59 protein-coding genes (1 of these 59 cut by a window edge) are annotated in these 55,342 nt (G+C 66.0%); 29 read left to right on the forward strand and 30 right to left on the reverse strand.

All coding sequences use genetic code 11. The annotated features are described in order from the left end of the window. Positions 1 to 181: 181 nt before the first annotated feature. Positions 182 to 961, reverse strand: coding sequence for an SDR family oxidoreductase (locus AWB94_RS00280; RefSeq protein WP_062655175.1), 780 nt, complete (start codon positions 959 to 961; stop codon positions 182 to 184). On the opposite strand from AWB94_RS00280, the gene AWB94_RS00285 reads away from it, so the two are divergent. From AWB94_RS00285 to AWB94_RS00295, 3 genes are all read left to right on the forward strand, one after another. Then, on the forward strand, positions 939 to 1,925 hold the full coding sequence (locus AWB94_RS00285) for a helix-turn-helix domain-containing protein (RefSeq protein ID WP_084395005.1): 987 nt from the start codon (positions 939 to 941) through the stop codon (positions 1,923 to 1,925). The two genes, AWB94_RS00280 and AWB94_RS00285, sit on opposite strands and share 23 nt — an antisense overlap. 185 nt (positions 1,926 to 2,110) lie before the next feature. Beyond that, positions 2,111 to 2,863, forward strand: coding sequence for an alpha/beta hydrolase family protein (locus AWB94_RS00290; protein WP_264022476.1), 753 nt, complete (start codon positions 2,111 to 2,113; stop codon positions 2,861 to 2,863). Between the two features lie 11 nt (positions 2,864 to 2,874). After that, on the forward strand, positions 2,875 to 3,069 hold the full coding sequence (locus AWB94_RS00295) for a hypothetical protein (RefSeq protein ID WP_062655177.1): 195 nt from the start codon (positions 2,875 to 2,877) through the stop codon (positions 3,067 to 3,069). Here the strand turns inward: AWB94_RS00295 and AWB94_RS00300 are convergent. Together AWB94_RS00300 and AWB94_RS00305 are read right to left on the reverse strand one after the other, a co-directional pair. Then, positions 3,060 to 3,704, reverse strand: a complete 645-nt coding sequence (locus tag AWB94_RS00300) for a TetR/AcrR family transcriptional regulator (protein ID WP_064961234.1) — start codon at positions 3,702 to 3,704, stop codon at positions 3,060 to 3,062. The genes AWB94_RS00295 and AWB94_RS00300 overlap by 10 nt on opposite strands. A 65-nt stretch (positions 3,705 to 3,769) precedes the next feature. Next, a complete protein-coding gene (locus AWB94_RS00305; RefSeq protein WP_201029486.1) occupies positions 3,770 to 4,315 on the reverse strand; it encodes a TetR/AcrR family transcriptional regulator in 546 nt (181 codons plus the stop codon). Between the two features lie 295 nt (positions 4,316 to 4,610). Between AWB94_RS00305 and AWB94_RS00310 the strand changes: the two genes are divergently transcribed. Beyond that, entirely contained in the window at positions 4,611 to 5,162 is a 552-nt protein-coding gene (locus tag AWB94_RS00310; protein ID WP_109762003.1) for a VOC family protein, read from the forward strand. 23 nt (positions 5,163 to 5,185) lie between these two features. After that, positions 5,186 to 6,121: an amidohydrolase family protein gene (locus tag AWB94_RS00315; protein WP_062655180.1), complete on the forward strand. Its 936-nt coding sequence runs from the start codon at positions 5,186 to 5,188 to the stop codon at positions 6,119 to 6,121. 23 nt (positions 6,122 to 6,144) lie between these two features. Here the strand turns inward: AWB94_RS00315 and AWB94_RS00320 are convergent, their stop codons facing one another. From AWB94_RS00320 to AWB94_RS00345, 6 genes are all read right to left on the reverse strand, one after another. Then, entirely contained in the window at positions 6,145 to 7,158 is a 1,014-nt protein-coding gene (locus AWB94_RS00320; RefSeq protein WP_062655181.1) for an NADP-dependent oxidoreductase, read from the reverse strand. 144 nt (positions 7,159 to 7,302) lie between these two features. After that, positions 7,303 to 8,079: an SDR family oxidoreductase gene (locus tag AWB94_RS00325; RefSeq protein WP_201029488.1), complete on the reverse strand. Its 777-nt coding sequence runs from the start codon at positions 8,077 to 8,079 to the stop codon at positions 7,303 to 7,305. A 67-nt stretch (positions 8,080 to 8,146) separates the two neighbouring features. Then, positions 8,147 to 9,154 carry an LLM class flavin-dependent oxidoreductase gene (locus AWB94_RS00330; RefSeq protein WP_062655183.1) on the reverse strand — a complete coding sequence of 336 codons (1,008 nt, stop codon included), beginning with the start codon at positions 9,152 to 9,154 and terminating at the stop codon, positions 8,147 to 8,149. Positions 9,155 to 9,280: 126 nt separating this feature from the next. Then, positions 9,281 to 10,024: an SDR family oxidoreductase gene (locus AWB94_RS00335; RefSeq protein WP_062655184.1), complete on the reverse strand. Its 744-nt coding sequence runs from the start codon at positions 10,022 to 10,024 to the stop codon at positions 9,281 to 9,283. Continuing rightward, the gene (locus AWB94_RS00340) at positions 10,021 to 10,779 is read right to left on the reverse strand and encodes an enoyl-CoA hydratase/isomerase family protein (protein ID WP_062655185.1); all 759 of its coding nucleotides are present in this window, start codon (positions 10,777 to 10,779) and stop codon (positions 10,021 to 10,023) included. Before AWB94_RS00340 ends, AWB94_RS00335 begins: the two co-directional genes overlap by 4 nt. A 62-nt stretch (positions 10,780 to 10,841) precedes the next feature. Next, positions 10,842 to 11,633 carry a maleylpyruvate isomerase family mycothiol-dependent enzyme gene (locus AWB94_RS00345; RefSeq protein ID WP_165605273.1) on the reverse strand — a complete coding sequence of 264 codons (792 nt, stop codon included), beginning with the start codon at positions 11,631 to 11,633 and terminating at the stop codon, positions 10,842 to 10,844. 122 nt (positions 11,634 to 11,755) lie between these two features. Here AWB94_RS00345 and AWB94_RS00350 point away from each other — a divergent pair, with 122 nt between their 5' ends. The 5 genes from AWB94_RS00350 to AWB94_RS00370 all read left to right on the forward strand — a co-directional run bounded on the left by AWB94_RS00350 (position 11,756) and on the right by AWB94_RS00370 (position 15,278). After that, positions 11,756 to 12,658, forward strand: coding sequence for a LysR family transcriptional regulator (locus tag AWB94_RS00350; protein ID WP_201029490.1), 903 nt, complete (start codon positions 11,756 to 11,758; stop codon positions 12,656 to 12,658). An 88-nt stretch (positions 12,659 to 12,746) separates the two neighbouring features. Then, positions 12,747 to 13,190, forward strand: coding sequence for a hypothetical protein (locus AWB94_RS00355; RefSeq protein WP_062655187.1), 444 nt, complete (start codon positions 12,747 to 12,749; stop codon positions 13,188 to 13,190). Positions 13,191 to 13,193: 3 nt separating this feature from the next. Further along, the gene (locus AWB94_RS00360) at positions 13,194 to 14,189 is read left to right on the forward strand and encodes a fumarylacetoacetate hydrolase family protein (RefSeq protein WP_062655188.1); all 996 of its coding nucleotides are present in this window, start codon (positions 13,194 to 13,196) and stop codon (positions 14,187 to 14,189) included. Next, positions 14,189 to 14,830: a TetR/AcrR family transcriptional regulator gene (locus AWB94_RS00365; protein ID WP_062655189.1), complete on the forward strand. Its 642-nt coding sequence runs from the start codon at positions 14,189 to 14,191 to the stop codon at positions 14,828 to 14,830. Before AWB94_RS00360 ends, AWB94_RS00365 begins: the two co-directional genes overlap by 1 nt. A 28-nt stretch (positions 14,831 to 14,858) precedes the next feature. Next, on the forward strand, positions 14,859 to 15,278 hold the full coding sequence (locus AWB94_RS00370; RefSeq protein ID WP_062655190.1) for a nuclear transport factor 2 family protein: 420 nt from the start codon (positions 14,859 to 14,861) through the stop codon (positions 15,276 to 15,278). Positions 15,279 to 15,326: 48 nt separating this feature from the next. Here AWB94_RS00370 and AWB94_RS00375 read toward each other — a convergent pair whose 3' ends face one another. From AWB94_RS00375 to AWB94_RS00405, 7 genes are read right to left on the reverse strand one after another with little or no spacing between them, the layout of a single operon-like run. Next, entirely contained in the window at positions 15,327 to 15,743 is a 417-nt protein-coding gene (locus AWB94_RS00375) for a hypothetical protein (RefSeq protein ID WP_062655191.1), read from the reverse strand. A gap of 34 nt (positions 15,744 to 15,777) precedes the next feature. Next, complete coding sequence (locus AWB94_RS00380) at positions 15,778 to 17,391, reverse strand: bifunctional 3-(3-hydroxy-phenyl)propionate/3-hydroxycinnamic acid hydroxylase (RefSeq protein WP_062655192.1); 1,614 nt, start codon at positions 17,389 to 17,391, stop codon at positions 15,778 to 15,780. A 60-nt stretch (positions 17,392 to 17,451) separates the two neighbouring features. After that, entirely contained in the window at positions 17,452 to 18,642 is a 1,191-nt protein-coding gene (locus AWB94_RS00385; RefSeq protein WP_062655193.1) for a cytochrome P450, read from the reverse strand. A gap of 11 nt (positions 18,643 to 18,653) precedes the next feature. Beyond that, positions 18,654 to 20,276: a bifunctional 3-(3-hydroxy-phenyl)propionate/3-hydroxycinnamic acid hydroxylase MhpA gene (gene mhpA, locus AWB94_RS00390; RefSeq protein WP_084395008.1), complete on the reverse strand. Its 1,623-nt coding sequence runs from the start codon at positions 20,274 to 20,276 to the stop codon at positions 18,654 to 18,656. Next, positions 20,273 to 22,159, reverse strand: a complete 1,887-nt coding sequence (locus AWB94_RS00395; RefSeq protein ID WP_062655194.1) for an acyl-CoA synthetase — start codon at positions 22,157 to 22,159, stop codon at positions 20,273 to 20,275. Before AWB94_RS00395 ends, mhpA begins: the two co-directional genes overlap by 4 nt. Beyond that, positions 22,156 to 23,094 (reverse strand): fumarylacetoacetate hydrolase family protein, encoded by a 939-nt coding sequence (locus tag AWB94_RS00400; RefSeq protein WP_062655195.1) that lies wholly within the window; start codon positions 23,092 to 23,094, stop codon positions 22,156 to 22,158. Before AWB94_RS00400 ends, AWB94_RS00395 begins: the two co-directional genes overlap by 4 nt. Next, entirely contained in the window at positions 23,091 to 24,221 is a 1,131-nt protein-coding gene (locus AWB94_RS00405; RefSeq protein ID WP_409365954.1) for a VOC family protein, read from the reverse strand. The genes AWB94_RS00400 and AWB94_RS00405 overlap by 4 nt, the downstream gene beginning before the upstream one ends. Before the next feature lie 120 nt (positions 24,222 to 24,341). Here AWB94_RS00405 and AWB94_RS00410 point away from each other — a divergent pair, with 120 nt between their 5' ends. Together AWB94_RS00410 and AWB94_RS00415 are read left to right on the forward strand one after the other, a co-directional pair. Beyond that, positions 24,342 to 25,067 (forward strand): TetR/AcrR family transcriptional regulator, encoded by a 726-nt coding sequence (locus tag AWB94_RS00410; protein ID WP_062655197.1) that lies wholly within the window; start codon positions 24,342 to 24,344, stop codon positions 25,065 to 25,067. Positions 25,068 to 25,217: 150 nt separating this feature from the next. Then, a complete protein-coding gene (locus tag AWB94_RS00415) occupies positions 25,218 to 25,415 on the forward strand; it encodes a ferredoxin (RefSeq protein WP_062655290.1) in 198 nt (65 codons plus the stop codon). A gap of 76 nt (positions 25,416 to 25,491) precedes the next feature. Here AWB94_RS00415 and AWB94_RS00420 read toward each other — a convergent pair whose 3' ends face one another. Continuing rightward, complete coding sequence (locus tag AWB94_RS00420) at positions 25,492 to 26,172, reverse strand: TetR/AcrR family transcriptional regulator (RefSeq protein ID WP_234811550.1); 681 nt, start codon at positions 26,170 to 26,172, stop codon at positions 25,492 to 25,494. A gap of 139 nt (positions 26,173 to 26,311) precedes the next feature. Here AWB94_RS00420 and AWB94_RS00425 point away from each other — a divergent pair, with 139 nt between their 5' ends. Then, on the forward strand, positions 26,312 to 27,439 hold the full coding sequence (locus AWB94_RS00425) for an MBL fold metallo-hydrolase (RefSeq protein ID WP_165605274.1): 1,128 nt from the start codon (positions 26,312 to 26,314) through the stop codon (positions 27,437 to 27,439). Positions 27,440 to 27,533: 94 nt separating this feature from the next. Here the strand turns inward: AWB94_RS00425 and AWB94_RS00430 are convergent, their stop codons facing one another. From AWB94_RS00430 to AWB94_RS00440, 3 genes are all read right to left on the reverse strand, one after another. Continuing rightward, a complete protein-coding gene (locus AWB94_RS00430; protein WP_064961236.1) occupies positions 27,534 to 28,502 on the reverse strand; it encodes an amidohydrolase family protein in 969 nt (322 codons plus the stop codon). A gap of 107 nt (positions 28,503 to 28,609) precedes the next feature. Next, a complete protein-coding gene (locus AWB94_RS00435; RefSeq protein ID WP_165605275.1) occupies positions 28,610 to 30,028 on the reverse strand; it encodes an amidohydrolase family protein in 1,419 nt (472 codons plus the stop codon). A 620-nt stretch (positions 30,029 to 30,648) separates the two neighbouring features. After that, a complete protein-coding gene (locus AWB94_RS00440; protein WP_062655202.1) occupies positions 30,649 to 31,227 on the reverse strand; it encodes a type II toxin-antitoxin system RelB family anti-toxin in 579 nt (192 codons plus the stop codon). 108 nt (positions 31,228 to 31,335) lie between these two features. Between AWB94_RS00440 and AWB94_RS00445 the strand changes: the two genes are divergently transcribed. The 7 genes from AWB94_RS00445 (at position 31,336) to AWB94_RS00475 (ending at position 38,464) form a co-directional block, all read left to right on the forward strand. Continuing rightward, the gene (locus AWB94_RS00445) at positions 31,336 to 32,727 is read left to right on the forward strand and encodes a purine-cytosine permease family protein (RefSeq protein ID WP_084395022.1); all 1,392 of its coding nucleotides are present in this window, start codon (positions 31,336 to 31,338) and stop codon (positions 32,725 to 32,727) included. After that, positions 32,724 to 33,689: an isopenicillin N synthase family dioxygenase gene (locus tag AWB94_RS00450; RefSeq protein ID WP_062655205.1), complete on the forward strand. Its 966-nt coding sequence runs from the start codon at positions 32,724 to 32,726 to the stop codon at positions 33,687 to 33,689. The genes AWB94_RS00445 and AWB94_RS00450 overlap by 4 nt, the downstream gene beginning before the upstream one ends. 32 nt (positions 33,690 to 33,721) lie before the next feature. Further along, the gene (add, locus tag AWB94_RS00455) at positions 33,722 to 34,714 is read left to right on the forward strand and encodes an adenosine deaminase (RefSeq protein WP_234811551.1); all 993 of its coding nucleotides are present in this window, start codon (positions 33,722 to 33,724) and stop codon (positions 34,712 to 34,714) included. After that, positions 34,711 to 35,754, forward strand: coding sequence for an isopenicillin N synthase family dioxygenase (locus tag AWB94_RS00460; protein ID WP_062655207.1), 1,044 nt, complete (start codon positions 34,711 to 34,713; stop codon positions 35,752 to 35,754). The genes add and AWB94_RS00460 overlap by 4 nt, the downstream gene beginning before the upstream one ends. A 202-nt stretch (positions 35,755 to 35,956) precedes the next feature. Continuing rightward, complete coding sequence (locus AWB94_RS00465) at positions 35,957 to 36,538, forward strand: hypothetical protein (RefSeq protein ID WP_131805210.1); 582 nt, start codon at positions 35,957 to 35,959, stop codon at positions 36,536 to 36,538. 95 nt (positions 36,539 to 36,633) lie between these two features. Then, on the forward strand, positions 36,634 to 37,869 hold the full coding sequence (locus AWB94_RS00470; protein WP_062655209.1) for an IS256 family transposase: 1,236 nt from the start codon (positions 36,634 to 36,636) through the stop codon (positions 37,867 to 37,869). A 64-nt stretch (positions 37,870 to 37,933) separates the two neighbouring features. Further along, entirely contained in the window at positions 37,934 to 38,464 is a 531-nt protein-coding gene (locus tag AWB94_RS00475; RefSeq protein WP_062655210.1) for a trypsin-like serine peptidase, read from the forward strand. 89 nt (positions 38,465 to 38,553) lie between these two features. Here the strand turns inward: AWB94_RS00475 and AWB94_RS00480 are convergent, their stop codons facing one another. The 8 genes from AWB94_RS00480 to AWB94_RS00525 form a co-directional block, all read right to left on the reverse strand. Further along, entirely contained in the window at positions 38,554 to 38,937 is a 384-nt protein-coding gene (locus AWB94_RS00480; RefSeq protein ID WP_062655211.1) for a DUF4267 domain-containing protein, read from the reverse strand. A gap of 20 nt (positions 38,938 to 38,957) precedes the next feature. After that, on the reverse strand, positions 38,958 to 39,275 hold the full coding sequence (locus AWB94_RS00485; protein ID WP_062655212.1) for an NIPSNAP family protein: 318 nt from the start codon (positions 39,273 to 39,275) through the stop codon (positions 38,958 to 38,960). A 48-nt stretch (positions 39,276 to 39,323) separates the two neighbouring features. Further along, positions 39,324 to 39,800, reverse strand: a complete 477-nt coding sequence (locus AWB94_RS00490; RefSeq protein WP_062655213.1) for a DUF1772 domain-containing protein — start codon at positions 39,798 to 39,800, stop codon at positions 39,324 to 39,326. Positions 39,801 to 40,313: 513 nt separating this feature from the next. Continuing rightward, the gene (locus AWB94_RS00505) at positions 40,314 to 42,134 is read right to left on the reverse strand and encodes an FAD-dependent monooxygenase (protein ID WP_062655216.1); all 1,821 of its coding nucleotides are present in this window, start codon (positions 42,132 to 42,134) and stop codon (positions 40,314 to 40,316) included. 3 nt (positions 42,135 to 42,137) lie between these two features. Next, on the reverse strand, positions 42,138 to 42,821 hold the full coding sequence (locus tag AWB94_RS00510) for a VOC family protein (protein ID WP_084395011.1): 684 nt from the start codon (positions 42,819 to 42,821) through the stop codon (positions 42,138 to 42,140). Between the two features lie 13 nt (positions 42,822 to 42,834). Continuing rightward, positions 42,835 to 43,794, reverse strand: coding sequence for a fumarylacetoacetate hydrolase family protein (locus AWB94_RS00515; protein ID WP_062655217.1), 960 nt, complete (start codon positions 43,792 to 43,794; stop codon positions 42,835 to 42,837). A gap of 111 nt (positions 43,795 to 43,905) precedes the next feature. Beyond that, positions 43,906 to 45,204, reverse strand: a complete 1,299-nt coding sequence (locus AWB94_RS00520) for a PucR family transcriptional regulator (RefSeq protein ID WP_062655218.1) — start codon at positions 45,202 to 45,204, stop codon at positions 43,906 to 43,908. Next, positions 45,201 to 46,511 (reverse strand): cytochrome P450, encoded by a 1,311-nt coding sequence (locus AWB94_RS00525; protein ID WP_062655219.1) that lies wholly within the window; start codon positions 46,509 to 46,511, stop codon positions 45,201 to 45,203. Before AWB94_RS00525 ends, AWB94_RS00520 begins: the two co-directional genes overlap by 4 nt. A 67-nt stretch (positions 46,512 to 46,578) precedes the next feature. Here AWB94_RS00525 and AWB94_RS00530 point away from each other — a divergent pair, with 67 nt between their 5' ends. After that, on the forward strand, positions 46,579 to 47,232 hold the full coding sequence (locus tag AWB94_RS00530) for a TetR/AcrR family transcriptional regulator (RefSeq protein ID WP_234811552.1): 654 nt from the start codon (positions 46,579 to 46,581) through the stop codon (positions 47,230 to 47,232). Positions 47,233 to 47,436: 204 nt separating this feature from the next. After that, entirely contained in the window at positions 47,437 to 47,931 is a 495-nt protein-coding gene (locus AWB94_RS00535) for an FBP domain-containing protein (protein WP_062655220.1), read from the forward strand. Between the two features lie 9 nt (positions 47,932 to 47,940). On the opposite strand, the gene AWB94_RS00540 is transcribed toward AWB94_RS00535, so the two are convergent. Then, positions 47,941 to 48,831 (reverse strand): serine hydrolase, encoded by an 891-nt coding sequence (locus tag AWB94_RS00540; protein WP_062655221.1) that lies wholly within the window; start codon positions 48,829 to 48,831, stop codon positions 47,941 to 47,943. 249 nt (positions 48,832 to 49,080) lie between these two features. On the opposite strand from AWB94_RS00540, the gene AWB94_RS00545 reads away from it, so the two are divergent. Genes AWB94_RS00545 through AWB94_RS00570 form a run of 6 tightly spaced genes read left to right on the forward strand, consistent with a single transcriptional unit; the run spans position 49,081 to position 54,399 of the window. Then, positions 49,081 to 50,064, forward strand: a complete 984-nt coding sequence (locus AWB94_RS00545; protein ID WP_409365955.1) for a substrate-binding domain-containing protein — start codon at positions 49,081 to 49,083, stop codon at positions 50,062 to 50,064. 8 nt (positions 50,065 to 50,072) lie between these two features. Further along, positions 50,073 to 51,077 carry an ABC transporter permease gene (locus tag AWB94_RS00550; protein ID WP_409365956.1) on the forward strand — a complete coding sequence of 335 codons (1,005 nt, stop codon included), beginning with the start codon at positions 50,073 to 50,075 and terminating at the stop codon, positions 51,075 to 51,077. Then, positions 51,074 to 51,853: an ATP-binding cassette domain-containing protein gene (locus tag AWB94_RS00555; protein WP_062655223.1), complete on the forward strand. Its 780-nt coding sequence runs from the start codon at positions 51,074 to 51,076 to the stop codon at positions 51,851 to 51,853. Before AWB94_RS00550 ends, AWB94_RS00555 begins: the two co-directional genes overlap by 4 nt. Then, positions 51,831 to 52,751: a PfkB family carbohydrate kinase gene (locus tag AWB94_RS00560; protein WP_062655224.1), complete on the forward strand. Its 921-nt coding sequence runs from the start codon at positions 51,831 to 51,833 to the stop codon at positions 52,749 to 52,751. Before AWB94_RS00555 ends, AWB94_RS00560 begins: the two co-directional genes overlap by 23 nt. Continuing rightward, positions 52,748 to 53,404, forward strand: coding sequence for a nucleoside/nucleotide kinase family protein (locus tag AWB94_RS00565; RefSeq protein ID WP_234811553.1), 657 nt, complete (start codon positions 52,748 to 52,750; stop codon positions 53,402 to 53,404). The genes AWB94_RS00560 and AWB94_RS00565 overlap by 4 nt, the downstream gene beginning before the upstream one ends. After that, positions 53,401 to 54,399, forward strand: coding sequence for a LacI family DNA-binding transcriptional regulator (locus tag AWB94_RS00570; protein WP_062655225.1), 999 nt, complete (start codon positions 53,401 to 53,403; stop codon positions 54,397 to 54,399). The genes AWB94_RS00565 and AWB94_RS00570 overlap by 4 nt, the downstream gene beginning before the upstream one ends. Positions 54,400 to 54,444: 45 nt before the next feature. Here the strand turns inward: AWB94_RS00570 and AWB94_RS00575 are convergent, their stop codons facing one another. Continuing rightward, positions 54,445 to 54,903 carry a MarR family winged helix-turn-helix transcriptional regulator gene (locus AWB94_RS00575; RefSeq protein ID WP_165605276.1) on the reverse strand — a complete coding sequence of 153 codons (459 nt, stop codon included), beginning with the start codon at positions 54,901 to 54,903 and terminating at the stop codon, positions 54,445 to 54,447. A 193-nt stretch (positions 54,904 to 55,096) separates the two neighbouring features. Between AWB94_RS00575 and AWB94_RS00580 the strand changes: the two genes are divergently transcribed. Further along, positions 55,097 to 55,342: the beginning of a quinone oxidoreductase family protein gene (locus AWB94_RS00580; RefSeq protein ID WP_062655227.1), read on the forward strand. The gene runs 783 nt beyond the window's last position; 246 of the gene's 1,029 nt are visible here — the first part of the coding sequence; it begins with the start codon at positions 55,097 to 55,099; its stop codon lies off the right edge, out of view.

The following is a 55,342-nucleotide window of genomic DNA, read 5'->3' on the forward strand; positions in this document are numbered from 1 at the left end:
GGTCGAAGAACGTTCCGATCGGCTGGGGGCGGGGGACGGCACGCTGCCACGGGTAGTGGTGGGCACGCTCGAAGCCGGCGTGGCCGGCTCTTGGGGCGAGCCGGAACTACACCCAGCCCCACCAATCACGACAGCAACGGCCACAACAGCGGTGAGAAGTATGTTCGTCTGCACAGTTGCCTCAGCGAGTCGTGTAGCCGCCGTTGGCGAGGATGGTCTGCCCGGTGATCCACCATCCGTCACTGACGAGGAATCGGACCAAGGGCACGATGTCGCGCGGATCGGTCAGGCCGGTCTCGGTGTACTTGGACAGGTCGGCCGCGTTCTGGTTGAACTCGGCGGACTCCTTGGTTTCTTGGCCGTAGAAGAACGGTGTCTCCATGGGACCGGGCGCAACCGCATTGACCGAGATCCCGCGGCTGCCAAACTCTTTGGACGCTGCGCGGGTGAAGTGCTCCACAGGGGCTTTCGACCCGGCGTAGATCGAATACAGGCCGGTGTAGGCCGACAACAGGGAGGTGACGAGCGTGACGAGTTTTCCTCGCTCGCCGAGATGCTCACCAGCCTGCTGGATGAAGAACAACGCCGTCTTGGCGTTGATCGCGAAGATCTTGTCGAAATCCTCCTCGGTGATCTCCGGCAGGGGCTTCTTGATGACCATGCCGGTGGTGTTGATCGCGATGTCAATCGACCCCATCGCACCCCTGGCGTCCTGGAACAACGTCGTCACCGCCGCCGCGCCGGTCAGATCGGCCTGCACCAGGTGGGCCTGAGCCCCTGCCGCATTGATTGCCTCGGCAGTCTCCTCGGCGGCACCGCGGGTGGATTCGCTGTTGAAGTGCACCGTGACCGCTCGGGCGCCCTGGGAGGCCAGGTCGCGCGAGATCAACCCGCCCAGATTCTTGGCGCCCCCCGCGACCAGGACGTTCTTGCCGGCAATGCTGTTGACGGTGTCGGGCATCGCTTCCTCTCGTCGATATGCGCACAGGACGCTATCGTGGGGCGAAAGGGGGGACCTCCGAAAAATCGTCGACCTTCGAGAAACTTGGAGCGGGTCAGGGGCGGTCGGATTGCAAGTGTGGGATGGCCATCGGCAACGTAGCGAACGCGTTGTCGTGGCCGAGCGTGGCCTGCGGGTTCACGGCCTGGACTTCCGCTTCGTCGCCGAAACGATCACCTCCCCGACCGACTGGTGCTTTCAAGAGCCGCATCACGTGTTCGTCGTCCATCGGCGCGGCCATCTCACCTCCATGGAGATCGAGTTCGAAGGCGGCCCGTCAGGTCACTGCCTTCCCCGTGTCGGTGACGTGTGGGTCATTCCTGCCGAGCACCGCTACGCGGCCCTCGTCCAAGGAGCCACGGTCGGCTTCTGTGAGATCACCGTGCCGGCGGCGACTTTCGGTGATCGAGAACTCGCACCGCGTGTCGGGTATCCCGACACGTTGCTGCATCGGCTGGTGGAGCGCCTTGCCGGCCAAGCCCATCGCGACGGTGCCGCGGCGACGCTGTTCCGTCAGTCGCTGGTCCAGACGATGCAACTGCACATCTCCGAGCACTACCCCGCCCAGCCACCGCCCGCGCGCGCCGACAACGTGGCACGTCACCTGGATGGACGGGCCCAGCAGATCGTCGTCGACTACCTGCAATCGGAGTTGGATTCCCGCATCGATCTGGACGAACTGGCCGCTTTGGTCGGCATGACGGCGAGTGTGTTTCTGCCTGCGTTCTCGACTGCGTTCGGCACGACCCCTCACCAGTACCTGATCGAGCAGCGAATCGAACGGGCCAAGGCGCTGCTTTGGAGCAGTCGGGCCAGCATCACCGAGATCAGCGCCGGCGTGGGATTCGCCAACCCGAGCCACTTCGCCACGACCTTCAAACAACGCGTCGGCGTCACCCCGACCGCATACCGCCGCAACAGGTAACAGGCTGCTGCCCACCGCACCGAAGTGGTGGTGAGTGACGGGAAGGATCGACGCCGAGGCGCGCGTGAGGGGTAGAAACCCGACGATCCAAGCCCTGGGAGCCCATCGAGATCCCCTACGAGGGCACGACGCTTCCGGGGTACTTCTACAAGGTCGACGATTCCGGGGAACCGCGACCGACGCTCATCTTCCACGGCGGTTTCGATTCGAGCATCGAGGAGCTGTACTACTTCGGCGCCGCAGCGGCCAACCGACGCGGATACAACTGCCTCACCTTCGACGGACCCGGTCAGGGCATGCCGCTTCGGGAGCAGAAGCTGCCCTTCCGGTACGACTGGGAAGCGGTGGTGACTCCTGTCGTCGACTATGCGCTGTCGCGTTCCGACGTGGACGGCGATCGACTCGCAGTACAAGGCATGAGCCTCGGCGGATACCTCGCCGCGCGCGCCGCTGCCTACGAACCGCGGTTCCAGGCGGCCATACTCTACGACGGCGTGTGGAGCCTCTACGACAGCATCCGCGGCGTCCTGTCACTCGAGGCGCTTCGGGCGCTCGACGCCGGGGATTCCGCTGGATTCGACGAGATCGTCACCCAGCAGATGCAGACCAACACACAGCTGCGGTGGACGTTCACCCAGGGCACCTTCTGCTTCGGGTCCGGGTCGCTCTACGAGTTCGTCGATGCGAGCCGGGCGATGACCTTGGATCACACTGTTGTGGAACGCATTACGGCACCGACTCTGGTGATGGAAGCCGACGGTGATCAATTCTTCCGCGGCCAGCCCGAGCAGGTCTTCGACACTCTGCGGTCGCCGAAGACCTTCGTACGCTTCACCGCCGAGGATGGCGCCGAGAACCACTGCCAATCAGGGGCTTTGGCGCACAAGGACGAAGTGGTCTTCAACTGGCTCGACGACATTCTGCTCAAGGCAAACTAGGAGGAGAGCACATGACCGACACGGGAGCCGATCTCGGCGGGCGCCTGCCGCTGATCGATCCGCACACGTTGAGCGGAGAACGCGAGGACCTGCGACTCGCCCATGCCGACGACATCCAGATGTTCTGCAACCACGACCAGAGTGAGTACCTCAGTTGGACCGACGATCGCGGACAACCCGACGTGCTCATTCGGTATCAGGAGTGACGGCGATAACGAGCCATGAACAGCGCCACCGCTTCACGCGCCACGTAATCGCACCGGTCGTCGTCGAGTGCGGAGCTCGAGGAGGCCACCAGCCGACCCAACAGGACCTCGCCGAGGATGACGTCGATGAACTGCGCCGTCGCGAGATCAGGATCGGGGATCTCGAATTCGGGCTCTTCGCTGAGCCGGCACACGTAATCGTGAACGGCGCGTCGAGCAGGCTCCCGCCCGGAGTCCATGAAGCTTTGACCGATTTCGGGGAATCGTGCGCTCTCCCAGATCACCAGCCGCATGAACGCCACCGCCTCTGGCGGTGCCCAAAAGCCGGCGATCGTGCGCCCTATCGTGAACAGGACCTCATCCGCGGGGCGAACCTGCGCAGTCGATTCGATGATCGCGTCGAGCGGCATGCTGGCCCACAGTCGCGCCATCGTCGCGTCGAACAGCGCCTTCTTGTTGGCGAACTGGTTGTACAACGTTCTACGCGCCACCCCGGCCTGCAACGCGATCGCGTCCATGCTGGACTGCTCGTAACCGTGGGCGAGAAAGACTCGGACGGCGGTCTGCAGTATTGCCTCTGTCGTCGACACCGCCTGCGACGGACGAACGGGTGCACCCGCGGCCCTTCGATCCATGGGTCCACGGTACTGCGGGCAGCCCGCCAGGCGATAGAAGCCGGCTCATCTCACACGCTCATCGCTCACCGGTGGTGTTCACCAAGCCGGCGGGTAACGGTCTCGCACGCGAGCCTGGCCGTGGATTGCAGCTCTTGGGCGGACATTCCGCCGCGGCTGAGCACGGCAAGGGACTGCGTGATGCCCACGACGTAGGCCGCGAGATCGTCGAGCAGTTGCTTGTCGGGGTGGGTGTGGTCGAGGGCTGATCTGACTCGAGCGTGTTGCGCGCGCAGCATTTCCCGAACGTGATCCGCCGTCTCCGCCTCCAACGTCGGTGACGAGATGGTCGCCTGTGCGACGAGGCACCCGTCGGGGACGGTGGGGTCGGCGATGCGGTCGAGGACCACGGCGAAGAATGCCTCGACGGCGCCTACCGGGTCGGTGTCGGCGCGCGCGAGTGCGGCGTCGAAGCGCGCCCCGTAGAGCAGCGAATACCGCTGCAGCGCTTGCCGGAACAGTCCATCCTTGCTGACGAAGGTCCCATAGAGCGACCCACGTCCCAGACCGGTCGCCGACGTCAAGTCTTCGAGCGATGCTCCGACGTACCCCTTCTCCCAGAACACCCGCATTGCCTGGTCCAAAACATGATCGACGTCGAACTGCTTACGCCCCGCCACGCGCGCTCACACCCCCTTTCGGGCGTCGAAATTCGCGGCCGCGGACACGATTGCCGCCCATCGCCGTGTACCAGCCTCACGATAACCAAACTTGGACCGATCGGTCAAAGATGTGTTAGCGTTCGAGATCATGGCCGACATTCGTCGATACCTTCTCCGGCCACGTGATCGACGTCGACGGGTTCCACCACCATGCGGTCACCCATCACCTCATTCAGGCCGCCTTCTACCACAGGGAGAAGCATCGATGACGAGCCCGGATCTACGGCCGGCGTCCGCGGCACTGGCGGTCAACCATGTCGGCGTGACCGTGCCCGATGTGTTCGGCGCGATCGACTGGTACGGAGACGTCTTCGGCTTCCGATGCATCATGGGACCGCGGCTGCTCGAACCCGACCATCGTGAAGCCGCCGCGTCCCTCGGCCCTCGGTTCCGCCGCGCCTGGCAGGCGCACCTGTTGTGCGGCAACGGTGTCGGCATCGAACTCTTCCAATTCATCGACCCTCCGGTGCAGCACCGCGACGCCGACGATCCGATCGACTTCACCCGCCGCGGACCGTGGCACCTCTGCCTGACCTATCTCGATGTGGCGCAGGCTGTTGCGCTCATCACCGATGAGGGCGGCACCATGCTCTCGGAACCCACGGCCTTCGTGCCCGGACGTCCTTGGGTGCTCGCCTATTGTGCCGATCCGTGGGGGACGGTGCTCGAGATCATGAGCCACAGCTACGCCGAGGTCTTCTCCAACTGGCCACAGCCCGGCCAAGCCGAACCCCCCATCCTCATCGAACGTCCCTAGCACCAGCTCGAAGGAGCCCACCGATGGCCGCTTCGCCGAACCGAATCGACGTGCACACCCACTTCGTCCCGCCGTTCTGGGGCGAGTCGCTGCCCGAGCATGGTGGCGATCCCTCTGGCTGGACCCTGCCATCGTGGGATCCTGACGGTCACCAGAGATTCATGGCAGACAACGGGATCGCCACCAGCATCCTGTCGCTGACGGCGCCGAGCGTGGTGGGGTGGCCCACCGACGCGCGTCGTGCGATGGCGCGCCGGGTCAACGAGTACAGCACCACGCTCATGACCGAGCAGCCCAAGGTATTCGGCTACTTCGCGACGCTGCCGCTGCCCGACGTCGACGGCGCCGTCGCGGAGGCGTGTTTCGCCCTCGACGAACTCCACGCCGACGGGGTCGTCCTGCTCAGCAGTTACGACAACATGTATCTCGGCGATGCGCGGCTTGCGCCGCTGTGGAGCGCCCTCGACCAGCGGGCCGCAGTGGTGTTCGTCCACCCCGGGCATCCTGTGATCGCAACGCTGCCCGGCGTGCCGGGCCCGCTGGTGGATTATCCCTTCGAGTCGACCCGCACCGCGGTGCACATGGTGTTCAACGGGATTCACGACAAGTACCCGGCCGTGAAGATCGTCCTCTCGCATGCCGGCGGCTTCCTCCCGTATGCCGTGACGCGATTCTGTCTGCTGCAATCGGAACTCGACCCGGACGGCCCTTCGGCGGACGACCTCGAAGCCACATTCAAGCGTTGCTACTTCGATACCGCGCTCTCGTCCAGCGCGTATGCCCTGCCCTGTTTCCTGGCCTTCGCCGATCCGGCACGGATCTTGTACGGCAGCGACTTCCCTTATGCCCCAGCGGCTGTGGGGACACGGTTCACCGAGCTACTCGATGCCGGAGTCGGCGATCGAGCCGCGGCGATCAATCGCGAGAATGCGGTGGCGCTGTTCCCGCGGCTCGCCTGACAATCGGCTCATCCGCCGCCGTCTCAGGCGACGGTCAGCACCAGCTTGCCGCGGAGGTGCCCCTGCTCGGCCCGTTGGTGTGCCGCGGCGGCGTCCTGAAGCGGGAACGACCCGTCGATCGCGATACCCACCGTGCCGTCGTCGAGCAGGCGTCCCAGGTCGCTGAGTTGGGATCCATTGGACCGAACCTGAGTTTGGGACACGGCGACGCCCAGTTCGTGCGCCCGCTCGGCATCGTCGAACCCCAGGAAGCAGGGGAACAGCGCGCCGCCCGGCTTGATCGTTTGAAGGAACCGACTGGTTTCGGGCCCACCGATGGTGTCGAGCACGAGATCGGCGTTTCGCACCATTTCTTCGGGCCGGCTGGTGGTGTAGTCGATGACGTCGTCGGCGCCCAGGCCACGTAGGAACGACTCGTGTCGACCCGAAGCGACGGCGATCACGCGGGCGCCTCTCCATTTCGCGAGTTGCACGGCGATGTGCCCCACTCCGCCGGCGGCGCCGTTGACCATCACCGTCGCGCCGTCGAGGGGTACCGGCTGGTGCGCGTGAGGTTGTAAGGGGTTCTGTTCGGTGTGGCCCAGTTCGATCAGGAACTGCCATGCCGTGAGTCCGGACATGGCCGCGGCGGCGGCGTGTTCGTGACCGATTCCGGCGGGCTTGTGCGCCCAGTGCGCCGCCGGCGCCGATACGTACTCGGCATAGGTCGCGCTCTGGCCGAAGCTGGGGAAGCGCACCATGCCGAACACTTCATCGCCGGGGGAGAAGTCGCCAACATCCTCCGCGACGGATTCGACGACACCCGAGGCGTCCGATCCGGGGATGGCCGGCAGCGGGATCGGTGGGATCAACCCGTCGGGCAGTTGCTTGTGCCGGTAACCGTCGCGCAGATACCAGTCCGGGGGATTGAGGCCGACGGCGTGCACGCGCACGCGCACTTCCCCCGGTTGTAGGTCCGGGATCGGTACGTCCTCGTAGCGAAGGACCTCCGGCCCGCCGAACTGATGAAACCGAACAGCTTTCATCGTCGTGGCCATCTCATCGACTCCTATCAGCCGCCATGCCTCTATCTGTACTGTACAGTGCAGTGCAATGGCGCGAGCTGGTATCGAGTTGACGACGCCCGGCCGGTGGCGCGGTGCGCGGCCGTCATTCGGCAGTCGCCGCACCCCGAAAGGTCGTCAGCCGTCACCCCAGGGGTTCGCTCCGGCATCCCAACGCTGCTGCACATCGGGGTACAGGGTCTGGAGGTGCTGGGGGATTGTCTGCTTGATCGTCCGGGTGAACGCGTCGGTCAGGACCTCTGGTCGCCCCGCTTGTACGGCGTCGAGGGTTTGGGCCGCCACCTCGCCAGGAGGGATCTTGTCGTCACTGACCGTGGCCGTCATGTCCGTATCGATGAATCCTGGATGAACTCCGACGACAAGGGTTCCCGCCCCGCGCATTTCGAGGCGAAGAGCGTTGGTCAATGACCATTCAGCTGCCTTCGATGCACAGTAGGACGCGTTGAAGGGCAAGGAGTAGAAGCTCACCACCGACAGAACATTGACCAAAGCTCCACCGCCGTTGGCTGCCAGTACCGGCGCGAACGCGCGGGCCATCGCCAACGTGCCGAAGTAGTTGGTGTCCATTTCCTTGCGTGCTGCGTCTGGATCCGAGGCTGACAGGAACGGCGACGTGAGCATCAGCCCGGCGTTGTTGATGACGATGGTGGCATCGGTGGCCGTCGACGCAGCCGCGGATACAGCGGCCGCATCGGTGATATCGAGGGCCACGGCGGTGATCCGGCCGTCGTCGACGACGACCGAGTCGGGATTGCGGGCCCCGGCATACACCCGGGCGGCGCCACGTTCCAGCAATGCCGCGACGTAAGCCCGACCCAGACCGCGGTTGGCTCCGGTAACCACCGCCACCGCACCGGTTATCGACACCCCAGCGCCCAATTGCGTTGTGTTCATTTCGTATTCTCCATCTCAATCAACGTTGCTTCGCCCCCGAGGACGGCTCGGATGGTGACCGTGGACGTCATGCGCGACGCGCTGCGGTCATGAAGCGTTCGAGTTCACGCGGTATGTCGGGCCCGGAGGGCTGGAAGTGGACTTCGGTGGCGCCGTCGTCGACGAGTGTGCGGATCGCCGCGGACACTTCGTCGAGGGAGCCGGTCATCGTGTTGCCCGGTAGCAACGCATGGCTGCCTGCTCGCCAAGCCGCGGCGTCGGCGTCGCTCATCTTCAGCAGGTGTCCCTGGTGCACGGCCAAATGGCGTTCCCGCTGGGGGTGTTGGTTGACGACGTCGAGCCACTCCTTGCCACCGGGCATCTGCCGTACCGCCTCCGGGCCCTGCAGGGTCCAGGCGAAATGCAGCTGCACACCCGCCACGACGCCTACCGCATCGCGGACACGGTCATCGGAGACCTTTTCGCCCTCGTCGAGAACCGTGCCCATCACCACCACCACGCGCCGGCCGTATGCCGCTTGCTGCGGTGTGACCGCGAACAGCGACATCATTCCGTCCGCACCGAGCCGACGGGAGATGGCGTCTCCCTTGGGTCCGGTACCGCTCATGATGAGCGGGACACGAAGTGGAACAACACTTTCCCATTCAGTGCCACGGAGCAGCATCCTGATGGGCGCACCTTCCCATTCGGCCGTTTCGCCGGCAAGGAGTTGTTGGTAGGCGGTGATGTAATCCTCCATGTAGGACCACCTCACCGGCGGCTGACCGATGGCGGCTCGGCTGGAGAACCCGGTGCCGAAGGACGTGGTGACCCGGCCCGGGGCCAGCGCGTGCAACGAGACGGTTTGCGCGGCGTTGACGAGGGGGTGGCGTTGAGAGGGGATCAATACACCGGGGCCGAGCCGCAAGGTGGTGGTGGCTTCGGCCGCGCGATGCAACTGGTACCAGACGTCGTCGCCTTGGAACGCGGTGTCGAAGACGTAACCTTGCGCGTAGCCGAGGCTTTCGGCGTACGTGAACAGTTCGGGCACCTTGGATGTCGGGGGCAGCCCGACGCTGAACTCGACTTCGGCCATGATGATCTGCGCGTTTCTGCTGTGCCGTGGCGACCACGGCGGGGATGGTGGGTGTTGTCTGGTTCCGCCGGTCGTTGACAGTGCATTCGGCGTCGAGACGCCGGCGGGTGTGGAACTTCGGGTCGGTTACGCGGCTCCGATCGAACCGCCGCCATCGACGCGCAGAACCTGCCCGGTGATGAAGGCGGCGTCCTCGGAGAGCAGAAAGGCCACTGCCGCCGAGATTTCCCGTGGGGATCCGAATCTCCGCATCGCCACGGCATCGAGGTAGCGCGCCTCACCCTCGGAACCGGGCGGATTGTTGGCGCGGAACAGTTCGGTCTCGGTGGGTCCCGGAGCTACCGCATTGACCGTCACGCCGCTGCGTGCAAGCTCGACGGCCCACGCTCGTGTGCAGAACTCCAACGCCGCCTTGGCCGATCCGTAGGCAGTGCGCTCGGCCATTCCCACGGTGACCAGACTGGTGATGTTGACGATCCGCCCCCAACCCCGGTCCAGCATGCCGGGCATCACCGCTTGGGTGGCCTGAACGGCCAGTCGGACGTTCACGTCGAACACCGCGGCCAGGTCGTCGAGGTCGACTGCTCCCAGGAGCGCCGGGCGCACCAGCCCGACGTTGTTCACCAGGGCGTCGACCGGGCCGGCCGCGAGTATGTCGGTGAATGCGTCAGCGGTCTGGCCACGATCGGCCAAGTCGGCGGTGATGAATGAGCCCGGGAACTCGACCGGGGCGGTGCGTGCGATCCCGACCGGTTGGTGCCCGCGGTCTGCCAGCACCCTGGCAAGTTCCCAACCGATTCCCTTGGAGGCGCCGGTGATGACGACTCTTCGGGATCTGCCGCCGTTGGCGGTGCCGAGTTGCTCGCTCACTGGCGGTAGGCGAGGTCGGCTGCGGTCAGGCCTTCCAGGGCCATGCCATGAGGCACTCCTTCGACGATGCGGCGCAGCAGCTTCTGGTTCAGAGTCTGCTTCTGCAGCGAACGGTACAACCGCGGTTTGGCGGCCAGCATGCGGGCGAGCTCCAATCCGCGTGCGTAGACCCGGTCGTGCTCCACCACTTCGTTGACCACACCCCACTTTTCGGCGGTGATGGCGTCGATCGTCTCACCCGTCCACAGCAGCCACTTCGCCCGCGCAGTACCGGCGATCTCCTCCCACACCACCTGCAGACCGTCGCCTGCGGTGATCCCGAAGGCCGGATGCGGGAAGTCGCCGTAGGTGGCGCGGTCGGAGGCGATGTGCACATCGGTGAGCAGGAGGTATTCCGAATGCACCGTCGCGGGTCCGTTGGCGACGCCGACCACCGGAATGGGCAGGCTGAGCAACCGTTGCAGAACGGCGAGTCCTTCTCGGCGGATCTTTTCCCAGACCAGGGGTTTGAAGATCTCGCCAAGGCTGTCGCCGTCGATGACGTCCATGAACGTGTCGCCGGTGCCGGTCAGGATCATTGCCTGGTTGTCGGTGTCGAGGGCGATCTCTTCCAGGGCCGCGGGCAGGTCTTGGTGAGTCTGGCCGGTGAAGGTGATCGGTTCGCCGTTGGTGTGGAATCGCAATGTGAGGATGCCGTCCTCGGTGCGATCGAAGGACAGGTTCTCGTAGCGGGTGAAGTAAGCGGGATCGGACATGGCAATGCTCCTGTTTCTGAGTTCTGCTGATATGAAGAGGATTTCGACGGCATAGGACCCGGTCAGTAACCGGGAAACAGTGCCAGCATGTCGGCGAGGGTCACGGCGCCCTCGACCGCGATGTCATCGCTGTCGCGGTGCCGCCCGTAGACCAGCCGCAGCACGGCCTCCGCGCTACCACGCACCGCGGCCGAGGGATCGGCAGCGTCGCAGGGCAGCAGGTGCAGCTCGGCGCCGAGGGTCATGCAGTACGTCCGGTCGGGTGAATTCGTGTGCACCGCGAGCTGGTGCGGGGACAGGCGCGCCAGAACGTCGGGTGCGCGGAACCGAGTGGCGACAAGGTCCAGCCGCTGCCACAACAAATCCACCTCGGCCGGCGCAATGGCCGCGGAGGGCTCGAGCGCTACCGCGACGTCCCATCCATGCAGTGACTGCTCGGAGAGCCGGTACCCGGCATACTCCTGCACGGTGAGCAGACCAGCGAAGTAGGGGACGCGAACCGGCTTGTCGACGACATCTCGCAGCAGGTCGCGGTGGGTGGTGTCGGCTTGAATCCACTGGGCGCGCTGCTGGTCGGCCGCCAGGGCATTCCACCGCTCCCACACCGGCCCGGTGTCCCGCGAGGTGGGTGCGGAATCGTCACCGGCCAGCCCTCGCTGCAGCAGAACCGTCCCGATCTCCGCGGCACTGCCCAGATGCGACAGCACCTGCGCGACACTCCAATCGCCGGCGTAGGACGGCGCGTGCAGTTGCGCGTCCGACAAACCGACGACCAGCTCGCGCAAAGTGCGTGAACTGTCGTCGACGGCTGCCAACCAATCCGCCACCGTGGCAGTAGATGCATTCCGGCTCATGACGTTTCCCTTCGACATGCTCCACTCAACAGCGCGACGCGCCGCAATGCCCACGTCGTCGCATTCCGGTTACGTCAGTCGCCATTGGGTGCGCTTATGGCTGCAGGTGGTGTGATGGTCGGGTGGAGATCCGAGAGATGCGCATGTTCATCGCCGTGGTCGAGGAAGGCAGCGTCACCGCGGCTGCGCGCCGCCTGCACATCAGCCAGCCGGCCCTATCGCAGGCAATGGTCGCCCTCGAACGCAGGCTCGGGTTGGAGCTGCTGGTCCGCCACCGCACAGGCGTTGCGCTCACCGACGCCGGCCGCACCCTGCTCACCGAATCACGGGCCGTGCTGGCCCGCCACGACCAAGCCCTGGCCGCGTTGACCCGCCATGACAGCCCCGGCGACGTGCTGCGACTGGGCATACCTCTGGAACTGCCACCTGACCTGCTTCCTGCGGCCCTGGCCAGGCTTGGCGCTGCGCATCCAGAGACACGCGTCCAGGCGCGGCACGCGACGACAGCCGTGCAACTCGACGCGCTGCGCAACGGAGAGCTCGACGTCGGATTGGTACGGGAGCGCCCGACGGGACCCGATCTGGATGCAACGCTGGCCGTCGAGGAACGCTTGGGCGTGTTGTTGGCCCGGACGCGGGCTGAAGCACTGTTGACCGATCGCGGCGTTCGCTTGGAGGCTCTCGCCGGACTGGACTGGGTCGGGTTCCCGCGGTCCGGCAGCCCCGCCTGGTTCGACGAACTCACCGCCATCCTGCGCAGCCACGGGGTAAGCCATGGTTCCGAGGCACCCGCCGGGGAGCCGCTCATCGCCGAGGTCAAGCTGGCATCGGTGACCTCGGGGCGCGCCTTCGCGTTGGCTCCGCCGCACTGGTCGCAACCCATGCCCGACGACGTGAGCTGGTATCCCCTGGTCGGCAGTCCGCTGGTCCGGCGCACCTGGGCGGTGTGGGCTGCCGACTCCAGGCGCCTCGACATCGCCCACTTCGTCGACGCCCTCCAGAACGAGCCAGCTGCCGAGGCTTGACGTCAGCAGGGCCGCGTCGTCTTGCGCCGCGGCGGACCATCTGCAACTATTTTGTTGATCGATCGATAAAATAGATTGGCGATGGGGCATGGTGGCTGCGATTCAGGTGCTCGTCACCCTTGCGGTGCTCTCCTTCGCGGTGGTGGCGGTGGCGGCTGACCTGAACCGAACGCACGCGACCAATCCGCGCTGGGTGGGGCACGCGAGGTTTCATGTGGTGTGGCAGGCCGCCACCCATGTCGGGATCGGTGTGTTGGCGGTGGTGCTGACATGGGCGCCGTTGGGGCCGAGAGGACTCCGGGTCGGCGTGGCGGTGGTGATCGCGGCCGTAGTGCTGGCGGGGTTTTTCGTGGCAATGGCCGCGATGCGGTCCTACGGTGGACAGCTCGCCGACCCGAACGGGTACCGCCCGGTGCTGATCAGCATCGCGGGTCGCCGCAGAGTGCTGGACAAGAACGTTGCCTTGTTCGTGGGAGCCGCGCTGATGCTCTCGGCGGCAGTGGTGTTGATCGTGATCAATGGGGGTGTGTGAAGGGTGAGACTGGCCACCGTGCGGCGCAGCGGCGCTGACCGACTCATCGCCGATGCCGTTGACGGGCAACCCTTTATCGATGTGGGAGCAGCCTTGGGCGATGACGCGGTCACGATGGGGACCTTGATCGACCTGCAGCAGACGGCTCGCGGCGACCTGATGAGGCGCGTACGTGCCGCGCCACCGCAGTGCCGGGTCGGCGATGGTGAGCGGCTGGAATGGCTGCCGCCGGTGCCGCAGCCTTCCAAGATCGTGGGGGTGGCGCTGAACAACGAGGTGTTCAACCATCTGGCGGCGCGTCCCATGACCGCGCCGATGTATTTTCTGGCGCCATCGACCTCGATGGTGGGTCACGGCGGGGCGATCGAGCTGTGCACCGACTGGGGGGTGGTGCATCCCGAGCCCGAGCTGGCTGCGGTGATCGGTGCGCGGGTGCGGCGGGCATCCCCCGAGGAGGCGTTGGCGGCGGTGTTCGGGTACACGATCGTCAACGACCTCACCTCCCCGGGTATCAAATCGCAGGACAGTGTGGAACTGGTGATGCCACCGGGCGTCCCGGTCGACGAGCCGTGGCGTATCCGGCGCGGTGACGACGATCGTTCGTTGTATCTGACCTATCACGCCCGATCCAAGGGCAGCGACACGTTCACCCCGATCGGGCCGTGGGTCACATTGCGTGACGATGTCGATGATCCCAACGCGTTGGAGGTGCGCGGCTACCTCGACGACGAGCTGGTGTTGCAGGATTCCACGGCCAATCTGACGTTTCCGGTGCAGGAGGTGCTGGCGCATCTTTCGGAGTCGATGACGTTGCTACCCGGCGATATCGTGCATTTCGGAACGGCGGCACGGCCGGCGGCACCGGAGCGGTTTCCGACCATCCGCAGCATCGACTTGAACCGTTACGGTGCGCGGGTCTCGGTGGAGATCGATGGTATCGGCCGGCTGGACAACGTGATTGAGCGCCACGGCCAGCGGTCGACGGGGGAGGGATTGTGATGGCCGATGGGCGGTCAGCGGTCGCCGACGGCCGCCGAGCGCGTGGCGCGGCGTCGCGCGCGGTGATCTTGCAGGCCGCGACCACGTTGTTCTGCACCCGCGGCTACGCCGGCACCGGGATGTCGGCGATCGCCACTGCCGCAGGGGTGCACACCGGCTCGATCTATCACGCCTTCGGCAGCAAACAGGGTTTGCTCGACGCGGTCATCGACGGTGTCGCCGACGCCACGTTCGGCGCCATCGAGAGCGTCGCGTTCGATCCCGCCGCGTCGGTGCGCACCCGCCTGGAGACCACCGCACGGGTGCTGGTCGGCCATCCCGACTTTCTGCGGTTGTTCTTGCTGTTGGCGTTGGAGAAAGGCGACGACGACGGGGTCCGGGCAACGGTGGAACGCATCCGCGCCCGCGCCCGTCACGTGGTAGCCGATGCCCTTGCACCGGTGCTGGAGACGCTCGCGCCTGACGTGCGGGTGGTCGCTACCGAGCTGGCCGGCCGTATCGCGTTGATCTTGCTCGACGGGGTGTTCGTGTCCTACCAACTCGACAGTGAGAACGCCGATCTCGACCAGACGTTGTCGCTGGTGTCCGCGATGGCGGAGTTGGCATTGGCTGCTTTGCCCGACCTCGTGACCGCAATCTGAGCGCGAGAGCGCACTGAAAGGTACCGCCATGATCGACCCCGCCACCCGTACGGCAATCGAGGAGCTGATCGTGGACTTCGCCTGGCGTATCGATCACCAGCAGGGCCACGGCGTGGAGGAGCTGTTCCACGATGACGGTGAGTACGTCCTGTTCGGGTATCCGGTGCAGGGCCGTGCGGCGATCAAAGCGCTGTACGCGCATCGCCGCAGCAGTGGTGCACGGACGTCGCGGCACTTGTTCAGCAATGTGCACATCACCGCCGCCGACGACGCCACGATCCACGCTGTCAGCGTGCTGACGTTGCATGCCGCCGACGGTCTCCCGCCGCTGCCGCTGCCAGCGCTGATGATCGCCGACTACGACGACGTGATCAGCCGCGGTCCGGATGGCCGCTGGCGCTTTGCGCGCAGAACCACCACGGTGCTGTTTCAGGCCACCGACAGCTGACGTCTGCGGCACGGGCCTCACGGCTCCCGACGTCCAACATTGCGATGCTTATCGCCGTACCTCGCCAAGAGTGCGGCCGCCGCCGCGGCGGGTGCGTGCGGTCTGGATCGCGGCGGCGATCCCTCCGACGGTGAACACACCGGCGACCGCGACTCCGGCACGGCGCATCCCGTCCGGCAAATCAGCGGTCGTGGCGAACGCCGCGGTGTCCCATGCATCGATGACGACACCCGCGACCAGAAGCGGGACGACCGCGCGCGGTGACCATGCCTGTGCCGCGACGACACTGCCGCCGACGTAGATCTCGCGGATCCCGAACGTACGACTGGCCGCCCGGGTGGTGGGCAGTGCAGCATCGCGACCGGCAAGGGTCGTGTGCGCGCGGGTGGGAGCGATCATGTAAGCCACCCCGATCGCGGCACGGGCGATACCGATCAAGGTGGACATACGGACGGAGTTGATCATCGGGGGCTCCTGGGACGAGTTGATGGCGGTGCCGCTAACCAGCTGATCGGTCGAGTGTGCGAACGGGGGCGCCTGTCGCGTGTTCGGACTGGGCGAACATCGGCGCGCCGATTTCGTGGCCGTATGTGGTTGCGGCGTAGACGTATCGGTCGGGCCGCACCACGAGGTAATTGACGTCGTGGGCGACCATGGCATCCCACAGTTGTCCGGTTGGGTCACCGAGTTCGTCACCCTGTACCACCGAGGTCCCGGGACGGATCGTCAGAAATCGCGCACCGAGGCGTTCCCATGCCCGCGCTGAGCTTTCATGCATCGTGTCTCGGGGATCGGCGTCCAGACCGAGGATCGTCCACCCTTGTCCGAGAGCGTCGTCGATGTATGTCGATGCGGCACCGGGCAATGCAACGCGCGCCGGCGTGACGAGGTATCCGACCATGCCGTTGGCGCGGTGCGCAGGCAGACATCCCGGCCCCAGTGGTGTCGGTGCGCCGATGCGGCGCACCAACGCGGCCATCACGCCAGGAATCCGGGTAGCTGTCCGCAGGACCTTGTCGCGTAGCCAGGCAATCGACGGGCGTTGGGTCATCACGATCTTGCCGAATGTCACAGCCCGCTGCGTCATTGCGTCATGGTGGGGTTCACGTTCTGATTGATACGTATCGAGCAGGGCATCGCTGGCCCGGCCGCGGACAACGGCGTCGAGCTTCCACACCACGTTGGCGGCGTCACGGAATGCACCCGAAATGCCCTGGCCGGCAAAGGGAGGCATGACATGTGCGGCGTCGCCCAGGAGTAGGACTCGTCCCACCCGCCACCGTTGTGCCTTGCGCACATGGAAGGTGTAACACCACGTCCGAGCGATCTCGATGTGGTCGGGGGTAACCCCTTCGACGGCCAGCATGCGCCAGATGTTGTCTTCGCTGAGCATGGCGTCGGCGTCTTCGCCGGGATTGATGCGCCATTCCCACCGGTAGTACCCGCCCGGGCAGGGACACCTGACGCCGGGGCGCTCCGGGGAGCAGACGAAATCGAAGTGGGGCGGACGGTGCAGCGGGCGTTTGACCCGCGCTTGCACATCCATCCACTGTTCGGCGTACGAGGTACCCGCGAAAGCAATGCCGAGTTGTTTGCGCAGTGAGCTGCTGCCGCCGTCGCAGGCGAGGACGTAACGGCCGCTGACGTGTACCGACTGCTCTTGTTCGTCGGTCAACTCCAACGTCACGACGTGTGCGCCCTGCCCGACCAGGGACGCGGTCCACCCCGCCCGGACTTCCACACAGGGGAAGCGCTTCAGGCCCTCGCGCAGCGCGTGTTCGAGCGCGGGCTGATGAAAGAAATTGGCCAGCGAGTATCCGGTGTACGTGGTCGGCGCGGAGGGGGTGGAGAGAAAGGGCTTTCCGTCCATGCCCACGAACCGAGCAGTGATGCCGAGGTGCATGTGCGCAGTGACCTCGTCGATCAGCCCGAGTCCCCGAATCACCCGCAACGCTTCATCATCGAGAGCGATGGCTCGCTGGCGATCGAAGATCGCCAAGTCACGTTCGACGACGAGGGTGCGCAAACCCAGCGCGCCGGCGGCGTTGGCTGCGGCGGCTCCGGCAGGACCGAATCCGACGATGATGACGTCGTAGACCTCCGACTCAGGCATGGCTGCAATCCTTTCCGTTCCGCTGTTGGTAGCGCCGCACCTCGTCGGTCACCTTGACCTTCATGCCGCGATGAGCCGGATCGGCAACCGGTCGTGGCGGTGGATGATGTTGTTGATTCCCCATGTCGGCTCGGAGGCCACCTCGATGCGGTCGACGCGCTCGATCAGCGCCTTGAGCATCGCCGTGGTCTCCAGCCGGGCCAGGCCTTGACCGGCACAGGCGTGCGCACCGCTACCGAACCCGACATGGCGGCCGGCGTCGTTGCGGATATCGAAGACGTCGGGAGCGTCCCATTCGCGTTCGTCGCGGTTGGCCGAGGCGTAGAGCACCAACACCCGGGAGCCCGCAGGCAGGGCCACATCGGAGATGACGCCCGCTCGCGCAGTCTTGCGGGTGAAGGCCCGTAGTGGTGATTCATAGCGCACGACCTCGTTGATGGCGTTGGGGAGGAGCGAGGGGTCGCCTTTGAGCAGCTGCCACTGTTCGGGGTGGGTGGCGAACAGATACATCGCACTGGAAATGGCGCTGATCGTGGTGTCCAGTGATGGGGCGATGTAATCGATGAGTAGCGGCGGAACTTCGTCGACGGCGAGGGTGCCCTCGTCGACGGCGGTCAGCAGTTCGTGGGCCATGCTGCCGGGCAGCACATTGCGTTCCCGCACGACGCGGCGGGCGAAGCGCAGCATGTGCAGGCTGCGCGGCAGAGCTCTGATCGACTGCAGGTTCGCTGGTCCGAGGATGTCGAATGTGGCTGCAGCCCAGTCGAGTAGGTGGGTGCGTTGATCGCTGGGCCACCCGACCAGATCGGGCACGATAGCCAACGGCAGGGCCGTGGCGATATCGGCGACCGCATCCACCGTCGTGCGCGAGACGGCATCTTCGACGATGGAACGCGCCTGAGCGTCGACCACGTCACCCAGGCTGCGTAGGGCTCGTGGCATCAACCGGTGAGCGACGAGTTTGCGGCGACGGTCGTGCTCGGCACCGTCGCTGTTGAGCGTGGTGCCGCGCGAGAGTCGATTGATCAGTGGGTTGGCCGCAACACCGTGGCCGGAGAGGAATAGGTCATCATCGCGCAAGGTGGCTTTGCACTCGCTGTATCGCGGCAGGGCGTAGAGACGGTGGCGGGCCAGCCACACGACGGGCCCGAGCTCGCGCATCGCACGGTAGTGGGGGTAGGGGTCGAGAATGGCTGACCGACTGTAGATGTCGGGCCGGTACACCGGCACGGCCGACGGGCGACGAAGCACGCGGATGATTCCTAATCGTGGTGAACGACGCCGGCGGACGGCGAGGTTGGTGGGCTGATCGGCCGGGTGTGGCCGTTGGACGAGACCGTTGGGCGGTGGTCGAGTAGGAAGAGCGGGACGCCGTGGCACACTGCGGTGAGGTCACGGTCGGCGACCATCACGGTGCGGTCGGGTCTGACCACTGCGGCCTTGACGTAATGACGGCGCAGCCAGCGATCCAGCTCAGATCCGGCGGTGGCGTGGACGGTGCGAGCGCCGCGCGCGGTGACGATCTCCTGCTGCGCGACGGTCAGCGCAACGCGAGTGATGACGCCGAACCGGGCGCCGAGCTGATCGTCGAGACGAACACCATTGTCCAGCAGTGTATTCGGACACAAGTGTCCGGCGATCCCGCGTGTGCGCGGGGAGCGCCGGAGCACGGCCGACGATCGAAGGGGCGGGGTGCGCGAGTCGGTGACCTTCGCACGCAGTCCCGGCACCGCATGCAGGTGGGGCAACACCACGGAGCGCGCGGTTGCGCCGATCCGGCCCCCGGCGGTCATCGCACGTCCGACGTTGAGCGCCAGCGAGATCATGTGGCGTGAGTGCGGTCGGCGCTCGGCTTGGTAACTATCGAGCACGCTGGGTGGGAGATCCCGGTGGTGGACGCCGGCGATCTTCCAGGCCAGGTTCATCGCGTCGCGTAACCCGGCGCCCATGCCCTGCCCGATGAACGGCGGGGTGAGGTGGGCGGCATCGCCCAGCAGGAAGACGTTGCCGTGCCGCCAGCGGTCGGCGAGCTGGGCGCGGAAGGTGTACTCGGCGACGCGGATCACCCGAAGGTCGGCGTCGTCGACGTCCCGCGTCCACGGGGCGATCAGCGGGCGCAGGTCGGTCAGGGTGGCATAGTCGTCGACCGTTTCACGGTCCAGGAGCCGGAATTCCCACCGGTAGCGGGTGGGTCCGATACGCATGTAGGTGCCCGCGCGGTGGGAGTCGCAGAGCTGGTGCACGCCTTCCCACTGCTGCAGATCGGCGTCGGTCGCGATGTCGATCACCAGCCAGCGCTGGTCGAACTTCAGGTTGCGCATCGATGCACCGATTGCGCTGCGGACCATGCTGTTCGCACCGTCGCAGCCGAGCACGAAATCGGCGGTGATCTCCGAGTGTTCCCCGGTCGAGCGATCACGCAAGGTCAGGCGCAACGGCCGGGCATCCGACGGCACGGCGAGGTGGAGCACCTCGGTGTCACCGCGCAGGCGCGCACGCGGGTACCGGGTCAGGTTGGCGCGCAACAGCTCCTCGAGTTGGGGTTGATCGAACATGCTGGCCGCCGGAAAACCGTTGCGGGTCAAGCCGGTATCGCGGTCGAACTGGGCCAGTACCGCCATGTCGCGATCGATGAGCCGCAGGCCGTGGGCCGGACGGGAAATCTGGGCGAACTCGCCGGCGATCCCCAGTCGGGCCAGGATGCGGTAGACCTCGTCGTCGAGGTGAACAGCGCGCGGCTGCGGATACACCTGCGGCCAGCGATCCAGCACCAGGGTGTCCACACCGTACTGAGCCAGCAGGGTGGCCGCTGTGATGCCGGTGGGCCCGCCGCCGACGATGGCGACCGGAACATGTTCGGTCCGTGAGGTATTCGATCGAGTCATGTCTGGTTGATCTCGTGGTTCACCGAGAACGACTTCACCACCCGTTCCACGGCGGCGCGGTCGGCGTCCGGCCCGAGGGTGAGTACGACGGTGGGCAGCCCGGCACTGACCTGGCCCACGATCTGCACCACCCCGGGCTCGTCCGCAAGGGCTTCGGTGAGCGCGTGTTCGGCGGCGGTGGCGCGCAGCGGAACCTTGTAGGGCTTGCCCACGTCGGTGACCGGTATCGCGTCGATGACGGTGACCGTCTTGGGTGCCGCGGCGCGTTCGCTGATCCGGTCGCCGGCGAATGCGGTCAATTCGTCACCGGTCACGGTCGCACCCGGTCGCAGCGTGACGAATCCGACAGGGACTTCGCCGGAATGGGCGTCGGGTCGTGCCACTGCTGCTGCGGCGGTGACGTCGGGATGAGCGAGCAACGCGTCCTCGATCACCGCGGGGTCGATGTTGTGCCCACCGCGGATGATGAGGTCTTTGGCCCGTCCTGCCAGGTAGACGAAACCGTCGTCGTCGATGCTGGCCAGGTCGCCGGTGTCGAGCCACCCGTCGCGCAGGGCGCCACGACCGTCGAGCACGTAGCCGTCATCGTCGCGCCCGGTGACGTAGCCGGGAAAGACAGTCGGTCCACTGATGGCCAGTGTGCCGATCTGACCGGTCGAAACCTCCTGCCAGGTGCCGTCGTCGCCAACCTCGACGACCTTGAGCCGTTGGTAGGGCATGCGTTGACCGACCGAACCGGGCCGAGGGTGATCGGGGAAACTGCGCGCGCTGGCGCAGGTCGCCTCGGTGAGCCCGTACCCTTCGACCAAGTCCACCCCGGTGGCGTTGCGGAAGTCCAGGCGCACGGTGTCCGGCAAGGCCGAGGCACCCGACACCGCGGAAGTCAGTGTGGAGATGTCGGCGTCGACGGGGATGCTGGCCAACACTGCATACACGGTGGGCACGGCGCTCATCGCCGCCAGTCGGTAGTGCGCCACGATGCGCCAAAAGTTCTGGTACAGGCCCATATCGCGGTAGCCCAGCGGCCCCGCCCACACCACGGGCTGGCCGCGCAGCAATGGGGCCAGCAGGGTGACGATCAGAGCGTTGACGTGAAACAGCGGCAGCGCGGCGAAGACCACCGCGTCCTCGTCGAGGTCGGCGCTGACGGCGACCATCCAGGCGTCGGCGACCTCGTTACCGTGGGTGTGTGCGGCCAGCTTCGGTGTGCCGGTGGTGCCGCCGGTGTGGAACAGCGCGGCCAACTGGGCCGGATCGGCCTGCCCACCGTCGAGCGGTCGCGGGTCCTGTTCGGCGGCCAGCGCCGACAGATAGGCCACCGTGACGCCGGGCAGAGCCGGAAGCGGACCAGGCGCATCGTCTGCCAGCGTGGGACGCAGCAGCAACACGGTATCCACCAGGCCGGCCTCGGCCAGCGCGGCGGCCCGCTCCACACCAGCGGGGTCGAGTTCGGGCGCGGCGGTGATCAGTACCCGGGCTCCTGAGAGTCGAGCCAATTCGGCGACGTGCCCGCCGGACAACGATCCGTTGATGGGTACCGCGATACCGGCGGCCTGAGCCGCCAGGGTGGCGGTGATCAATTCATCGCAGTTCGGACTGATCAGCAACACTGCGTCGGATCGGCCGATACCACACTGCTGCAATGCTTTTGCCGCTCGTGTCACGTCGTCCGCAAGTTCACCGAACGTCCGACGCACGTTTCTCTCGTAGTTGGTCCCGTCCGGCAGGACGGTGATCGCGGTGCGGTCCGGCCACAATCGTGCGGCGCGCAGGACGACGCCGTAAGTGGACGCCGGCAGTCCGCGACTTTCCAGTGGAACCTGTTCGATGGCAGGCAGATCTCGCGGTGATCGGGCGACAGGCCACAGCGTGTCGATGCTCATGCGTGCCGCACCGTCAGCCGCTGCGTGCCCAGGTCCAGGACACCGTCATCGGTGGCGATCGAGGCCTCGACGATGTCGCCGTGCTGCAGGTACTTCGGGTTCTTGGCCTGCCGGGAGAAGAATGCCTTCCACTTGACCGCAGGGGGCAGCAGGTTGCCGATCATCTCGATCGGTTTGGGCGGGGCGGTCAATGCGGTGCCGGCCGGGGTTCCGGTGAGGATGAGATCGCCGGCCGCCAGGTCCTGGAACCTCGTCAGCGACTGCAGAGCCTGCAGCGGGCGGTACAGCATGTCCCCCTCGACAACCGCGTTCTGGCGCTCGTCGCCGCCGACGCTCAGCCGTAGCCGCAAGTCGCCGAACCGGGCCAGTTCGGCGCTGTCCAGCAGCACCAGCGCAGGCCCCACCGGGGTGAAGGTCGGGTAGGACTTGGCCTCGTAGAACTGGGTCTGCGGCAACTGGATGTCGCGGGCCGAGACATCGTTGGTGATCGTCAGACCGGCGATGACATCGGCAAGGTTCGCATCGGTGATCGCGGTGCCGACCGGGACGTCCCGCCCGATGACCAGGCCGATCTCGATCTCGTAATCCAGCAGGCCGACGTGTGCGGGTCGCACGATGTCATCGAAGGGGCCGCTGATCGAGGCCGACGACTTGCGGAAGAACGTCAGCGGAACGGTTTTCGGATCCATGCCGGAATCGCGGACGTGGGATTCGAAGTTGGTCATCTGGGCGATCACCCGGCACGGGGCAGTGACCGGCGACAGCAGCGCCAACTCGTCGACGGCGACGGAACCCTCGGCAGCCGCGGCGTCCTCGATGGCCGCACGGTCAGCGAGCAGCTCGCTGGTGGTGGTGGCAGTTGTGGAGATTCTGGCAGCGCCGGTGGGTGTCTGCGCCCACCAAGCGTCTTTCGTGCGTAGGACGGAAATGGTCACGAAGCAGCAACTTTCAGTAGGCCGATGAGGCGGTTGAGGTCGAACTCGTTGTCGCCGCGCAGCGCGGTCAGCATCGAGGACACTTGATGTCGCGCGGCGCGCGGGCTGGCGTCGAGGAAGTCCTTCGTGGCCGGCGGCCCCCACTGCGCCAGCCCAGATGCGGTGAACGGGGCCCAGCCGGGTTCGAGGGTGTTGTCGAACACGTCACCGTCGGCGAAATGCTCGACCAGAAACCCGTCGGGGTCGCGCCAGTAGTCGAACAGTTGGCTGCCCTGAATGTGCCTGCCGATTCCCCACGAGCGGAAATACCCGCGCTCGCGTAGGTATTCGCCCCCGGCCGCCAGGGCGTCGAGGTCGCTGACCTCGTAGGCCGAGTGAATGTAGCGGTTGGCCGGTCCGAGCGCCAACGCGAGGGTGTGATGGTCGGCCGGTTCGCTGCCACGGTCGCAGCGGATGAAGCTCATCGCCGGTCCCCGGTCACGCTGGCCGGGAAAGAACAGGAAATCGCTGACGATCATCCCGAACATGTCCAGATACCAGTTCAGTGTTCTCAGGTACGTCGTGGACTGCAACACCACATGACCCAGCCGCTGCACGCGGGCGGGTACTCGTGGCGGCCGCACCGTCGCATTGATCCGGGTGTCGGCGTTTCCCGTGTTACGCACCTGAGGTTCCTGCGCGGGCTGGGCGGGCAGGGTGTGTAGCCCGGCGACGACGGTGACCGCCGTGCCGCTGGGTTCGGTCAGTTGAACCCCCACTCCGCCAACGGATTCGGGAAGCGGCTGCAAGCGCGCGCCCGTCTTGTCGGCCAGGCGGAGCACGTCGACCTCGTCGGCGGCGCGCAACGCCAGCCCGGAGAAGCGGGTGCGCTGACCACGCCGCAGGATCACGCACGGCGCTCCGGCCGCGGTGCCGCGCAGATGTAGCTCTTGGGGGTCACGCAATGCGATACCGAACCCGAAGGCGCGGGCGAATGCCTCGGCGCGGACGAGGTCGGGCTTGTCGAACTCCAGCCAGGCGATGTCGGCGACGCGGATGATCGGATCCCGCGAGCGGCCGGGATGTTCACCGCGCAGCGCCCCCTGCTCACTGTGCAGGCCGCTGTGCCTGTCGGTCTGCCGTGTCACCGTCCGTGCCACATCGCACCCCTCAACCAGTAGTTGATGAAATCGTCACATGCGACTAGACGCTCAGTCAAGCATCTTGACGAAATCCTCAAGATTGACTCGAACTGGTAATATCGCCGCATGGATCTGCCTGAGCGCAGTGTCGCCGATTCGGCGAAACCGCCGGTAAACCGCCTTGAGCGGCGCAAGCTGCGTACCCGCAACGCATTGGTGCGTGCGGCGCAAGGCTTCATCGCCCAGGGCAAACTGGGTGTGCCGATCCTGGAGATCACCCAAGCGGCCGATGTCGGTATGGGGTCCTTCTACAACCACTTCTCGACCAAGGAGGAGTTGTTCGAGGCCGCCGTGACCGATGCACTCGACGATCTCGGCGCCATACTCGACAGCCTCACTGGATCCATTTCGGACCCGGCCGAGGCCTTTGCCGCCAACTATCGCTTGAGCGGGCGACTGTTCCGCTACCGCCCGCAAGAGGCGGCCTTGCTGCTCGCGCATGGCGATTCGTTGATCTTGTCGAATCGCGGCTTGTCGCCGAGGGCGCTGCGCGATATCACCGCGGCGATCGGTCAAAAGCGGTTCACGATCGCCGACCCCGAACTGGGCTTGGCCATCGCCGGGGGCATGTTCGTCGGCTTGGTCACCCTCCTGCGGGAGCGGCCCGAACGTGACACCGAAGCCACCGTCGACCTGGTGACCGAACGTCTACTGAGGACGCTGGGCATGACTCCGAAGCAGGCCGAAATAATCTGCCGCAAGCCGCTACCCGACATCTCGTCGCTGCGCGACTCGCCGAACGATTGGCCGGTCCCGATGGCGCCCGGCGTGGTTGCACACAAGCCCGACTGATGGTCGCTGGGCACAGTCACACCACCGCCGCAGGGCTAGGTGAGTTTTTCCGCATTTATGAGGAAATCGTCAGAATTCGTTGACGTGGCGGCACGGGGCATGTGATCGTCGAAGCACAGTCCCGTTCCCCGCTGTGAGGTGAGCAGTCACATGAAGATCCAGATCAACCGCGACCGATGCGAAGGTCATGGTCAATGCATCGCCGTCGCCCCGGATATCTTCGATCTCGATGATGAGGGCATCGCCATTCTGCTGACATCCGAATCCGTTTCCGAAGGCCTGGCCGGCCAAGCCGCGGCGGCAGCGGAAGTCTGTCCTGTCGCGGCCCTGATGCTGGATGCGGATTGAGGGGGGAGGGCCCTGGAACCGGGCAGGTGATCCACTCGGTGTCGTTGGCAGTTCCGTGGCGGCGGACCTACCGGACCTACTTCGCCACCGCCGCCCGCCCGCGCTGGGTGCGCCGGTTCGCCGGGGACGAGGGGATGGTGACGGTCTGCAGTGCTTCGAATGCCGTTCGCAATGTGATGGTTTCGCCGTCGAAGCGACGATGGATGTTGAGACCTAGAGTCAGCGCCCGCAGGGCGGTGGCGGCGTCAACGGGGCTCACGCCTTCCGATACCAGCCTGTGGCGGGCGAGGTAGTCGGCGTAGAGATCGCGGATTCGCCGGTGGCCCTCTGCGAACGCCACAGCTACAGGCCCTGCTTCGGTCACGGCTTCGAGCGCGAGTGTGCCGAAGATGCGGAACCGCTCGTCGCTGAGCACCACTGATTGTGCATTGAGCACCGCATCCCAACCGTGCGGTCCCGGCGAGTCGAAAACAGCGGAGATGTTGTCCGTCAGCAGATCGAACGCACTGTTCACGACGGCGACGATCAGCCCCTCCTTGGATCCGAAGTGCCAACTGATGGAGCCGCGGCTGATACCGGCGCGTTCGGCGACCGCCTGCACCGTGGTTGCTCGTGATCCCCCTTCGGCGAGCAACTCCCATGCGGCAGCCAACAGCCGTGCGCGGCTTTCGGCGCTGATCTCGGCTTGACGGCTCATCGGACAACCATAACTGAGGCAATACCGTTGTCCGATCGTTGGACGATCATCCAACTCCAATACCTCCGTGGCATGCGGCGCAGTGATGTGACGGCCGAAGCGGCAAGCAAGCTCGCTCTATGCCGTACGTCCAATGTTATGCTGTGCGTGCTGGGCCGCCTTTCGGTTACGCCCAGCTTCGCCCCGGCACCTCTTGTCCATGAGCGCGGAAGCGGGCGTAAACGAAACGCCCAGCGAGGAGTTCGATGTGGTTCGACCCCCTTCGGAGAGCACGACGATCAGGAGGTGGCAGAAGTTGGCACTGTCGGGCGGGGCGGCGCTCGGTGCCGCTGCCCTGCTGGCAGGGGTTATCGTGTATCTGAACCGAGAGTGGTTGATCGAGCGCGCCATTCGTGAGCAGCTGACCGAGCAGTCGGGTCATGGGTTTGTCAGCGATCCCGGGCTGCTGCGGGTCCTGTTGTGTGGAACGGGTTCTCCCGAGCTCAGCGCGGCGAAGGCGCAGGCGTGCACGCTCGTATCGGTCGGCGGCAGGATGTTCGTATTCGATGCCGGGGAGGGTGCGGCCAAGTCTCTTGCCGACTCCGGTGTCGCACTCGACGAGATCGAGAGGGTGTTTCTCACCCACTTCCATTCCGATCATTTCAACGGTCTCGGTGCGCTGATCAATCAGGGCTGGATCTGGGGACGATCGCAGCCCCTTGACGTGATGGGGCCGGCGGGCACCGTCGAAGTGGTCAGAGCGATCAACGACGCATACGCGATCGACAATGCGTTCCGAATCGCAAACATGCCCGAACTGGAGTCGAATAGAAGTGCAGCCCAAGCACATCCCATGGAGATTGCGGTTCCACAGAATGTTCGCTCGGCTCGGGTCTATGACGAGGGCGGCATCACCATCGACGCCCACCTGGTCGTGCACGATCCGGTCAAACCGGCGTTCGGCTACGTAATCCAGTACCAGGGCAAGAAGGTATTCGTCAGCGGGGACACAGAGGTCAGTCCGCTGAACATGCCGGCGATGCAGAACGCCGATCTCGTTGTGCACGAGGCATACGCGTCCCATCTGGTTCGCCGGGCAATTCCGATCATGCGCGAGATGGGCATGGACTATGACGCCGAGGTTGCGGAGCGGACCATTGCCTACCACGCTGACACGATTGCGTTGGCCAAGCAGGCTCAGCAGGCCGGTGTCAAGCATGTGGTGCTCACGCATTTGACTCCGTACCCAGATAGCGCGATCAAACGCTACCTGTTCACCCACGGGATGGCCGACTACTACTCGGGCACCGTGACGGTGGGCAAAGACGGGATGGTCATCGCCGTCTGACGTCAAAGTACCGGCTTGCAGCTCAGTGGTTTTCAGGGCATGCGGAAGCCCACCGATCCAGCCGAGCAGTGTCACCTGGTCACCGGATATCCGATCATCGGGGGAGCGCAGAGCCACTGAGCCTGGGAAACAGCGATGCGCCCGCCGCGCCCGGGTTGAGCGCCAGCTCAGCAGAGCGCAGCATCGGCGCCTGCGCGAGTGCCTGTGCCAGGGCGACGACCGCGGGGGCCGGCGTGAACGGGAAGTCGCTACCGTAGAGCAAGCGATCCGGTCCGACGACCGTGGTCAACGCGTCGAAGGCTACGGGCAGCGGTAGCCCGGCCAGATCGTAGTAGAGCGTAGCGAGCGCACCGGGGACGTCCGCGCTCGAACCGGTCACCGCGGCCACGGCCGCGACCCGGTGCGCAACGACCGGCAGCACCGCCCCCGCGTGCGGCACGATCCAGCGGATCGAGGGATAACGGGTCAGTGCCTGTGAGAGAACGAGATCGATGACGCAGCGGGTGGTGTCGAACAGAAACTCCAACATAGGCCGCGGCCGGCCGAGAGCAGTCGTCTGCCAACCCGGTGGAGATGTCGGGTGCAACAGCACGACGGCGGCATCCGCATCCAGTGCGGCCAGCACCGGGGCGAACTCTCGGTCGCTCAGGTAGCGGCCGTGGTAGTTGGTCTGCAACGTCACCGCATCGGCACCCAGACCATCCCGGGCACGGCGCAGTTCCATGAGTGCTCCGTCAACGTCGGGCAACGGAAGCGTGGCCGCGAGACCGAAGATCGCCGGCCGAGCGGTGACCAGTTGAGCACCAACATCATTGACATGGGCGGCCAGTGCGCGCGCTGCCGCATTGGCACCAATCGAATCATCGCCGAAATGAACCCCGGGCGAGGACACCGACAACACCGCAGCGGCAATACCGCTGCGGCCCATCACATCAAGTGCCGCCTCCACGCTCCAGTCGGGCATCCCGGGCATCCCGTCCGGGTGAGCGTGGCCGGCGGCCACGCATTCGTCGCGGTACCTGGCAGTTACATAGTGGGCGTGCACGTCCAGCCATCCCGCCATACCGATTCCTCCCGTGCTGGGTTGTCTGCAAACTCACGTCCTGACGGCATCGGGGTGGTGACGCCGTTCAGGTCGGGACAACGGCAATCATGGCAGGCCGCGCGAGCTCAACCCACGAGCTGATCGATCAGCGATCGAATCTCGTCCCGCGCGATGAAGTGACCGGCCCGGATCACCGCCGCGATCTGCGAGAGGTTGTCGGCGGATGCCAGCGGGTCAGCGTCAAGCAACAGGAAGTTCGCCTTGAACCCGACGTCGACCGCACCCAGGTCGTGCGTTCGGTTCAGGTAAGCCGCAGGTACTGTCGTCGCTGAACGAAGCACGTCGAGCGGCCGCAGCCCAGCGGCCGCGAGCTCCCGGAATTCTGAGGCCAAGTCCTGCCCTGGCGATGCGCTCGGACCGTCCGTGCCCGCCATGATGGGCACCCCGGCGGTGTGCATCATCCCGACCAATCGCACCGACATGTCGTAGCAGTCGTGATACGTCGCCCGAGTATCAGCGGGCAGATCGAGAAACCGGTCGCGTGTGGCGTGAAAGTCACGGCGGTCCTCGTCGGACAGTAGCGAAAGCCATGGATGGTCGGCATATGCCGGGTCATCTGCTCGATACTGGGTACGCAGTCGGACGAGTGTGGGTGTATGCCAGGTCTTGTGGCGCGCGAACGCGTCGACGAGGTGCTGCGCGGCATCTTCGTCGAATGAATCCAGTGCTCGGCGCAGCAGCGCGACCGTCTCAGCCGAATCCAACAGCGCCGGGTTGAGGAGCATCTTCTTCACGCGTTGCTGCACAAAGTCGGTCGAGAAGAGATGGTCGGCGAATGGCAGGCCGCTGAGCCACCCCGGGATCCGCCCGGATTCGGCGTGATCAGCTTCGGTGCGCAATGCAGCACCATCCGAGGACGTCTGAAACCACACGTTGCCCCCGGTGCCGAGATGCTCGATACAGTCCATCCCTGCCGCGGCCGCCTCCGCCGCTGTCACTGACGGAGGAAGATGTCCGGCGATCCGCATTCCGTTGCTGTGCGCAGCGTCGACAGCGGCGAAGAACACCTCACGATCGGCGTCGATGATCTTGATGAAATCAGCACCTTGTCGCCGTTGCTCCGCGATCAAACGTTCGACGTCTGCAATGCTTTTCGCATTGAACGGCATCAGCAGCGCTCCCGGCATGGCGAGCAGGCCCGGCGCGTAGCCGGTCGGCTCCAGACGCGACTGGCGACGAGCGTCGAGCAGTTTGTCGCTTCCGGCCATTTGTCGCATTCCCGTCGTGCCCTCGGCAAGCATGGTGGCAAGGAACAGTTCGGGGCGTTCATTCTGAAGTACGTGCGTGTGCATGTTGGCGTATCCCGGTACGACGAACCGGCCTTCGCCATCTATCGCCCACTCGCCACCGACGGGATCTTCAGCGCCGAGGGCGGAAACAGCGATGACCACCCCATTGCGTACGCGGATGGACACATCGACCCGCCGACTGCCATCCCGCGGGTCGACCACAGTGACGTGATCGATCCGCAGGGGTGCCGCCATCGGCACCGGCTGGGGGAGTCGCGGTGGCTGCTTCCCGATCGAATGTCCCACAACGGCCGCGCCACCGAGTGCCGTCAGTCCGGCAACGCCGACGCCGGCACCCCGTAAGATCGAGCGTCTCGTCATCGCGGAGCGCGATCGCGGAGGCTCTGCGACAGCGTGTTCCGCACCCGGCGTCCGTTCGTCCATAGGCGCACCTCACGCACAGATCTGATAGCTGAAGACAATTCGGCCCGCGCACCAAGCGACCACTCGATCTCCTGACCTAGGCTGTCCACGATTCGTGCGGCCCCGCTTCCATTCCGAGAAGGTCCCCGAGACCCGGACGCCGCAGTATCAATCGGACCCACGCTCGCGAATCCCCACGAGGGTTAGTGCGAAAACGCCGCATGGCGACAGGAGCTGTAGCGCAATGGATTACATGCCGGCCGCAGTCGCCACACCTCCGCCTACTCAGCAACCGCAGTGCCCGGGTACGACGGGCAACAAGTACGCTACCAAATCCTATGTCGGGCGTCCAACCTTATGTTGAGCGCCACCGGGGCTCGGATGTGCCCGCGTCGGTAGGTGGGTCTTCGGCGGGGAGAAGCGCTCGGCGCAGCCGGCTGCCGCCGGCCCGACTATTCGGTGATCACCAGGAGCGCGTGGGCGGGTTGGTTGTCGACGAGCAGCCACCGGTGCCGCAGCGGCGACGGATGGGTGATCAGGTCGCCGGCTCCGATGCGGTAGGTGCCCGCGCCCTCGACGTCGATGTCCAGTTGTCCCGACACCATGTAGAGGGCCAGGACGCCGGGCGTTTGGAACCATTCCCCGATGTACTGATCGGGCTCGATCTTGTACTCGATGATCTGCAGTTTCTCGTCGCGGCTGAGCACCAGTACCCGCCCGAGCGCAGCGTCGGGACGGTCGGCGACCGGCAGCAGCCGGCCCTCGTCACTGCGGATCACGGCTACCTTGGATTCGGTACTGGTCGGCAACAGTTCCCCCGGGGTGACGTCGAGAGTTTCGGCCAGCCGGTAGACGGTGATCATCGACGGCATGCTCTGGCCGCGTTCTATTTGGCTCAGGAACGGCTGGCTGATACCTGCGCGTGCCGCGACTTCGCGCATTGATAGCTGACGCTTCTCACGAATCGCGCGGATGGCTGCGCCGGCGCGCAGGGCGAGTGCCCGTTCATCCAGGCCGACCTCGGCTGTCATTTACACCTTCGCAACACTCGGTTGATAGATCAGACATATCGGATGGCGACTCTGATTGCTGTCAATTATCAGCACTTCGCGCTCACCACACGACGACGGGACCATCCAGTGACCACGATAGAGCAGGATCCGCCCGACGAGCGGATAAGCCGCAGCGATCAACAGCGGCTCGGTGTCGAGCGGCGTGGCATCGAGTACATCCCCGACGATGAACGGCACGGTAGGCCGTGGCAGCTCGGCGCCATGTGGTCGGGGCTCGTGATGAACGTCCTGACCGTGGTCTACGGCACCCTGCTGGTGGCCATGGGCCTGAACTGGTGGCAGGCACTGCTCGCGATCGTGCTCGGCAACCTCACCTGGCTGATTGCCGGAGTGGTGTCCATTGCGGGACCTACCGCGGGCACCACCACCTTCGGCGTCTCGCAGATGATCTTCGGCCGTATCGGCGTTCGGCCGGTGGCCTTCTTCAACTGGATCATGATGTTGGGCTACGAGGTGCTCGATCTGGTGGTCATGGTGCTGGCCACGGGTGCGCTGCTGGACATGGCCGGGGTGAAGGTCTCCATCGCCGGTCATGTGCTCATCGTCGTCATCCTGTCGGTCCTGCAAGCGGTACTGCCGCTGCTCGGGCACGCGGCGATCACGAAAGTACTTCGCCTGCTGGCTATTCCGTTCGCAGCGATCTTCCTCGTCATGGCCTGTCTGGTTGCCGACGACCTCCATGTCGACGATGGTGCCCCAGCTTCGTGGGCGTTGTTCCTCGGCGGCGTCGCGCTGGCCGCGAGCGGCTCCGGGCTCGGCTGGTCGTCATCGGCCGCCGACTACTCGCGCTACCTTCCTGCCGGCACCAGCCGGTATCGCATCATCGCCGCGGTGACGGCCGGCGGCGGCATTCCACAGGCCCTGCTCATGGCGCTGGGCGCGGCCATCGCCATCGCCCTCCCCGATGCGGGAGATCCGATCGCCGGCCTGTCGACGGTCTTCCCCGGCTGGCTGGTAGTGATCTACCTGGTGCTGGTGATCGTCCAGATGCTCTCACTCAACGGCGTCGACCTGTACTCCTCGGGTGTCACGCTGCAGGCCCTGGGCGTACGGATCTCCCGGTGGCAGGCCGTACTGGTGGACGGGGTGTTGTGCGGGTTCGTCGGCGCCGCAGTGGTGTTGTCCGGCAGCTTCTATCAGTTCGTCAGCACCTTCCTGCTGTTCATGATCATCTGGTTCGCCCCGTGGGCCGGAGTGTTCCTGGTGGACCTCGCACGCCGGCGGGGTCGTTATCCGCACGCTTCCGCAGCGGTGTACCAGAGCTTTTCGCGCGCCGGCGTGGGTGCACAGGTACTCGGCATGATCGCGGCGGCGCTGTGCATCAACACCACCGTCTTCGTCGGCCCGGTCGCCGCGGCGTTCGGCGGCGCCGACCTGAGCATCGCCGCCGGCCTGCTGGCCGGCGCACTCACTTACCCGATCCTGTTACGTCTCACCTCCAGAGGAGAAGCCGCATGACCGCATCCATACCACTGGTCGATCTCTCGTTGTGGCGCAACGGCTCTCACGCCGAACGGGCAGCACTGGCGGCGACGGTGGACCGGGCACTGATCGACAGCGGCTTCCTGATGGTCAGTGGGCACGGGGTCGCTTCCGAGCTGCGAGCCGGTATCCGCGACGCCGTTCGGGAGTTCTTCGCCCTCGATCCTGCCGTCAAGGAACGCTATGCCACCGCCGTCGGCGGGCGCGGTTGGATACCGCCGGGCAAGGAGGCCAACGGCTACCTGCTCGATGTCGAGCTGCCACCCGATCTGAAGGAGAGCTTCGTATCGGGCCACGACTACTGCAGCGGTGACGCCGATGTCGACACCGAATGGTTCCCGCCCAATGTCTGGCCCACGGAGGTGGCGGGACTACAAGGCTTGTGTGTCTCCTACGCAGCGGCCATGCGTGAGCTGGCGGCTGAACTGCTGACACTTCTGGCTGTCGCGGCGGGGCTGCCGGACAGCTGGTTCGTCGACCGCTGCATACGTTCGCCGCACTCGTTCAACATCAACCGGTATCCCGCCTTGAACCGTATCGGTCCCGTCGAGGAGGGGCAGTTTCGCATTGCGCCGCACACCGACTTCGGCACCATCACCATCCTGGATCGAGAAGCCGGTTACGGCGGCCTGCAGGTGCGCACCCGGGAGGGGCGCTGGATCGACGCCCCTGTGATCCCGGACGCCTACACCATCAACATCGGTGATCTGATGGCCCGCTGGACCGGTGACCGGTGGACCTCGACCATGCATCGGGTACTGCCGCCCAGCACCGACGCCCCTGATGAGGAACTGATCTCGTTGATCTTCTTCTTCGAGGCCAACCTCGATCAGGTCATCGAATCGTTCCCGCCGCCACTGGGGCGGGCCAACGATTACCAACCGGTGACGACATCGGACTACCTGCGGTCGAAGTACGCCGCCATCGCGGTGCCATGATCTCTCGTGATGTCGCACAACGTATTCCGAAAGTGAGCCTGCACTGTCACCTGCTCGGGTCGGTACCGGCGGCCACCGCTGTCGAACTCACCGCCCGCAACGGTGTACGGATCCCCGGGAATCCCGGCGCCGACAGCGTGTACGACAGCGCGGCGTACGAGGACCTCGGCGAGTTCCTGTCCGTCTACGATCTGATCGGTGCGGCGCTGCACGATCGGGACGACTACCGTCGCATCACCTACGAGTCACTCACCACGTTCGGTGCAGACCACAACGTGTGGTACCGCGAGATCTTCGTGTCACCCCAACCCAGCCCCCTGCCGTATCCCACCGCGTTGGCGGGCATCCTGGACGGCATCCGCGATGCCCGCACCGATACGGGAATCGAGAGCCGGATCATCATCGCGATCAATCGGCAACACACCGTTGCCGAGGCGTTGTCGCTGGTCGAGCAGGTGATCGAACATCGTGTGGACGAAGTGCTCGGCATCGGTCTGGATTACGAAGAGGTACTGGGCCCGCCCGCTCCCTTCGCGCCGGTGTATGCACTGGCCCAGAAGGCGGGGCTGAGTCGGACCGCCCATTCGGAGAGCGGGCCACCCGCGCAGATCGAAGTTTTGCTCGACGAACTGCACTGCACCAGAATCGATCACGGCTACCACGTGGTGACCGACGAGCGGGTGACCCAGCGGTGCGTCGAGGAACAGGTGCCCTTCACCTGCACCCCGGTGAGTTCCGACATCGGCCGTTACAGCGGATCGGGTGACGGCAGCCACCGCCGGATACGGCAGATGGTCGACGCCGGGCTGCGGGTGTGCATCGACTCCGACGACCCGCCGATGTTCGGCACCGATCCCTCCAATGACTACTACGCGGTGGGCAACGCCCTGGGATACGACGTGGCGCAAATGGTCACGTTCACCGCCAATGCGATCGACGCGTGCTGGCTGGATTCCAGTGACAAGGACGCTCTGCGCGCACGGCTGGCATCCTGGACTGACCATGGAATGGAGATGAACCGATGAGCTCGTTCGAAGTACCCGCGATCGACATCACGCCGTGGGTTGTCGGCGGCGACGATACCGCGAAACAGGCGGTGGCCGACGCTGTCGACGACGCCTGCCGTCGGGTCGGTTTCATGCAGATCCTCGGCCACGGTATTTCCGCACAGACGCTCGACGGGCTGGCCACAGCCATGGACCAGTTCTTCGGGTTGACCGTCGAGACCAAGAACCGTTACCGGGTGCCCGCCAACCGCGGGTACAGCCCGCCGAAAAGCGAATCGCTGAGCTTGTCGCTCGGCGTCGAGTCCGCCAGCCGGATGAACGATTTCTTCGAGGCGTTCAACATCGGTGTCGAGGCGCGGTCCTTCACGGGTCTCGATCTCGACGAGGCGGACTACGGCATCAACGTCTGGCCCGCCGAGGCGCCGTCCTTCCAGCCTGCCGTCCTCGACTACTTCGCCGAAGCGGGTCGGGTCGCCCGAACTCTGACGGGAATCTTCTGCGTTGCACTGGGTCTGGAGCCCGGGTATTTCGAGCGCATCACCGACCACTCCGTCGACGTGCTCCGGATGAACAACTACGCTCTGCCCGAGGGCACCGTCTCCCTCGACGGCGATCTGACCGGTATGGGAGAGCACACCGACTTCGGGATCGTCACCGTCCTGTGGGCCGATCAGGTGGCCGGCCTGCAGGTGCTGGGCACGGATCAACAGTGGCACGACGTGGCGCCCGCCGACGGCGCGCTGCTGGTGAACCTGGGCGATCTCACGGCACGCATCACCAACGACCAGTGGATGTCGACGCTGCACCGGGTGAAACCGCCGATCGTCGACGGCACCATCAAGCGGCGGCGGTCGGCCGCGTTCTTCCATGACGGCAACGTCGATGCGGTGATTTGCACTGCCCCCGGATATCTGGACGCCGATGCCGGGATGGCGTACGAACCGATCACCGTCGGCGCGCACATCGCCGCCAAACTGGCCGGTTCACGGCAGGGGAAGGCCAACGTGGCCGCGGTCCGCGAGGCTGCACGGGTGCTGGCCGCGGCCCAATCGGGTTAGGCCCAGCGTGGCCACCGGAGATTTTCAGCCGAGAGCTGTCCAAAGAAGTCGAGTAGTCGACTACTCAAGCTGACCCGGCGCCACCGACCCTAGTCTCAACATGCCGAAAGCACAGACACTTTCGATTGATAGCGGACGCACAGGGTGACAGTCGCGTTCGCAGGCGCAGGCGCTCGTCTGCGTGCATCGCGAGGGAGGACCCATGACGACACCGACGACCGTTCCAGCACCCGGGCTGACGCTGGAAGAGATGCGTGCAGCCGCCCCAATTCCCGCCACAACGGCGATGCCATCCGATATCGCCGAGCTGATCAAGCCAGACAGCGGCATCTACATTCGGTCGAATTACACCCCGAACACCGCATTCCAGGTCGGTAAACCACCCGGGGCGACCGCTGATTGGCGTGTGCTCGAGTCGGATGGGCAGATCAGGTCCACGATTCCAGGACTCGAGCAGACCGAACTCAGATTCGACCCCGACGTGGAGTCGCGGGAGCGCGATGTACACATCGAGGGGCACCGTCCGCCGTGGGTCGAGCAGCGATACCTGCCGGAGCTGGCTCCGTATCCGCTTGCCGCTCAGCAGACCGGCCTCGCCGAGGACCGGATGTTCCTGGAAGCGTTCGCGGCAGAGGCGGAGCGCTTCCCGTACCCATGGCGCACGATCGGCAAGGTGTACACCCCGACAGCGGGCGGCACCGGATACCTCGTTGGGCCCAACCTCGTCCTGACGGCCGGACACGTCAGGTTGCGTCCAGCAGAGTGGTGTACGAGTCGGACCTGATCAGCGGTACCGGCGTGTCGTAGCCGAGTGATTGAAGGTCATCGCGTGATTCTTCGAGGGACCGTCCAAAGTCACTCGAGCAAAGGAACCACGCGATGACCGCTGCCCAGAATATCGACCTACCCTCCGTGCTGGCCGAACGACTCACCACCACCCACCCCGACGTCCTGCGCGAGTTGCTCGCCACGTTCATCCACACCCTGATGGGCGCCGAGGCCGACGCCCTGTGCGGCGCCGGTTACGGTGAGCGTTCGGCGCAGCGCACCAACTCCCGCAACGGCTACCGACACCGCGAATTCGACACCCGCGCAGGCACATTGGATCTCGCGATCCCGAAGCTGCGGCACGGATCCTACTTCCCGGACTGGCTGCTGGAACGCCGCAAACGCGCCGAGCGGGCCCTGACCACCGTGGTCGCGACCTGCTACCTGCTCGGGGTCTCGACACGGCGGATGGACAAGCTCGTTGAAACGTTGGGCATCACCAGCCTGTCGAAGTCGCAGGTGTCGGTGATGGCCAAGGAACTCGACACCGCCGTCGAGGCTTTCCGGACCCGGCCGCTGAATGCCGGACCGTACACATTCGTGGCCGCCGACGCCCTGGTGCTCAAGGTCCGCGAGGGTGGCCGGGTGGTCAACGTGCACGCCCTGATCGCGGTCGGGGTGAACGCCGACGGGTACCGGGAGATTCTCGGTATCGACGTCACCACCGCCGAGGACGGGGCCGGCTGGCTGACGTTCTGGCGGTCGCTGACCGCCCGAGGCCTGTCCGGGGTCAAGCTCGTCACCAGTGACGCCCACGCCGGGTTGGTGGCCGCGATCGGGGCCACCCTGCCCGGCGCAACGTGGCAGCGCTGCAGAACGCATTACACGACCAATCTGATGGCGCTGACCCCGAAGGCGTCGTGGCCGTGGGTGCGCACCCTGCTGCATTCGGTGTTCGATCAACCCGACACGGAATCCGTTGCCGCCCAATATGACCGGATCATCGACGCACTCGTTGACAAACTTCCGAAGGTCGCCGATCACCTGGAAGCCGCCCGACCCGACCTGCTGGCGTTCACCGCGTTCCCCAAACAGATCTGGCGCCAGATCTGGTCCAACAACCCCCAGGAACGGCTCAACAAGGAGATCCGGCGACGCACCGACGTCGTAGGCATCTTCCCCGACCGCGACGCCCTGATCCGCCTCGTCGGCGCCGTGCTCGCCGAACAACATGACGAATGGGCCGAGTCCCGGCGTTACCTGGGCCTGGACGTACTGAGCAAATCACGCACCGTCAATGACACCCCGACCGAACAGGAGGCCACCCCCGCAGCCCTGACCGCCTGAACCACCACATCGAAGAATCACACGACGACGTCGTACACCACGCCCCTGGACTTGACCACACGTCATGCCGTGGGACCAAGCGAACTGGTGGGTACAGTTCATCCCCGCGTATCGAGCCGGCGATCCGAATCCGACACCGTTCGGCTCGTCGTACGTGTCCGAGTTTCGCGGTTATCGGCCGCAGGGCACCTCACCCTTCGGCTACGACTACGCGCTGTGCAGGCTATATCAACCGCTCGGCAACGCGCTCGGATGGATGGGTACGCGCAGCGCGGGGGACAGCGACATTGAGAGTCGTAGCTACACATCGTCGGGCTACCCTGATTCCTTCGGGGGCCGCCCTGCGGTCAATTTCGCCCTCGGTATCCGCGATATCGACAACGACTCTCCCGGCAGGGAGTACGAAACAGTGCATCACGTCTCGCCAGGGTGGTCTGGTGGACCGCTTTGGTACTTCGCCGGCACCGACCCCTACGCCATCGGTGTCACGAGCGGGTACGAGAAGGACGGATTGGATCCGACGCGAGACGTCTACGCAGGTTCCTCTGCAATGACCGACCTCGTCAGGTTCGGATTGGACAACTGGCGACCATGAGGTCGATATGCGGATGTGTCCCTCGATTCGGGCTCACCGGCCGCAGCAGTCGGCGACGAAAGATGTTGGCGTGCAATCGGTACAGCGGCTCACGATACGAGCAGTAGTGCGGTGGTGACGAGCATGACCACCGCGGTGCCCCCGTGCACTCCGTAGGCGACGGACTTGGCGCCACCGTTGCGCAGCACGATGACGGCATCGGCGATCGGAATGAGGGTGGCGGCCAACATAACCCAGCCGGCCAGATGCGTTGCGCGGGCGAGCAGCAGGATGATGACGAACAGTCCGGTGGTGATATCGCGGATGCCCTTGACGCCGAGGTAGGCCCGGACCCCGGGTTGGTCGAGATCGGGCAGCACGCCGTAACCGGCGGCGGCCGTACGCGGCGCCAGGAGGAAGCGTGCGCCGATGGCGATGATGGCGGCGGCCAGGACGCCGGCCAGGCCGTATCCGGCGGTGGTGGCGATGGTCATGTCGGTGCTCCTGGTTGGGGTCAGTGGATGGGGGAGAAGGTGGTGGGGGCAAGCAGTGTGGTTTGGACGTCGACGATGTCGGCGCCATCGAAACCGGCCATGTCGGTGGCGAACTCGGTGCTGGCCATCACGCGGCGGGCGGTCTCGTCGGGGTCCGCGTCCGGTGGGAAGGAGACCAAGGCGATGAGCCGATTCCTCCCGCCGTCGCATTCGGTCCATACTCCGTGGGTGGTGACGCCGAACGCGCCGAAGGTGGCCAGGTGCCGCGCCCAGTGCACGTCGGCGTACTGCCGCAACGCTTCCGGTGATCGCAAGGTATAGATCCTGAGCTGGAACATGCTGATGCGCTCCTTTTGTCGATGGTTGGTGGCGTCGGACAGAGACGGTCAGGTCAGCAGGACCACGCACGCGGCGGTCACCGCCAGGCCCTGGAGGACGGCGCGGGCGTTGATGATCGAGTCCCACCTGGCCTGCAGCGCGCGGCCGTTCGGCAGTGGTTGGCCGGTGTCGGCGGCGGTGGTGAGCCGACGGTTGATGGGTGCGCTGATCCGGGTGTAGAGCAGCAGCCAGATCGACAGCGCCGCCAGGGCGATACCCGCCGCGACTGTCTGGGCCCAGTGCGCTGCCGCCGCCGCGCCGACCGTGCACACCGCGGCGGCAACCACGCCGAGCACGCCGGGTATGACCATGCGCCGATCCCCGTAACGGTGCACGTGGCCCATCACCGTCACCAATGCCGCGTCGTCGATCCGCGCCAGCGCCGGCCGCATGACCATCGCGCAGAACACGTCGGTGCCGTACACCACGCCCGCGCCCAGCACGGTGACCAGTGCTGCGGCGCGAACAAGCAGTTCCACATCCATTTCTGTCCCCTGCCCGAGAAGTGGTAGCAATGCTAACCCTCACCCAAGACGTCGTCAATAGCACTGCTATTCCTGCTAGCGTCGATAACAACAATGAGCACCGCCGCCGAGCTCGTAATCCCGATAGCCGTTCGGTGTCCCGCGACGCTCGATGAGGTCGCCAGTCGGCCCAGGTCGCAGTACTGTGTCACAGTCCACTGCGTGCCGATGGACATCAGCGATCACGGTGCCGATTCGCTTCTGGTCGAACAAGCTCGCCGCGGACGCCATCGAAATCGAGATCCTGGTCAACAGCGCCGGGTGCTACGTGCGAGGGCCCGTCACCGATAGCGACCCAGCCCAGCCGAGGGCGGTCGTGGATCTCAATGCTGCGGCGTTGACCGAACTGACGAGAGCCCTGCTATCGACGGCGGGGTGCACGCGCTGAGCGGCCACGTGTTTCGGCCTCTCCCCGGCCGGATCTCGGCGACCCGCGCCGGCGCACTCGCCGAAAGGATGCAGTTCTAGCCCCTATCACCCCTCGGTGCCGAGCCTGCCCTCGCTGAGAAGGAGGCCGCCGTCGGCGGCCGCGCGCGGATATACGCCAGCCCAGGAGCGTTCGATAAAGCGGTGCAGGCTGTCGAGCGCGTGCGGGCCGGTATCGGTACGCCACACCACGTGGCCGTCGGGCCGCACCACGACGGCACCATGGTCGCCGACCTCGAACAGATCGATGGCAGGGTGGTTCGCGTCGCCGGCCCCGCCCAGCGCGACCACGGTGAGGGGCACGGATGTGGTTGAGCCCGAAATGATGTCGATCCAGCCTTGCGGATCGGCCGTGAACACCGTGAGTCCTTTTCGTGCGATCGCACCATGGGTCGACAGCTGCGCGCCGTCGGGCCCGCTGATGATCACGTGGGGTAGGCGTGCGCCCGGATGCGTCGTCGGGTGATACAGCGCGACATCGCCCTCCGGGCACCGTCCCTCGGCGGTGTCGATCAACGGGCTGGCGTAGGCATAGCCGAATTCCAGGCCGCTGGCCACGAAGTGTTCCTCTTGTCCCGGAATGGCAGCGGCCATGCGCTGCCGTAATTTGCTGCTGCGGTCGGTCTTTCGGAGCAAGCGTTTGGTCCGTGAGGTCTGGGCGGTGGTCAGGGCGTCCGCGATGCGGGCGATCGCGGGAGCGGGCACCCTGCCCAGCGGAAGCCTGCCGATGAGTTCGGTGGCTTTGTGCAGCGAGCGATTGGTGATGCCCAATGACGCGGTGACTTCGTCGAGTTTGAAGTGGTTGTTGGTGCTCTGCTCGGCGAACCGGGTGACGACGGGCCGCCGTTCGGTCTCGTAGGTGTCCAGCAGCGAGTCGGACGCCCCGTCCTGCAGGATCGCGGCGAGCTTCCAGGCGAGGTTGTGGGCGTCCTGCACACCGCTGTTGAGCCCGAATCCACCGGTGTGGGGGAATCGGTGGGCGGCGTCTCCGATGAGCAGAAGCGGTCCGCTACGGAACCGGTCGGCGATCTGCTTGGTCATCGTCCACGTTCCGGTTGAGCGGATCTGGTATTCGGTGGATCCGATCACGTTGGGCAGTATGGCGTTCCAGTAAGTCCGGCTGTCGCTCGCGATCGATTGAGCAGCGTGCAGGTACGGAGTCATCAACACGTAGTCGTCATCGGCGTGGGCGATCATCACCCCGCTGAACCGTGGGTGGTAGATCCAGCTGAGCAGGGGCCGGCTGGCGCCGTCCGGATACAGTTCGGGCGCGTGGAAGAAGACGCTACCCATGTTGGCCAGCACCGGACCGGTCATGGCGATACCGGCGGCATCGCGCAGCGTGCTGTTCGCCCCGTCTGCGGCGACGACGAATCGCGGTGCGATGACGGCCGAATCGCTGCCCTGCGACCGCAAGGTCAGCCGCTCGCCATTGAGATCAGCGCGCCAGCCGCGGCGAAAGTCGACGAGGGGTTCGCTCTCCAGGGCCTTCCACAGCTCCGGCATCAACAGGTGCTGACCGATGTGAGAGATGAGAAACGAGCTGTGCGTGCGCACTTCGGCGAGTCGGTCAGGTTGGGAGAGCAGATCGATCTCACCGATCGGGTCGGATCGCACATCGGTGCACCAGCGGATGATGTTCACGGTGTCGATCGGCGGGGTGATCGCCTCCAGGGCGCGTCCCAGTTCGGGGGAGGCCTGGTTCCAGATCTCCAGAGTGCGGGCGTTGATGACGTGGGCGGCTGGATGCAGTCGGGTTTCCCGGCGCTCGTCGACGACGGTGCTCTCGATGCCGTATCGGGCCAGCAGTAAGGCGAGGGTGGAGCCCGCGGCCCCGGCGCCGACGATGACGATCGCTTCAGTGGCCATGTCTCACAGTGTCTTCCAGTTGATGGCGCGCTTGTTCGACCGAGGTTTGGTGCCGGGGCGGGTGCCGGCGCCCGGCTTGAGCAGATCCTCTCGGGCCACGCCAGCGCGAAGCTTTTCGAGCAGGTAGTCCGGGTCGATGTTGGTGCCGATCGGGTTCTCCTCGAACGTGTGACTGTTGAAGTATTCGGCGGTCTGCTGCGCGGTGGGGAAGTTCTCGGTCTGGAACTCCAGCCGGATTCCCTCCGGATCCTCGTAGTACAGGCTGGTCGTGGGTCCGTGGTTGATGGACCAGACCGGGGTGATCCCCACGTTCTTGAGCCGTTCGTAGGTCAGCAGCAGCCTCTCCACGGAGGTGAAGGTGAAGGCGAGATGGTCGATGCCGTAGGTCTTTCGGCGCCAACGCGACAGGGGAAAGACGTGCCGCAGTGGCGGCGGGAGCTTCACCAGCGCCAGTCGGTGGCTCTCGTGATCCCAGGTGAGGAACGCGATCTGGTTGTCCTCGTGGACGACACGGGCACCGAAGACGTGTCCGTACCAGTCGATCATCTCGCTGCTACGCGCGGTCTTGACCACCCAATGGGCGATGAAGTCCGGGACCAGGCGGTCGGGAAGTCGATCGAGATCCGGTGTTGGAGTGGTGCCGTTCTTCGGATCAGACGGATGCAGTGGGCTCGGCGTGGCACTCATGGCGGTCCTCCTCTCAGGAGTGCGGAGCGATGATGGTGGTCCGCTGGGTGCCCAGGTCGAGTGTCCCGGCGGCGTTACGGATGGAGGCGGTGACGACGTCACCGGGCTTCAGGTAGGGCTTGCGCTGGTTGAGCTTGACGAACGCCGCCCACAGCTTGTCCTCGGGGAGCAGAGCCGTTGCCAGGCGGCGGACGAAGGGCGGCGGCGAGCCCGCCACGATGCCATGGGGGGTTCCGGTCAGCAGTACGTCGCCCGGGTCCCAGTTGCAGAATTCGCTGAGTTCGGTGAGCGTCTCGGCGGGCCGGTACAGCATGTTGCCGGTGTTGTCGGACTGCCGCAACGATCCGTTGACCTCCAGGCGCAGCTCGAGGTCGTCGATGAGTCGGAGATCTTCGGGCTCGAGCACCGCCAGGACCGGCCCCAGCGGACAGAAGCCCCGATAGCTCTTGCCCTTCAGGAACTGGCCCTGGGGCAGCTGGATGTCGCGGGCGGACAGGTCGTTGCCGATGGTGACGCCGAAGACGTACTCGTGCAGGTTCTCGGCGGTCACGGTGGTCGGCGCGTGCACCGTTCCGTGCAGAACCAGCGTCAGCTCGATCTCGTAGTCGAGCAGGGTGACGTGAGCCGGACGGGTGACCGGGTCGCATGGACCGGTGACGGCGGCGTCGGTCTTGTCGAAGAACAGGTTGAAGTCGCGTTTGTCGGGGTTCATCCCCGACTCGATCGCGTGCTCTCGGTAGTTCACGCCCTGGCACATCACCCGGCAGGGTGTGGTCACCGGTGAGAGCAGTGCGACATCGGTCAACTTCACCGAGCCCTGTTCGGCCGCCGCCGCCGTCCAGTCGGGCCTGCCGTGTTCGATGAGGTCGGCGGTGCGGGGATAGTCGCCGGTGAGCGGCGCGATGACCGCACCGCTGAGCACCCCCCACGTGGGTCGCTCGTTGTGCTCGTATCGGACGAGGTGTACGACCATCGACAAACTCCCGCGTCTGCCCGTCGTTCGACCGGCTCCGTACCAGTCAACTGAGCAGCACTGCCGTGACGCCTGGTCTCAAGTACGAATTTGCCAAGCTTTGACTGGGTTTCAGTCCAACTCGTGCTTCGCGGGCCGCAGCACCGTCTCGCCGAGCTCCTCGACCAAGGTCAGTGCGGCGTGCAGCTGCAAGCGCCGAACCGTCGCCGGTCGGCCTCGAAGTTGTTCGGCCCGCTGCACGCGGTAGGCGACAGTGTTGCGGGCGATGTGGAGGTCGGCCGCGGTGCCGGCCAGACTCCTGTCGCGGTCGAGATAGCACTTGAGGGTGCGACGCATCGTGACGACGGATTCGATGTCGTCGACCAAGCCGCCGAGTTCGCGGGCGACGAACCCGCGGGCCGCGGGCAGGTCGGCGCTGAGCATCGCGACGAGGTCGAGATCCTCGTAGCAGAACCACCCCGCGTCGCGCGTGGACAGTGCGCCCACTCGTGCCGCCTCGGTCGCCTGCTCGTGGCTGCGACGGAATCCCTCGACGCCGGCACCCGGCGCCCCGATCGCGATGCGAACGCCCGGGGGCGGAGGCGTCGAGGGCGCAACCGCCTCCGGCGGATGCGATATTCGCGAGCCCCAGGCCCAAACCCGTTGGGCGCCAACCGGAAGTACGAGTGTCGAGACGCACCCCGCCGCGGCGAGGATATCGGACGCCGTGGCTCTGAGCTGAGTCGATTCGGCGGGCACGCTCGAATCCGGCCAAACGATCATCGCCAGGTGCCAGCGGCTCAGGTCGTAACCCAGGATCCGGGTGGCTCTGTCCATCGGCACGGCGGTGCCCTGGAGTAGGTCTTCCACGATTCCCGCGCGAAGGGCGATCGAACTGGTCAACCACGCCTCGTGGGCACGGGCGTATTCGTCGGCCATCCGTTTGGTCAGCACATCGACAATGCCGAACAGCACTTCATTGATGCGCCGCATCTCGACGAATCGCTGCGCCTCGGGCACCACACGTTCGGCAGCGTCGAGCAGCACGCTCGTGGCGGTGGAATGCGCAACGTGGATGCTGCGCAGCATGTGCTCCATGCCGATGCCCCGGGAGACCACTTCCATCGGTCCCGCGAAGATCTCCGGCATGGCGGCCAGCGACACCTGGTCGCCTCGCTCGAGGGCGATCAGCGTGCCCAGTGCGACGGCCTCGCAGCCCTTGGCGATCTCGGTGGCGATGGCGTCGACGGCCAGTTCCGGGATCGCGGCGGTGATATCGGCCGTCATCTGCGCGCCGAGTTCCACCGCCCAGGCGGCCGGCCCCGGCCCCAGCACCTCGGCGACAAGTGTGGCCCGGTCGGGAAGCACCGACTCCCTGGGAAATGCTTCAGGCGAACGCGGTTCGAGGTCGGCGAACCAGGGACGGTTCATCGACTGCGCCGGTGGACGACGGCGACCGCGCCGGCCGCAGGGGCATTGGCGATGCCCCGCGATCGCGATCGTTCGTCGGCCTCCGACGTGGGTTCGAGTGTGTAAGTGCGCAGAAGCTCCCGCAAGGTGATGAGCATTTCGGTGTTGGCGAACGCGGCACCGACGCAACGGCGCAGACCGCCCCCGTACGGGATCCACGCGCTGGTGTCCGGTTTGGTGTGCAGGAACCGGGTGGGGTCGAAGCGGGCCGGGTCGGCGTAGTTGGCGGGGGAGCTGTGCGAGAGCGCAATGCTCGCGATGACGGTATGGCCCGCGGGCAGGACCCAGTCACCCAGACGAGTTCGACCTGTCGTCACGCGCAGCACGCCGGGGATCACCGGCCGACTGCGCTGCACCTCCCAGACCGTGGCTTGCAGCAGATCCGAGCCGCCGGTATCGACCTCCTCGAACAGCTGCGACAGCACCTCCGGGTGGCGCCGCAACCGCTCCACGGCCCAGGCCAGCGTGGTGGCCGTGGTCTCGTGTCCGGCAGCGAGCAGCGTTTGCAGTTCGTCAATGATGTGGTCGTCGGGAATCGGCCGGCCATCCTCGTCTCTGGCGGCCACCAGCATGGAGAGCACGTCTGTGCGCTCGTGCAGATCCGGTGCCGCCCTGGCATCGCGGATCAGGGAGCCGATGAGATCGTCGCACTGACGCCGCATACGCTCCAGGCGTCCCCACGGGCTCCATCGCCCGACGTCGCGACGTAAACCCGGGGGCAGCACGGTGAGCCGGGATGCCAGCAACACCGCGGGCGGAAGCAGCTCCCGCAGAGCCGCCAGCTCGGGCCCTTCGGCGCCGAACACCGCACGCAGAATGGCATTCAAGGTGATGCGCATCATCGACGGCAGTGTGGCGAACGGTGTCGCGGTCGGCCAGGTGGACAGCTCGCGCGCCACTTCCTCTTCGATGATCTGCTGATAAATCGGCATCCGTTTGCCGTGAAGCGGCGGCATCAGCAGCTTCCGCCGAGCCAGATGTGGTGCACCGTTGAGGCTGAAGGTGGAACCCGGGCCGATGACGTCGCCCAGATTGGTGATCGTCTGCACGAGATCTCCCGCGGTGAACAACTCCTTGATCAGATCGGGGTCACTGAGCACGACGGTGTCGCCGAACAGTGGAAGCGACGCGCTGAACGCCGCGCCGTGGCGCTGGCGGGCGTATTCGAGCGCCCGTGGCCGGGCGACGAGCATGGCCGCGCCCTGAACGATCCGCGGAAGGCCGACGCCGGGTGGCAACCGCACCGGGTCGCAGGTGAGCTGAGCCAAGGTTTCCCCCTCGGTACGTTCGTGTACTAACCCACAGTAGTACACGTATGTACCGGGGAGGGATCGTGTGGATCTACGATCGGACCGGCAGAAGGGACGGGACGTGGAGGCAGTGGCGGTACCTGGACACGCGCGCCTGCCCGGCGGTGATCCGGCGTTCTATCGCCGCCGGATCTTGGAAGCGATGGCAGAGTGCATCGCCGAGGTGGGCTACGCGAACACCATGGTGGCCGATGTCGTGCGCCGGGCCCGCACGTCGAAGTCGAAGTTCTACGCCGAGTTCTCCGACCGGGAGGCGTGTCTGGTCGCCCTGCTCTCGGAGACCAATGACGCCAATCTCGCCGAGGTGGCGGCCGCCGTGGATCCGGCCGCACCGTGGCAGACCCAAGTACGCCAGGCGGTGGAAACCTGGTTCGACTGGGCCGAACGGCGGCGCCCGCTCACACTCACCTGGATCCGCGACGTGCCGGCACTGGGTCCGTCGGCGCGTTCCCTGCAACGCGTGGCGATGGAACGTTTCGTCGAACTGGTTCGCACACTCAGTGACACCGACGAATTGAAGGCCATCGGCATCCAACCCGTGCCCCACGCGCGCGCGGTGCTGCTGATCGGGGGCCTTCGGGAATTGGCGGCGCACACCGTCGAACACGACCGGCCCCTGGCCGCGGTGACCGAAGAGGCCGTCCGCAGCGCCATCGCACTGATCAACCCTGCTGATTGAGACGTGGCTGGGCGCACTTGGCCCAGAAGGGTTTCGGTCGCTATTGTCGGCAACGTGAACATCCGAGTCGAGGAGGTCGTCGGCGCTCGCGCCGACATCAGATGACCGCGCCCCGTCGCCGACCCGTTGGGCCGGCGGCGCAGTCGTCCCTTTACTCATGGACCGCACCCGTGTGCGCTCCCTCTTTCCAGGATGGATTCACCAATGAACTCCTACACGCGTTCCCAGATCCTCGGTGCCTTCCGCGGTGCCACCCGCAGCGAGGTCAAAAAGGTCACCTTCGCCGTGGATTTCGATGCCGTCGAGTTCGGCACATTGGAGTACTACGGCTGGGCCGACCCCAAGATCCCGCGCCGTGCCTACCTCGTGGTCGAGCGGCCCGACGGGCCGATTGCGCTGCTGCTGAGCCGGGCCGCCGTCAAGCCCCGGGGACGCGCCATGTGCACGTGGTGCAACGACGTGAACCTCACCGACGAAGCGGTGCTCTACACCGTCCGTCGAGGCGGCGCAGCGGGCCGTAAGGGGGACACCATCGGCACGTTGATCTGTGCGAATTTCGGCTGCTCCCGGCATGTACGGCAGCTACCGCCCGCCTATCACAAGGACACCGATCTCGAACGGCTACGCGAAGAGCGGACCGAGGAGTTGCGGCGCAAGGTGCACGGTTTCGTCGACAAGGTCCTCTCGACCGAGGACTGACTGCGGAGCTCAGATCCTGCCGCTCGGGAACATCGTCCTGACGGCTTGGGTGATGGTGGCGCGGGCCGCGGCCGCGTCACCGGGCTCCAGCGAGCTGATCGCCATCACATAGCGGCGATCGGGTCCGATCACGCCGGTCGACACGTGCAACTGATTGCTGCCGTTCCAGCAGCAGAACCAGCCCTGCTTCACCGCAACCGGCTCGGCGGCGAGCCCCTCGGGGATCCCGAACCGCTGCGGGTACCCGTCGAGTCCCGTGGGTGTGGACTGTGCGAGGTCGTTGATGATGACATCGGCCTGCTCGGGCGGCAGCCCACCGGTGCCGTCCAGGAGCATGTCGTAGTAGCGGACGAGATCGCTTGCGGTGCTTTGCGTGACGTCCCAGTGCCCGTTGTAGGGCGCCGTCGTCGCGGCCAAACCGTACCGGGCGACCACGCGCGCGATGACGGCGTTGCGGCCGCTGCGATCCCAGAACATCTGGGCCGCACCGTCGTCGGAGGAGCGCAGCATGGTGTCCAGTGAGCTGCGGTCGGCGGGCGTCAGTTTCGTCTTGCCCTGCGACTCCTGCAGCAGCAGGTCGTCGGCGATGAACAGCTTCACCACCGAGGCGATCGGGAACGGCTTGTTGCTCCCGTTCGAGACGATCTGACCGGTGTTGCGGTCCAGCACAACGGCTTCGATGTCAGCTCCGGACGCTGCCGCGTCCGCGGTCGCCTTGCGAATTCGGGCATCGAGCCCGTCGAGCGCGACCGTCGGCTCGTCGGGTGGGGCCTCGGCGACGACGGCGGGCCCCTGCGGTGCCGGTGACGCATTCCCCGCCGCTGCATCGCACGCGTTCACCAGCAGTGCCGCGCAGGCGATGGCGAGTGTGGTCATCGCCCAGTTCGGCCGCTGACGCATAGCTGTCCTCCCAGTGCTGATCCGGCGAAGCAGGGCCCACGCCGCCCCTACTCGGTTTTCCCCAACTTAGCCGGTTTAACCAGATCGCACCGAGGTCGGCTCCGTGCTCGCCGGCCCGGCCGAAATCCGTCCCGACAATTTCGCGCAAGCGCATGCGCAAGCGCTTGCCTACGTCCTAAGCTCCTGCAGAACACGCGGCGCGGTCAGCGTTGCACCAGGGACAAAGGAGTCCAGATGCTCGGAATGCGCATGAAAAGCACCCAGCTGGTCGGGGCGGCGCTGGCCGCGGGGTCGCTGGTCCTCGGCCTGACCGCGTGCAGCGGTTCGGGGTCCGACGGCATCAAGGTCGGGCTGATCACCAAGACCGATTCGAACCCGTACTTCGTCAAGTTGCGTGAGGCCGCCAAGGCCCAGGCCGACAAGGACGGCGCCGAGCTGATCGCCGTCGCGGGTGCCTTCGACGGTGACAACGAGGGCCAGGTGGCGGCCATCGAGAACATGGTCGGCAAGGGCGTCAAGGGCATCCTGATCACCCCGAACTCGTCGACCGGTGTGCTCGACGCGATCAAGAAGGCGCGCGACGCCGGCGTCGTGGTGATCGCGCTGGACACCGCCACCGATCCCGAGGACGCCGTCGACGCCACCTTCGCCACCGACAACAAGGCCGCCGGCGTCACCCAGGGCAAGTGGGTGCGCGCCGCGCTGGGCAACAAGCCACCCCAAGTCGTCATGCTGGACGGCACCCCGGGCGGCACCGTCGACACCTTCCGGCACGACGGATTCCTGGAGGGCTTCGGCATCACGAACAACTCGCCGGAGATCGTCGGCCAGGAGAACACCAACGGCGACCAGACCAAGGCCCAGACCGCCATGGAGAACATCCTCCAACGCGCCCCGGGCATCAATGCGCTCTACACCATCAACGAACCCGCGGCCGCCGGCGCCTACCAGGCGATCCAATCCGCCAACCGGGCAAGCCAGATCACCATCGGGTCGATCGACGGCAGTTGCACGGGCGTCGCCGACGTGAAGTCCGGAAAGATCGGCGCCACCGTGATGCAGTTCCCCGCCAAGATGGCCGAATTGGGTGTGCAGGCCGTGGTGAAGTTCGCCAAGGACGGCACCAAGCCCAGCGGGTTCAACGACACCGGTTCGCAGTTGATCACGGACAAGCCGGTTGCCGGGCTGGACTCCAAGGACACCGCCTGGGGCGAACAGAACTGCTGGGGCTGAGGGCGACCGTGAGCACCGGGGCACCGGCAACTGCGCTGACGACCAAGCCACCGGCGGCCGGCCGGTTCACCGTGGGAACCCTCCTGCGTGAACCGCTGGCCGGCCCGTTGGCGGCGCTCGTCATCGCGATCGTCATCTTCAGCGCGATCTCGGATTCGTTCCTCAACCCGCAGAACGTGTCCCTGATCCTGCAGCAGTCGGTGGTGGTCGGCATCCTGGCCGTCGGGCAGACGCTGATCATCCTGACCTCGGGAATCGACCTGTCGATCGGTGCGGTGGCCGTGTTCGGGACCATCGTGATGGCCCAGAGCGCGGGCGCCTACGGGCCGGTGGTGGCGCTGGGCTCGACGCTGTTGGTGTGCGTGGTGTTCGGTGCCGTCAACGGCGGACTGGTCACCATGCTGCGCCTGCCGCCGTTCATCGTCACGCTGGGCACCTTCACCGCGATCCTGGCCGGCACCCGGCTGCTGGCGGGCTCGGAGACCTACCGGGTGGAGAAGGGGCCGCTCACCTTCCTGGGCACGTCCTTCCGCATCGGCTCGTTCTCGACCACCTTCGGTGTCGTCACCATGCTGCTGGTGTACCTCGGTATGTGGTACGCCCTGTCGCAAACCGCTTGGGGGAAGCACATATACGCGGTCGGCGGCAATCCGCAGGCGGCGGACCTGCTGGGTATCAAATCCGGGCGGGTATTGCTGTCGGTCTACATCGTGACGGGCGTGATCGCCGCCATCGCCGCGTGGGCGGCGCTCGGGCGGATCCCGAACGCCGATCCGAACGCCTATCAGAACGCCAACCTCGAGACCATCACCGCCGTCGTCATCGGCGGGACGAGCCTGTTCGGCGGCCGCGGTGGCGTTGTGGGCACCTTGGTGGGCACGTTGATCGTCGGCGTGCTGCGCAACGGTCTCACCCAGGCCGGTGTCGACAGTCTCTACCAGAACATCGCCACCGGAATCCTGGTGATCGTCGCGGTGGCGGTCGATCAGTTCGCGCGCAGGAGATCACAATGACCGCACCGGTTCTGGAAGCACGCGGCCTGGTCAAGAGGTACGGCCACGTGACGGCGATCAACGGGGCCGACTTCGAACTCCGCGAGGGCGAGGTGCTCGCGGTCATCGGGGACAACGGTGCCGGAAAGTCCAGCCTGATCAAGGCGCTGGCCGGCGCCGTGGTCCCCGACGCCGGCCAGATCCTGATGAACGGTACGCCGGTGTCGTTCAAGAACACCCGGGATGCGCGGGCCGCCGGTATCGAGACGGTGTACCAGGACCTCGCCGTGGTGCCGGCCCTGGACATCGCGTCCAACCTCTACCTGGGGCGGGAGATCCGGCGTAAAGGCCTCGCGGGCAGCCTGTTCCGACGGCTGGATACCGGCAGGATGCGGCAGGAGGCCGCACAACACCTGGCGGATCTGCGGATCGGGATCAAGTCGGTCGCCCAAGCCGTGGAGACGCTGTCCGGCGGTCAACGTCAGGGCGTGGCGGTGGCGCGGGCCGCCGCATTCGGCCGCGGGGTGATCATCATGGACGAGCCGACCGCCGCCCTCGGTGTCCGCGAGTCGGGACAGGTCATCGACCTGATCAGGTCGATCCGTGACCGCGGCATTCCCGTGGTGCTCATCAGCCACGACATGCCGCACGTCTTCGAGGTCGCCGACCGCATCCACATCCACCGACTGGGGCAGCGGGCCGGTGTCGTCGATCCCAAGAAGCGCTCGATGTCCGAAGTCGTGGCGCTCATGACCGGTGCGGAGGAGCCGACCGATGAGGAACGCGCCGGCCTCTGAGGGGGCCCCGGTCGGGGTCTTCGTCGGATTGGCCACCTTGGATGTGATCCACCGCATCGCGCAGGCACCCGCGGTGAACGAGAAGATCACAGCGGGAGCCCAGTTCGTCGCCGCCGGTGGGCCGGCCGCCAACGCGGCGGTCACGTTCGCGGCATTGGGCGGCGCCGCGATCCTGGTCACCGCCCTCGGTGCCGACCCGGTGGCCGACCTGATCCGGGCCGATCTCGCGGCGTACGGTGTCGACGTCGTCGACGCCGCGGCCGGCACCGCCCGAGCGGTGCCGGTGTCGGCGGTGTCGGTGGTGGAGTCGACGGGCGACCGATCGGTGATCTCGCTCGACGCCGTGACCTCCGATGCGGCGCCGCCGGACCACCTCGATGACCTGGTCGCCGCCGCCGACGTCGTGCTGGTCGACGGGCACCACCCCCGCATCGCGGTCGCCGCGGCACGGTCGGCCGCCGCGGTGCGCACGGCGCTCGTCGTCGACGCCGGCCGATGGAAACCGGTGATGGCCGACGTCATCCCGTACGCAACGGATATGGTGTGCTCCAACGATTTTCGGACCCCGGGTGCCGACGGCCCGGCCGCCACCGCCGCGGCACTGGTCGGCGGCGGGGCCGGCACCGTCGTGACGACGCACGGCGGGGCTCCCGTGCGGTGGTGGTCCGGCGGCGACTCGGGGTCCGTCCCGGTGCAACCGGTGACGGTGGTCGATACGCTGGGCGCCGGCGATGCCTTCCACGGTGCATACTGCTACTTCGCCACCCGGTTCGATGGCAGCGTCGCCGACCGCATCGATCGCTCCGCTCGGGTGGCGGCACTGCGGTGTTCGGTGGCCGGGCCGCGGGCATGGTTGCGCGCATTGCAACCCGAACAGACTCGAAAGCGAGAACGGTGACCATCGAGCAGGGCCTGCACATCCAGGACGCCACCCTGGACGAGTTGATCGAGGCGGCAAGGGCGCTCGCCGTTCCCGGCGAACGCCGCATCCTCGGTCTCACCGGTGCGCCGGGGGCCGGGAAGTCCACCGTCGCCGAACGACTCGTCGAAGCCTTGGGCCCGGACGTCGCCGTGCTGGTCCCGATGGACGGGTTTCACCTGGCCAACGAAGTGCTGATCGACCTGGGCAGGCGCGACCGTAAAGGCGCGCATGACACGTTCGACGACGGCGGGTACGCCCGGTTGATCGCGAGCTTGCGGGCGCAGCGGGCGGGCGACCCGGTGGTGTACGCGCCCCGGTTCCACCGAGACCTCGAGGAATCGATCGGATCGGCCATCCCGGTACCGTCCACCGTGCCGCTGGTGGTCACCGAGGGCAATTACCTTCTGCTGGAAGACAGTGCGTGGCCGGCGGCGCGATCCCACATCGATGAGGTGTGGTTCTTGGCGCCCGACACCGAGGTGCGCCACGCGCGGCTGCTGCGCCGTCACGAGGCGTACGGCAAGTCGCCGGAGGAAGCCGAGTTCTGGGCCCTCGGTTCCGACGAGCGCAACGCCCAGCTGATCGAGTCGACCGCCGGTCGCGCCGACCGTATCGTGCGCGTGCCATGACCACCATGGGAGATGTCGCCCGCATCGCTGGCGTCTCCGCGTCCACCGTGTCGCACGTGCTCAACGGCACGCGCAAGGTCAACACCGCCACCCGTTTACGCGTCGAGGCGGCCATCGAGCAGAGCGGCTACCGGCGCAACGGTGTTGCGCGATCGCTGGCCGCCGGGCGCACGCACACGGTCGGACTGTCCATCTCCGCGTTGACCAATCCGTACTTCAACAGCCTCGTGCACGCGGTGGAGCGGGCCCTGTCCGCCGCCGGGTACGTGCTGATCGTCGGTGACTCGCATGACGAGCTGCAGTCGGAGAAGCGGGTGACCGACTCGTTGCTGGACCGTCAGGTGGACGGCATGATAGTGGCGCCCGCCGCCGGATCGGAGCGGCTCACCCTGCCCGATATCACCCGCACCGGAACGCCTTTGGTGCTGATCGACCGCGGCGTGGACATCGGGTGCGACCAGGTCGGCCCGGAGAACGTCGCCTCGGCCCGCGCACTCACCGAACACCTGATCGAGCTCGGGCACCGCCGCATCGCGGTGTTGCGTGGGTTGTCCGGAATCTCCTCCACCACAGAGCGTTTCGACGGCTACCGCGCGGCGCTCGCGGGCCATGGCATCGCGTTCGACGACGCCCTGGTGCTCGACGGTGCCTCCAGCACGGAGGCCGCCGAACGCCAGGTGCACGCACTGATGTCGGCGGGAGACCGGCCGAACGCGCTGGTGTCCCTGAACAACGCCATGACGATCGGGGCTCTCAAAGCCCTTCGCGCTCTGGGCTTGTCGATCCCGGATGACGTGGCCTTCGTCTGCTACGACGACTTCGAATGGGCCGATCTCTTCGAACCGCGGCTCACCGCGGCGGCGCAGGACGTCGACACCATCGGCGCCACCGCGGTCGAACTGCTGTTGCGCCGCATGCGCGGTGATGACGCTGTCCCGCAACATATCCGGGTTCCGACCGCGATGCGTCACCGCAATTCCTGCGGATGCGCCTGATACGCACCGACAGAACGCCGTCTCGCCACGAAACGATTCTCGTCCCTACTCGGTCGGTCTCGCGCTCAGCTCGTCGACGAACCGACAGAACAGTGAGGCGAACATCGCCAGATCGCGCTTTGGCCAATCGCCGACCACGGCCTCGAGCAATTCGACGCCAGCCGAGTCCATTCGCCGGCACGTCCGCAGGCCCTGGGTGGTCGCCCTCAGCAGCATTGCCCGGCGATCGGTCGGATCTGTTTGCCGTGAGACCAAGTCGCGCTGCAAGAGTCGACGAACTTGCAGGGCGATGGTTGATTTGTCCACGGACTGCCAATCGGAGAGCTCCGACGCGCGGAGGGGGCCATGGGCGACGATGGTCCGCAACAACTCGACATCGATGGGCGTCAGGTCGCGCCCGGACTCGCCCAACAGCTCGGCGCGCGTCTCGGCGCGAGTCATGAAGCGAGCCAACTTCAGCATCGCGATGTGAATGCGCTCGGTGGGCTGTTCCTCGGTCGGCATTGTTCTCATCCCCGCGTCACAGTTGGTTGGCATGATCCAACTTATCAGACTATAGTTTGATGATACCAACTAAATCTGGCTCCGACCGGGAGACGCGCCTATGACGCCGAAGGTAGTACTCGGCTCAACGCTCAATTGCGTTGTCGGTAGCCAGGGATGCCAAACATCGCACCTAGTGATCGAGGAGTAATCAATGACCGGCGGTTCGATGAAAGCTGTCAGGATCCACCGTCATGGGCCGCCCGAGTGCCTGGTCTACGAGGACGTCCCCATCCCGCACGTGGGTCCCGGCCAGGTGCTGGTCCGCAATGAGGCGGCCGGAGTCAACTTCGCCGACATCGACCAGCGCCGCAACAACTACCCATTTCAGCCGGCATTGCCCCATCTCTTGGGTGCGGAGTTCGCCGGTGTTGTCGAGGCCGTGGGTGACGGTGTCACA

The sequence above is a fragment of the Mycolicibacterium canariasense genome, from assembly GCF_002101555.1.
GTDB classification, from domain to species: Bacteria; Actinomycetota; Actinomycetes; order Mycobacteriales; family Mycobacteriaceae; genus Mycobacterium; species Mycobacterium canariasense.

What these genes read in the sequence shown, in the direction of transcription:
- AWB94_RS00435 (WP_165605275.1), bottom strand. Translation starts at nt 30,028, where the DNA reads ATGGCGGCACCCCTGCGGATCGATCACGTCACTGTGGTCGACCCGCGG.
- AWB94_RS00555 (WP_062655223.1), top strand. Translation starts at nt 51,074, where the DNA reads ATGACCGCACCGGTTCTGGAAGCACGCGGCCTGGTCAAGAGGTACGGC.
- AWB94_RS00410 (WP_062655197.1), top strand. Translation starts at nt 24,342, where the DNA reads ATGGATCTGCCTGAGCGCAGTGTCGCCGATTCGGCGAAACCGCCGGTA.
- AWB94_RS00485 (WP_062655212.1), bottom strand. Translation starts at nt 39,275, where the DNA reads ATGTTCCAGCTCAGGATCTATACCTTGCGATCACCGGAAGCGTTGCGG.
- AWB94_RS00330 (WP_062655183.1), bottom strand. Translation starts at nt 9,154, where the DNA reads ATGGCCGAAGTCGAGTTCAGCGTCGGGCTGCCCCCGACATCCAAGGTG.
- AWB94_RS00540 (WP_062655221.1), bottom strand. Translation starts at nt 48,831, where the DNA reads ATGCGTCAGCGGCCGAACTGGGCGATGACCACACTCGCCATCGCCTGC.
- AWB94_RS00280 (WP_062655175.1), bottom strand. Translation starts at nt 961, where the DNA reads ATGCCCGACACCGTCAACAGCATTGCCGGCAAGAACGTCCTGGTCGCG.
- AWB94_RS00470 (WP_062655209.1), top strand. Translation starts at nt 36,634, where the DNA reads ATGACCGCTGCCCAGAATATCGACCTACCCTCCGTGCTGGCCGAACGA.
- AWB94_RS00425 (WP_165605274.1), top strand. Translation starts at nt 26,312, where the DNA reads ATGAGCGCGGAAGCGGGCGTAAACGAAACGCCCAGCGAGGAGTTCGAT.
- AWB94_RS00355 (WP_062655187.1), top strand. Translation starts at nt 12,747, where the DNA reads ATGGTGGCTGCGATTCAGGTGCTCGTCACCCTTGCGGTGCTCTCCTTC.
- AWB94_RS00510 (WP_084395011.1), bottom strand. Translation starts at nt 42,821, where the DNA reads ATGAGTGCCACGCCGAGCCCACTGCATCCGTCTGATCCGAAGAACGGC.
- AWB94_RS00305 (WP_201029486.1), bottom strand. Translation starts at nt 4,315, where the DNA reads ATGCGGGTGTTCTGGGAGAAGGGGTACGTCGGAGCATCGCTCGAAGAC.
- AWB94_RS00395 (WP_062655194.1), bottom strand. Translation starts at nt 22,159, where the DNA reads ATGAGCATCGACACGCTGTGGCCTGTCGCCCGATCACCGCGAGATCTG.
- AWB94_RS00380 (WP_062655192.1), bottom strand. Translation starts at nt 17,391, where the DNA reads ATGCCTGAGTCGGAGGTCTACGACGTCATCATCGTCGGATTCGGTCCT.
- AWB94_RS00340 (WP_062655185.1), bottom strand. Translation starts at nt 10,779, where the DNA reads ATGTCCGATCCCGCTTACTTCACCCGCTACGAGAACCTGTCCTTCGAT.
- AWB94_RS00450 (WP_062655205.1), top strand. Translation starts at nt 32,724, where the DNA reads ATGACCGCATCCATACCACTGGTCGATCTCTCGTTGTGGCGCAACGGC.
- AWB94_RS00370 (WP_062655190.1), top strand. Translation starts at nt 14,859, where the DNA reads ATGATCGACCCCGCCACCCGTACGGCAATCGAGGAGCTGATCGTGGAC.
- AWB94_RS00520 (WP_062655218.1), bottom strand. Translation starts at nt 45,204, where the DNA reads ATGAACCGTCCCTGGTTCGCCGACCTCGAACCGCGTTCGCCTGAAGCA.
- AWB94_RS00480 (WP_062655211.1), bottom strand. Translation starts at nt 38,937, where the DNA reads ATGACCATCGCCACCACCGCCGGATACGGCCTGGCCGGCGTCCTGGCC.
- AWB94_RS00315 (WP_062655180.1), top strand. Translation starts at nt 5,186, where the DNA reads ATGGCCGCTTCGCCGAACCGAATCGACGTGCACACCCACTTCGTCCCG.
- AWB94_RS00490 (WP_062655213.1), bottom strand. Translation starts at nt 39,800, where the DNA reads ATGGATGTGGAACTGCTTGTTCGCGCCGCAGCACTGGTCACCGTGCTG.
- AWB94_RS00465 (WP_131805210.1), top strand. Translation starts at nt 35,957, where the DNA reads ATGACGACACCGACGACCGTTCCAGCACCCGGGCTGACGCTGGAAGAG.
- AWB94_RS00475 (WP_062655210.1), top strand. Translation starts at nt 37,934, where the DNA reads ATGCCGTGGGACCAAGCGAACTGGTGGGTACAGTTCATCCCCGCGTAT.
- AWB94_RS00415 (WP_062655290.1), top strand. Translation starts at nt 25,218, where the DNA reads ATGAAGATCCAGATCAACCGCGACCGATGCGAAGGTCATGGTCAATGC.
- AWB94_RS00320 (WP_062655181.1), bottom strand. Translation starts at nt 7,158, where the DNA reads ATGGCCACGACGATGAAAGCTGTTCGGTTTCATCAGTTCGGCGGGCCG.
- AWB94_RS00325 (WP_201029488.1), bottom strand. Translation starts at nt 8,079, where the DNA reads ATGAACACAACGCAATTGGGCGCTGGGGTGTCGATAACCGGTGCGGTG.
- AWB94_RS00460 (WP_062655207.1), top strand. Translation starts at nt 34,711, where the DNA reads ATGAGCTCGTTCGAAGTACCCGCGATCGACATCACGCCGTGGGTTGTC.
- AWB94_RS00310 (WP_109762003.1), top strand. Translation starts at nt 4,611, where the DNA reads ATGACGAGCCCGGATCTACGGCCGGCGTCCGCGGCACTGGCGGTCAAC.
- AWB94_RS00570 (WP_062655225.1), top strand. Translation starts at nt 53,401, where the DNA reads ATGACCACCATGGGAGATGTCGCCCGCATCGCTGGCGTCTCCGCGTCC.
- AWB94_RS00365 (WP_062655189.1), top strand. Translation starts at nt 14,189, where the DNA reads ATGGCCGATGGGCGGTCAGCGGTCGCCGACGGCCGCCGAGCGCGTGGC.
- mhpA (WP_084395008.1), bottom strand. Translation starts at nt 20,276, where the DNA reads ATGACTCGATCGAATACCTCACGGACCGAACATGTTCCGGTCGCCATC.
- AWB94_RS00535 (WP_062655220.1), top strand. Translation starts at nt 47,437, where the DNA reads ATGAACTCCTACACGCGTTCCCAGATCCTCGGTGCCTTCCGCGGTGCC.
- AWB94_RS00440 (WP_062655202.1), bottom strand. Translation starts at nt 31,227, where the DNA reads ATGACAGCCGAGGTCGGCCTGGATGAACGGGCACTCGCCCTGCGCGCC.
- AWB94_RS00285 (WP_084395005.1), top strand. Translation starts at nt 939, where the DNA reads ATGCTGTTGACGGTGTCGGGCATCGCTTCCTCTCGTCGATATGCGCAC.
- AWB94_RS00545 (WP_409365955.1), top strand. Translation starts at nt 49,081, where the DNA reads ATGAAAAGCACCCAGCTGGTCGGGGCGGCGCTGGCCGCGGGGTCGCTG.
- AWB94_RS00560 (WP_062655224.1), top strand. Translation starts at nt 51,831, where the DNA reads ATGAGGAACGCGCCGGCCTCTGAGGGGGCCCCGGTCGGGGTCTTCGTC.
- AWB94_RS00575 (WP_165605276.1), bottom strand. Translation starts at nt 54,903, where the DNA reads ATGCCGACCGAGGAACAGCCCACCGAGCGCATTCACATCGCGATGCTG.
- AWB94_RS00300 (WP_064961234.1), bottom strand. Translation starts at nt 3,704, where the DNA reads ATGGATCGAAGGGCCGCGGGTGCACCCGTTCGTCCGTCGCAGGCGGTG.
- AWB94_RS00430 (WP_064961236.1), bottom strand. Translation starts at nt 28,502, where the DNA reads ATGGCGGGATGGCTGGACGTGCACGCCCACTATGTAACTGCCAGGTAC.
- AWB94_RS00345 (WP_165605273.1), bottom strand. Translation starts at nt 11,633, where the DNA reads ATGAGCCGGAATGCATCTACTGCCACGGTGGCGGATTGGTTGGCAGCC.
- AWB94_RS00295 (WP_062655177.1), top strand. Translation starts at nt 2,875, where the DNA reads ATGACCGACACGGGAGCCGATCTCGGCGGGCGCCTGCCGCTGATCGAT.
- AWB94_RS00375 (WP_062655191.1), bottom strand. Translation starts at nt 15,743, where the DNA reads ATGATCAACTCCGTCCGTATGTCCACCTTGATCGGTATCGCCCGTGCC.
- AWB94_RS00515 (WP_062655217.1), bottom strand. Translation starts at nt 43,794, where the DNA reads ATGGTCGTACACCTCGTCCGATACGAGCACAACGAGCGACCCACGTGG.
- AWB94_RS00505 (WP_062655216.1), bottom strand. Translation starts at nt 42,134, where the DNA reads ATGGCCACTGAAGCGATCGTCATCGTCGGCGCCGGGGCCGCGGGCTCC.